A 57,671-nucleotide genomic window follows, 5' to 3' on the forward strand; every position below is an offset into this window, starting at 1 on the left:
TAGCGAAGATCGCTGGCCTAGTGTCAAGATAAGTGACAAAGAACTACAGAAGGTATTGGAAAACTGATCATGAACAAAGCTCAGCAAAAGATACTTGAGGCAGTCGGTGTTCTTAGTAAAAACAGAGATAGTTTTTCAGTATTTTCAAAATCGCATATTCTCGACATAAAGGAGGGTGTCAGAGAAGTCAAAGTGCCTGACTTTGTTTGTGCTCGGAAAAGTAACTGTTTGGTGTTGTCAGAATCTTGGTTCCGTGAAAGAGGGCTGTATGTTTCTTGGGGCACACTAGGCGGAATCGTATTGCTAGTTTTTTTTCTATCTTTCCCGCTGGCAATGCCATGGATTTACGAAGTTGAAGTTGATGCTGGTGGAGTCGTTGCACTGTCTTTTATGGCGTTTCTTGGTTTTTTGTTTTCTTATCCCCTTTTATTTGCTGCGAAAAGCGAGCTAAAGACCCAAGGCCTTCAGTACACAATATTTAACCATGACTCTAAAAGAATTTATTTTGTTAGTGATGTCGATTTTCAACCAAAAACCTGTCGCTGGGATGAATGCACATTCTGTCTAGCCTATTCGGCTGGCAGCATTGAGGGCTATTATTACGAGCTAAAAGGCTACCTGTTTAACAAAGATGGGAGTGTCAGGGATAGCTTCTCGTTCGATGACTATCACTATATGACTTCGAATAGCGATAACGCCCGACAAGCGATGATCGACGATCTGTCGGCCAGGTTCGAATATGTACGCCGCTTTATGGAAGAGGGTGCCGACTCGGTAGAGCCTGTCATGGGAGGTCTTGATTTGCGGCCGAGCCTCTCCGAGGCGGCCCATCGGTTTCAGCCCAGATCCAAGGCCTCAGAGGGTAAGAAGTTCCATATCATCTACTCGATAGTTCGCACGGTGTTCTTGATTCCTTTCAGCGTACAGGTCGTGGGGCATTACTTCTTCTGCCGCTATTGTCGCTTACCGCAGTGGCCGCAAAGTGTGATTGATGAGTGTGGTGAGGAGGTTTTTCCAAAGCGGTAATCTTCACCATTTTTACGCGCAGTTCCATTGGTCTCGTCGCCGGGCCAACGCCCTGTAAGACGTCCAGCATCCAGCGTCTGGCTACGCGTCGCCCAGCCCAACGCCGGCTGGGGCGAAGCCGCGCGCTTGAAAGCGCCCTGGCTGCACCTTGCCATCACGGCGAGCACCCCGGCATCGACTCACCTGGCGCAAGGCAAATCGCTGAGTGTGGCCAGCGGCGAGGACGTCAACATCGCCACCGGCAAGAGCCTCCTGGTCGCCTCGACCTCGGAGAAGCTCTCGCTGTTCGTCCAGAAAGCCGGGATCAAATTATTTGCCGCCGCCGGGGAAACCCCTGCTGGTCAGCGGCGGCGCCTACGTGCGCATCAAGGATTGGCCCCGCTAGCTGCCACCACCCACGAAAAGCGGTCTCAAATACTGATCAGCGATTCCCACCAGCGCGTGAGGCTGCGTTGCCAGTCCGAGGCTTCCCGGTGTTCGTCACGCGTGTCGTTGAGATAGACCGTGGCGGTGAGGCCGGCCGAGAGTCGGACGTCCTCGGGGACGTCGTCGAGGGCAATGCGCACGGGGATGCGCTGCGAGAGTCGTACCCAGTCGAAAGAGGTACTGACGTTCGCCAGGCCGTTGCCTTGGCTGTCGAGGCTCTTGTCGGAGATCCCCCGCGCAATGCTGTCGACGTGGCCCCACAGCGGGGTGTCGCTGGCCAAGAGCTGGATGCGCACCGGGGCGCCGATGTCGATGGCGTCGAGCTTGGTTTCCTCGAAGTAGCCGAGGACGTGAAAGCTGCCGGCATCGACCAGGGTGACGGCATCCTCGCCGGCCGAGACGTACTCGCCGGGGCGTAGCAGCAGGTTGGTGACATAACCGTCAACTGGGGCGCGTACGGTGGCGCGTTCGAGGTCGAGCTTGGCTTGTTCGACCGCGACCTGGGCCTGCTCGACCTGAGCCTGAGCGCTGGAGTAGGCGAAGCGCGCGTCGTCGCGGTCCTCCTGCGAGGCGTAGTCGCCGAGTCTTTGACGGCGGGCGTTGGCGGCCTTGGCTTCCGCGCGTTGCTGTTCGAGGCTGTCGAGGTTGGCCTTTGCCTCGGCCAACGCCAGCGCGTAGCGCTGCTTGTCGATGGTGAACAGCACGTCGCCGGCGTGCACGGCGTCGTTGTCCTCGACCTGGAGGTTCTCGACCAGGCCAGCGACGTCAGTGCCGAGATTGATGACATCGGCCCGCACACGGCCGTCGCGCGTCCAGGGATCGTGCATGTAGTGGTTCCAGATCTGCGCGATGGCAACCACGGCGATGGCGAGTATCGCCAGAGTCAGCAGCGGGCGCACGAACTTGCGTGCGCGCGGGGAGAGCGTCATGGCGTCATCCTTCTTGTGGGTGGGCGATCGGCAAGGCGCCGGTCAGGGCGAGTACCGACCACAGCAGTAGGGCGTAGAGGGCGATGTCCACGAGCACCGGTTGCCAGAACCAGTGATAGACGCCGAGGCGCATGAACACTCGCCGCAGGAGCAGATAAAGGCCAAGCGCAACGAGCACGGGGACGGCCAGCGGCGGCACCAGAAAACCGAGAAATGCCCATTCAGCGAACATGCGGCGTCTCCTGTCGAGGCGATGTTGCTTGCCGATCAAGCGGCGCGGCTTGGGCATCGTCGTCGGCGCTGGCCTCCAGCGTGACGCCGGGCGCCTCGCGCATGAGATGCCCCAGCATGGCGATTTCCCCCGCCGTGGCGACGGAGAGCTGAGCATCGTGGTAAAAGCGGTCGACCCATTCGCGGGCCTGGTCAGAAAGCTGGCGCCAGACCTCGGGCGAGTGGTGGCGACGTGCGGTCAGGCGTTGGCCGATGTCGTCTAGCCAAGCCTCGAGTTCCTGGCGGTGCGGCGCCAGTTCCTCGCGTAGCCGCCGAATGCGCCAGACGCACAACGCCAAAGCGTGGAGATCGAGCGCCTCGCGCAGCGTGTCATCCGTGCCGCCCAAGGCGACGATGCGCCCTAAACGATCGTAAAGGCGACTCTCCAGACGCGCCCGGTTGGGCAAGGCAGGCTCGCGCATTAGGCGCGCCACGCCTTGCCAATAAGCGCCGAGCAGCGTGCGGATACGCTCGGCGGGCGAGCGCTGACGCATCAGCGCGTAGGTGAACATCGCCGTAGTAGTGCCGAGTACCGAGGCGAGGCCGCCATTGATGTAGGTCGTCGGCGAGAGGGTGTAAGTGCTGTGCAAGTTCAGCAACGTCATAAGCGTGATGGCGCCGGAGAGCCCCATCGCCGCCCAGCGGGGGTGCGGTGTCAGCAGCGTGCCGATCATGACCGGGATGCCGATGGCGATCGCCAGCAGCGGGAACCCGTTGATCACCGGCAGGACCAGAAACAGCAATACCGCGCCCAGTGTCACGGCGGCGAGCGTGCCCCACAGAAACTGATAGACCACGGCAGCGGGGTTGGGCGCCTTGGCGAACAACATGGTGAACACGCCCAGCAGCATCATCGCCAGATAGCCGGAATGCCAGCCACTATGTACCCAGAACAGACCCAACAACTCGAAGGCGATGAATACGCGCAGGGCGTTGAAGCGGGCCACGAAGTGCTCGTTGTGCGTGGTGCGGGTGCGTTTTTCGCGTGGCAGGGTATGCACTCTGTCCGAGGACGGGTCGTTCAGTGCATGACGCAGGCGCCGGCCGTGCTGGAGCAGGCCGAGCACTTCTCCGAGGCGCTGACGTACCAGCTCGGCGCGCACGCGGCTGCGGGGGCGTACCTGCTCGATGTCCCACTCGAAGTCCGGCAGTGTCAGCTTTTCCAGCGGCTCGCCGGCCGGCTGCTCGGCGATCGTGGTGAGCAGCGGCGCGGCATGTGCGGTCAATTGTGCCAGCCAGCGCTCGCCATCTTCGCACGCGCGCAGATAATCGATGGCGGTTTCCAGCTCGCGGATGGCGGTGATCAACGCCAGGCTGTCACTGGCGAAGCGGTCCAGCGCGGGGATGAAACGGCTCAGACGCCGCGTTTCCAACCGGGTGAGGCCGCGCAGCTTCTCGAACTGCTGATAATAGCCAAGCAACGTCTTGAGGCGCGCGTCCTGGGTGTCGCGTGGGCGCGGTGTGTCCAGAGCCGCGTGGGTTTCCTCGGCGGCGCTTTGCAGAAATTGGGAAAGCGCCTCGGGCAACGCCCGGCTCCCGAAGCGTGGGGCGATGAGCAGGTGCATCAAGACACCGCAGCCAATGCCCAGCGCGGTCTCCGTGAAGCGCCCCAGCGCGATGCTCCAGATACCATCGACCCCTGTGCCGATGGCGGTCAGCGAGACCAGCGTGGCGGTATAGCCGCTGAGCATCATCACGTAGCCCAGGTATTCGTCCTGCTCGAGCATCACCCAGTACATGCAGAACGCCAGCCAGGCGCCGGCGAACAGCAGGTATAGCATGGGCTGCTGGCCGAATAGCGCGATCAGCACCAGCCCGGCGATGGCGCCGAACAGGGTGCCGAAGAAGCGTGCCACGCCGCGTCCGATGATGATGCCGATGGGCGGCGTGCCGCCGGTGAACATCACCGGCTGAAGGGTAACGATCATCACCGCGAGAATGGCCCAGGCGGGCTGGTACAAATCGAGGCGCAAGGCGAGGAACAATGCCAGCCAGACGGCCAGCACGGTGCGTAACGCCAATAACCAATGATCGGTTGAAATACGCAACATAACGTCATCCAGCCCCGACCGCATGGTCGGAGCATCAGGGAAAAAGCGAGATAAATATTAGTCTGCGAATTATCTCAGCTCGTGCGACGTATGTCTAACCTCACCGCCACTCTCGCCAAGCCTGGCGGCGTGAACCCTGGAATTTTGCAGCGTCGCCCTCACGTTGGAGGAATACTTGGCAGTGAAATGTGCCGTGACAGAAAAGGAGAGCGCACGATGAGTTTTCAGGGCGAGCAACATCCCGGCGTCGAAACGCCACCGACCGAGACGCAGGGCTTTCGTTTCAATCACACCATGTTGCGAGTGAAGGACCCCGAGCGCTCGCTGGCCTTCTATTCGCGGGTCTTTGGCATGCGCGTGCTGCGCAAGCTCGACTTTCCGGAAATGCAATTCACCCTCTACTTCCTCGCCAATCTCGGCGATGACGAGGCCGTGCCGGAAGATCCAGCCGAGCGCAACGCCTACACCTTCGCGCAGAAAGGTATTCTCGAGCTGACCCACAATTGGGGCACCGAAAACCAGGAAGGTTTTGCCTATCATGACGGCAATGCCGAGCCGCAGGGTTTCGGACATATCTGCTTCTCGGTGCCGGACCTTCCCGCCGCGGAGGCTTGGTTCGACGCCAATCACGTTGAATTCAAGAAGCGCCCGCAAGACGGCAAAATGAAAGACGTCGCCTTCGTTAAAGACCCCGATGGCTACTGGATCGAAGTCGTCCAGCCCGAGCTTTCCAAAGGCCTGGGGCAGTAAGTCACGCGGTCGCATGAACCGGAAAACCCGATATCGGCGCATCGGGTTTTTTGACGCGCGAAGAAATGCGCATGGCGGAGATATTACGTTGAAAGTACGCAAGAGACGCTTGATGCGGGAACCGTTTGCCTCGGGTAACGTCTGATGAAGGTGTTTGGCAAGGAACTCCCACCTTCTTGGTAGAGAAGCCCTATGATGGATCGACGGACCTTACTCAAGCGCTCGCTAGCCTTGGCGGCCTTTTACGGCTTGCCCGCCGCACCGCTGCTGGCGGCGACGCGCGACATGCCCGAGATCGCCGATGGCGAGCCCAGCGACTTCAGCTTCGAATGGTTGCAGCGCCTGGCCAGGGAAATGGCCAATTCCAGCTATCAAAACAACGTACGCGAGTTGCCCCCTACGCTCGCGAATATGCCCCCGCAGGATTACAACGCCATCGGCTACGATGCCGGGCACTCGCTGTGGCATGACCTGGATGGCAAGCTCGACGTGCAGTTCTTCCACGTCGGCATGGGGTTCAACCAGCCGGTACGCATGTTCGCCCTCGATCCGGATTCCCGACGCGCCCGCGAGATTCACTTCGACCCGTCGCTGTTCCGCTATGACCAAGCGGACGTCGACGTCTCTCAGTTCGAGAACGAAGAGACACTGGGTTTTGCCGGTTTCCGCGTCTTTAAAGCGCCTTCGCTCACCGAGCGCGATATCGTCTCTTTTCTCGGCGCCAGCTATTTCCGTGCCGTGGATGACACCTACCAATACGGTATTTCGGCACGCGGTCTGGCGGTCAACACATTCGCCGAGTCGACGAAGGAAGAATTCCCCACCTACACACGCTTCTGGCTGGAGACGCCGACCCCGGACAGCACCACCTTTACCGCCTATGCTCTGCTCGACTCGCCCAAGGTCGCCGGTGCCTATCGCTTCGTCATCCACTGCGAGGCGGAGCGCGTGGTCATGGAGATCGACAAGCACCTTTATCCGCGCGAGGCCATCGAACAGCTGGGGATCGCGCCGATGACCAGCATGTTCAGCTGCGGCACCCACCAGCGGCGCATGTGCGACACCATTCATCCGCAAATTCACGATTCCGACCGTTTGACCATGTGGCGCGGCAACGGTGAATGGGTCTGCCGGCCGCTCAACAACCCGCCGAAACTGCAGTACAACTCGTTCGCCGACGATGCACCCAAGGGCTTCGGATTGTTGCAGACCGAGCGGGACTTCGACGCCTATGAAGACGTGATCGGCAATTACCATGAGCGTCCCAGCCTCTGGGTCGAGCCCCGCAATGACTGGGGCAAGGGCGATCTCCAACTGATGGAAATCCCCACTACCGGCGAAACCATGGACAACATCGTGGCGTTCTGGAAGCCCAGCCAAGCCATCGAGCCGGGGGATTCACTGAACTTTGCGTATCGTCTTTACTGGAGTGCGCAAGCCCCGGTGACCACGGACCTGGCGCGTGTTCGTGCGACCCGCAGCGGCATGGGCGGCTTCACAGAAGGTTGGGCGCCCGGCGAGCACTATCCTGAGGAATGGGCACGGCGCTTCGCGGTAGATTACGTCGGCGGCGATATCCTGCAGATTGCCAAGAACGGCCCCCCGATCATGGCGCAGTTGGAGGTGTCACGGGGTAAGACGAGCGATATTCAGATTTTCCAGGTCGAGGAGTTCGACGGCATCCGTGTGATTTTCGACTGGTATCCCACGCAGGATTCAGTCGATCCCATCGATATGCGGATGGTCCTTGAGGGTGACGGCGACACCCTGAGCGAAACCTGGCTTTACCAGTACTTTCCGCCGCCCCCGGATCAGCGCGAGCACCCGCCACATCCGCTCGATGACTGATCGTTCGACACCGCTGAGAGGGTGGTCGTCTAGAAATCGCGCTCACATAAAATAGTGTTATCATGCTGGCCGCTCCCAATAAAAACCAATTAGGCAAGGAGAACTGGCATGAACGCATCACCCTCTCTGGTTACCCGCGGTACGCGTGCCGTACTGCTCGGCGCTTGTCTGGCTGCTGCCCCGCTGGGGATGGCGCAGGCTCAGGACGATACCACCGAGGTGCGCTTTTCGGTGCCGCCGTGGCCGGGTGTCACGGTAAAGACCGAACTCGCCGCGCAACTGCTTGAAACGCTGGGGTACTCCCCGCAGCAAGAACAACTCGGTACCACCATTACCTATCAAGCGCTCAACGAGAATGAGCTCGACGCCTTCCTGGCGGGTTGGTTGCCGGCGCAACAAGGCATGTACGACACCGCCATGGAGAAAGGCATCCTGGTCGATCTGGGCAATAACGTCGACGGCGCGCGCATCGGTTTCGCGGTGCCAAGTTACGTTTTCGATGCCGGTGTGACCTCTGCTGAGAATCTCGATGAGCCAGAAAACGCCGAGCGCTTCGGTCGCACGGTATATTCCATCGAGACCGGCACAGGCATGAGCGAGCAGCTCAATGCCGGCGTCGACAGCGATACCTACGGCCTGGGCGACTGGGAGCTTTCCGAGACCTCCACGCCGGGCATGCTGGGCGCCGCCGATAGCGCCATCAACAATCAGGAATGGATCGTCTTCGCCGGCTGGACGCCGCATTGGATGAACATCAAGTACGATCTCGCCTACCTCGATGACCCTAAAGATCTATGGGGCGAAGACGGTGGCCGCAGCGATGTGCGCACCCTGGTCACAAAGGAATTCTCCGAGGCGCACCCCAACGCCACCAAATTGCTCGACCAGTTGGACTTCACCGCCGAGGATCAGAGCGACATGATCCGTCGCTACGATCAGGACGAAATGCCCAAGGACGAAGCCGCCATCGCCTGGATGCGCGAAAACGCCGACAAGGTCGAAGGCTTCCTCGACGGAGTCACCACCCGCGACGGCGAGCCCGCCTGGCCGGTGGTGCAAAAAGCGTTCGATCTTTAAGGTTCTGCAATATGGACTGAAGAAAATCAGCCAGTAACGTAGCAACAAAATGAGTGCATAATTGGTACTCGTGCGCCGTTCGATTGTTTTGCGAGCGGCGCGTCTGCTTCGTCATTTTGAGGTCAATCCTTACCCATATTTCTTAATATTTCGCAAAAATGACGAACGGGTTCACTAAGTGTCTCATCCTTCCTAGTCAATATCCCAAACGGCGATAGCGTTCTGCCGACGGAGATCGGTAGTGCCTCGATTTCCCCAAATTTCAAATAGTCTCGTAGTACTGATTCTGGCAGTACCAATATGCCGTTACCACGCTTGACCAATTGCAGACCTGCAAAAATGGAACCGCACTCAATGATGTCACGTGGTGACATTAAGCCAGCCATCTCGAATTCCTTCTCCAGCACCTGACGTGCCGGACTCTCCAATGGCTGGAGGATCCATGGCCATTCCTCAAGCAGCGGGGCCAACGTAAGCTCTACGGAGCCGGTTAGGGGATGGTCATGACGTACCACTGCCAGCATGGTCTCGTTATCCAGCGATTCGAAGTCAAATAGGTTGTGCTGAAGTGCGGTCACGTAGCGAGCGATGGCGATATCAATCCGGTTATGGGCTAATAGCTCTACTAGTTGATCGCTCGTTTCGCCGAGCATACGCATCTGCAATAGTGGGCGCTGACGCTTCATTTCGATCACTGCCTCGGCTACCAGGTCAGGAGCTGCACCCATGATTGCACCCAGCACGAGTTGTCCTTGATCGCCCAACTGGTGGCGTTGTAGCGACTCGGCACAGCGCCCTAGTCGAGTCAGCGCGCTTTGGGAAAATTCAATCAGCACTTCACCGAGCTGGGTTGGAAGGACGCCGCGTGGAGTGCGCTCGAACAGCTGGCACTCGAAGGTGGATTCGATCTCGCGGAGCATGCGTGTTGCCGCAGGTTGCGACATGTTAAGCGTGCGCGCTACCTGATGAAGGTTGCGATGCTCATTGAGTAGTGAGATCAGCAACAGATGTTTGTAGCGAAGGCGGTTGAGCAGCATCGCCTGGTGCGTCGCATCGGGCATGGACCACATCCTTTAGTGAAAGCAGTTTTAGGTTATCGATAACGGCAGCCTATCTCAGCGATTTGGCATGCGACATTGGTATAACACTGCGGATCTCGCATAGATTAAGCTTTATCTCGTGTTTCCCATCATATACGGCCTCTCGGCTACCTGATAACAAAAAGGTATCAATTGTGCCGCTCTGCGTATTAGTCAAGTGGCGCTGTCACGGGTATCTATTGTTTCTACAACCTGTTTTGGACTCTTTTAAATAAGGATGACGCCATGGCGATGCCTACTGTGAAGCATGTTCGTGCGTATACCGTTCGCGGTGGTGGTGCTGATTATCACGATCAAGGAGAAGGGCACTGGATCGATAGTCAGATTTCGACTCCGATGAGCAAGTATCCGGAATATCGCATGACGCGCAGCAGCTTTGGGCTCAATGTGCTCGGCACTTTGGTCGTTGAGGTCGAGGCCAGTGATGGCACGGTGGGTTTCGCGGTGACAACTGCCGGCGAGATCGGCGCTTTCATTGTCGAAAAACATTTGGCGCGTTTCATCGAAGGCCAGCAGGTTACCGATCTCGAGAAAATCTGGGACCAGATGTTTAACGCCACACTCTTTTACGGTCGTAAGGGGGTAGTGCTTAATACTATCTCTGGCGTCGATTTGGCGCTTTGGGACCTGTTGGGCAAGCTGCGCCAAGAGCCTGTGCACGCCATGCTCGGCGGCCCGGTACGCGACGAGTTGACCTTTTACGCCACTGGTGCCCGCCCTGACCTCGCCAAGCAAATGGGGTTCATCGGCGGCAAGATGCCGCTCCGACATGGCCCGGCTGAGGGTGATGAGGGGTTGAAAAAGAACCTCGCTCAGCTCGCTGACATGCGTGAACGGGTCGGCGACGACTTCTGGCTAATGTTCGACTGCTGGATGAGCCTCGATCTCAATTACGCCACCAAATTGGCTCATGGCGCCCGAGAGTATGGTCTCAAGTGGATCGAAGAAGCCCTGCCACCCGATGATTATTGGGGATATGCAGACCTCAAGCGCAACGTGCCACCCGGCATGCTGGTCAATACCGGCGAGCATGAAGCGACGCGTTGGGGTTTCCGCATGCTGCTGGAGATGGACTGTTGCGACGTTCTCCAACCCGACGTTAATTGGTGTGGCGGCGTCACCGAGCTGGTCAAGATTTCGGCGATGGCCGATGCCCACAACAAGCTGGTGGTGCCGCATGGCTCCTCGGTCTACAGCTACCATTTCGTGATCACCCGCCATAACAGCCCGTTTTCTGAGTTCTTGATGATGGCGCCTGACGCTGACGAAGTAGTGCCGATGTTCAATCCGCTACTGCTGGACGAGCCAGTGCCGCAGAACGGGCGTATGCGCGCTTCAGCACTCGACGCGCCTGGCTTCGGTGTACGCTTGAACCCCGAAAGCGATTTAGTCCGTCCCTACGAGCACTGAGCCGCGGAGAAGACGAGATGCCGATTCACGCCGTTCGAATGACCCTATATCCCGGCCAGGAAGCCGAGTATCGGCGGCGTCATGATGCTATCTGGCCTGAGTTGGTCGAAGCCCTGCGCGAGGCGGGCGTCGAGGAGTACCGCATCTTCTTCGATCCGCAATCGCGTCACCTGTTCGCGATCATGTGGCTTGCCGAGGATCATCATATTGACGACCTGCCGGCGCTGCCGGTGATGCAGCGTTGGTGGAATGCCATGGCCGATATTATGGATACCGAATCGGATGCTTCACCTCAAAGCGTGGCGCTGGAAGAAGTATTCACGTTACGGCCCGAGGAATGACAACCATGCAAGTGATCGATGCGCATGCGCACTTTTGGAATCTCGGTCTGGGCAACCAACCTTGGCTTGAGCACCCCGAGCCCAATCTCCTTGGCGACTACCGGCCGATGGCCCGTGACTATGGTCCCGCCGACCTGCGCCGAAAGAGTGATGCTATTGAGCTACTCGGCGCTGTGCATATCGAAGCCGATGCCATCGATCCGGTCAAGGAGACCCGCTGGCTTGCGGGGCTCGACGACGACGGTGACCCAGCGCTGCCTTCGGCGCTGGTAGTAGGTGCTGACTTCTCGCAACCGGATACCGCCCAAGTGCTCGAGAAGCAGCTCGCGATGAGCGACCGGGTGCGAGGCGTGCGCCAGATCCTCAATGTCCATACTGATCCGCTCTATGACTACGTCGGGCGCCATTTTATGGACGAGTCTGCCTGGTGTGAAAATTTCCGCCTGCTGGAGCGACATGGATTGTCGTTCGACCTGCAGATCTATCCGTCGCAGATGTACCGAGCCGCCGAGCTTGCCGACGCACACTCCAATACGCTGTTCTTGCTCAACCATGCCGGGATGTACGTCGACCGTCATGGCCTCCCAGGCTGGCGAGCTTGGCGTGACGGCCTACGGCGACTGGCCGCGCGCGACAACGTCGCTATTAAGCTCAGCGGTTTCGGCATGCTCGACCATCATTGGACGGTAGGCAGCATCCGCCCGTTGATTCTCGAAGCGATCGACGCCTTCGGCGTGGAGCGTTGTCTGTTCGCCTCCAACTTTCCGGTCGATAGCCTCTATGCCCGTTACGCCGATGTCTGGCACGCCTACGCGGATATCGTCGCCGATGCTTCAGCGGCGGAGAAGCAAGCATTGTTCATCGATAATGCACGACGCCTCTACCGCCTTCCCTCCGCTACCCCGGCGCAGAATTCATGACTCAGGAGCCTTTCATGCTGCTCAACGATAAGACCGTCATCATCACTGGCGCCTCACGAGGCATTGGTCGCGCGGCGGCCGTCGAGTGCGCTCGTCAAGGCGCTAATGTCGTCATTGGCTACAGCGGCAGTGCCTCGAGCCAGCCGCTCGTCGACGATCTGATCGCGGAAATCCAAGCGCTGGGCCGCGATGCCAGTGCGGTGGGCACCCCAGCTGGCGACCCGGAAACTGGCGAAAAGCTGGTCGAGTCGGCAGTGACGCACTTCGGCGGTGTCGACGTCTTCGTCAACAACGCCGGCATTTGTCCGTTCCATAGCTTCCTGGATATGCCACGCGAGACGTATCTGGAAACCGTCAACACCAACCTCAATGGCGCCTACTTTGCGGTCCAGGCTGCCGCTAACCGCATGAAAGAGCAGGGAACGGGAGGCGCAATTATTGCCGTAAGTTCGATCAGCGCCCTCGTCGGTGGCGGTATGCAGACTCACTACACGCCGACCAAGGCGGGGCTGGTGTCGCTGATGCAATCCTGTGCCGTCGCACTGGGGCCTTATGGCATCCGTTGCAACGCCGTACTGCCCGGCACCATCGAGACCGATATCAACAAGGACGACCTCGCCGACAGCGAGAAGCGCGATTATATGATCGACCGCACGCCGCTGGGTCGGTTGGGTCGGCCGGATGACTTGGCAGGACCGATCACCTTCCTCGCTTCCGATATGGCCGCCTACATCACCGGTGCTTCGTTGCTGGTCGACGGTGGCATGTTCGTCAACCTGCAATAGGAGCCGGCCGTGGAACTTCCCAAGAATCCATTCAAGGCAGCACTGACCGGCGAAACTCGCTATGGCTGCTGGGCCGGCTTCGGTACTGCTTACGCCGCCGAGATCCTCGCCACTACCGGTTTCGACTGGTTACTGATCGACGGTGAGCACGCCCCCAATCCAGTCCCGGCAGTGCTCGGCCAGCTACAGGCCGTGGCGCCTTATCGCAGCGCCCCAGTGGTACGTGCTGTCAATCACGATCCGGCGCTGATCAAGCAACTGCTCGATGTCGGTACCCAGACATTGATGGTACCGATGGTTGATACCGCTGAGCAGGCCGAGGCACTGGTACGCGCAATGCGCTTTCCGCCCCACGGTATTCGCGGTGTGGGCGGCGGCCTGACCCGCGCCACCCGCTGGGACGCTGTCCCCGATTACATAGAGACGGCCCACCAAGAGTTGTGCCTGATCGCCCAGGTGGAATCGCCGACGGGCATCGACAACGTCGAGGTGATTGCCGCCGTGGACGGGGTCGATGCGGTCTTCGTCGGTCCCGCCGATCTCTCCACCGGCACGGGACATGTCGGCAACCCGGGCCACTCCGACGTCCAAGCGATGATTCGCCGTGCCTTCGACGCAGCGCGGGATGCTGGCAAGGCTGCCGGCATTCTCGCGCCAGCCGAAGAGGATGCCCGTCGCTACGCCGAGTGGGGGTTCGATTTTATTGCCGTGGGCATCGACATCAGCCTGATGCGCCAGGCCGCACAGCAGACGGTGGCCCGCTACAAACAGCAAGGTACATCACCCTCGGCCACGTCGAGCACCTATTGAACCATGGTGTCTTGTAATGCAGACGCTAATAACTAACGGAGTCACAAATGAGCAGTGATAACAAGACCTACCAAAACTACATCAATGGCGCCTTCGTAGATGCGAGCGAGCACCTTGAGGTTCGCAATCCGGCCAATGGAGAGCTCGTCTCGCGCGTGCCGGCATCCGGCCAGGCCGAGGTTGAAAAGGCGCTGAGTGCGGCTCACGAGGCTCAGCCATCCTGGGCGCGCCTTCCCGCCGTGGAGCGCGCCAGCTACTTGCGCCTGCTAGCCGACAAGATCCGTAGCGAGGCCAAGGCCTTAGCGCGGGTGATCACCGAAGAGCAGGGCAAGGTTTCGGGGCTAGCCGAGGTCGAGGTCAACTTCACGGCTGATTATCTCGACTACATGGCCGAGTGGGCGCGGCGCATCGAAGGCGAAATCATCGAGAGCGACCGCCCTGGCGAGAACATCTTCCTGTTTCGCAAACCGCTCGGTGTGGTGGCCGGTATTCTGCCGTGGAATTTCCCGTTTTTTCTGATCGCCCGCAAGATGGCGCCGGCGCTGGTGACCGGCAATACCGTGGTGATCAAACCCAGCGAGGAGACGCCCAACAACTGCTTCGAGTTCACGCGTCTACTTGATCAGGTCGGTCTACCTGCGGGGGTGTTCAACGTCGTCAGTGGCGACGGTGCCAGCACCGGCCAGGCACTGACGGCGAGTCCGCTGGTCGACATGGTCAGCTTCACTGGCAGCGTTGAGACCGGCTCGCGGATCATGCGCAGCGCCGCTGACAACATCACCAAGGTCAACCTCGAGTTGGGTGGAAAGGCTCCCGCTATCGTGCTTGACGATGCCGACATTGATCTAGCCGTGAAGGCCATCCGCGACTCGCGGATCATCAATACCGGTCAGGTTTGCAATTGCGCCGAGCGTGTCTACGTGCAACGTGGGGTTGCCGGTGAGTTCACCGACAAGATCGCCCGTGCTATGGCCGACACCTCCTACGGCGATCCCCTGACCCAGTCCGATATCGAGATGGGCCCGTTGATTAATCAACAAGGGCTGGACAAGGTCGCCGCGATGGTCGAGCGCGCCACTCAGGATGGCGCCGAATTGGTCACTGGTGGCCGGATCGCCGATCTTGGAGCCGGTTTTCACTACCAGCCCACGGTTCTCAGCGGCTGCCACAACGACATGGAGATCATGCGCAAGGAGATCTTCGGTCCAGTGCTGCCGATCCAGATTGTCGATGATCTTGACGAGGCGATCGCCTTGGCCAACGACTCCGACTATGGCCTGACCTCGTCGGTCTATACCCGCAGTCTGGCCCGCGCCATGCACGCCTGTCGCGAGATCGACTATGGCGAGACCTACATCAATCGCGAGAACTTCGAGGCGATGCAAGGCTTCCACGCTGGTACCCGTAAATCGGGGATCGGCGGCGCCGATGGCAAGCACGGCCTCTACGAGTACACCCGTAGCCATGTGGTCTACCTCGAGACCTGAGAACGACAACAATCACAACAACGGAGGTGTGCGCCATGAGCGACATGACCCCTGACACCGCTGCGGGTGTCGATCCGACCGCCGTCGGTGGTGAGTATGAGCGCCAGCCTGTTCCCGAGAAAGCATTACTTGGTTTCAAGAGCTTTATCGGCATGTATGCCGGCGAGCACACCGCCGGCACCGAGTTGATGATCGGCCCGCTTTTCGTGCTCGCGGGCGTATCCGCCTTCGATGTCGTTGTGGGACTTATTATTGGCAATGTTCTGGCGGTGTTGAGCTGGCTGTTGCTCGCCGCCCCTATCGGTACCCGGGCACGCCTGACTCTTTATTATCAGCTCGAAAAGATCGCCGGCCGTCATACCGTTATCCTTTACAACCTGGCCAACGGCCTGGCGTTTTGTTTCCTTGCCGGCGCCATGATCACCGTTTCAGCAACGGCAGTAGGTGTGTGGTTTGGCTTCCCGTTACCCACCCTGGCGGATTTGATGCCCAATAGCCTGGGTTGGGTGCTCGCTGTGTTGGCCGTTGGTATCGTGATTACTATCGTGGCGGCCTACGGCTATCGCTTCGTTTCCTGGTTCGCCAACATTGCCGCGCCTTGGATGGTATTGATGTTCCTAGGCTTTGGTATCGTCTCGCTGAAGTGGTTTATCGATGCCAGCGGCACGGAGGTCGGCTCCGCCGGCGATCTGTGGACGCTGGCGGAGACAGCGATCTGGACTGGAGTGCACGTGCCGGGGCAGCCGGACTTCACCATCTGGCATGTGATCTTCTTCGCTTGGTTTGCCAATATGGCGATGCATGTCGGCATGGCCGACCTTTCGGTGCTGCGCTTTGCCCGCAAGAGCTGGTATAGCATCGCCTCGGCGGCGGGTATGTATGTGGGGCACTTCATGGCCTGGTTGGCGGCCTCCATGCTGTTTGCCTTCCAGATGTATCAGGCCGGGCTGACCTCGGAGAGCGCTGTGGTCTCCGCTGCCCAGGCCGGCAACATTCCGAATCCGCTTCCCGGGCCCTTGGCTGATCAGGCGCTGGGCGTGGCGGGCCTGATCTGCGTGATCATCGCCGGCTGGACAACGGCCAACCCCACCATCTATCGCGCCGGGTTGGCCTTTCAAGCCATCGTGCCACACGTCTCGCGTTTCCGTGTGACGATCGGAACCGGCATGTTGACTACCTTCGTAGCGATGTTCCCGGGGGTAGCGATGCAACTGCTGGGTTTTGTGGCGCTCTACGGGCTACTACTGATGCCCATCGGTGCGGTAATTGTCATCGACTACTGGGTGCTACCGAAATTGGGCCTGACCAGCTTCTATGCTGAACGGGCAGGCCGCAAGTTGACCATGCCGGTATTAGGCGCCTGGCTGATCACTCTGGCGATCTGCTTGGTCTTGGTGCAGTTTGCCAACATTGAGATTTTCTTTGTGGCCCTGCCCGGCTGGTTCATTGCGGCGACGCTTTTCATCACGTTGAGCTTTCTGGCCCAGAAACGGCAGGCGCCCGATGACGCCAGCGCGTTGGGGGCAACCGCCAGTGCAACGACTTCCACCGCCTCATCGAAAGTGGAGTAATCCGTATGCGTCTGATACTACAAATCGTCTCGCTCGCGATGCTGGTCCTGACGGTGCTATTCCCGATGCTCTACCTCTTCGGCGTGATGGGGGAGGTCGCCATGAAGTGGTCGTTGCTAGTCGTGACGGTGGCCTGGTTTCTCGCCACGCCATTTTGGATGGGGCGTGAGAAATCCGCTAATCGTCAGGCGGGTTAGGCAAAAAAGGTGGCAGCCTCGAAAGGTCGCCACTCTTTTTTCACTATGGTTGAGACCTACTTGGCCACCCTAGACGCCAAAGGCGGAGCTGATGCGCCTATAACTTGAACAATGATCTGCTCGATGGTATTTTTAAAACGTCGTTTTGTTTTTTTTAAATCATCGTTTTGAGGGGTATGCATGGAGATTCGCCAAGCAATCCATAGCGAACATGTTAAGACCTTAGATACGCAAGGCTTGCGTGAGCAGTTCCTTATTGAAGAGATCTTCGTCAAGAACGAATTAAAGATGGTTTACAGTCACTTGGACCGCAACATTATTGGCGGTGCTTTGCCTATCGAAGAGCCGGTTACTGTGCCTGCATCGCTTAGCGAACAGACTGGTACTAACTACTTTCTCGAGCGTCGCGAGTTGGGCACGATCAACATCGGTGGCTCGGGCGTTATCACAGTAGATGGAACTCACCACGAGATAGGCCCCCACGAAGCGCTATACATCGGCAAGGAAAGTCGTGAAATTTGCTTCAAAAGTGACGATCCAGCCAATCCGGCAGCTTTCTATTTCAGCTGTGTGCCCGCCCACCAATCCTATCCCACACGCAAGGTCACACTGGAGGAGGCATCGCCACAGACGTTGGGTGATACTTCAAACAGCAACAGGCGCACTATTTACAAATATCTAGTGCCGGATGTTTTACCGACTTGCCAGCTGTTGATGGGCATGACACGACTCGAAGAGGGAAGCCTGTGGAACACCATGCCATGCCACGTCCATGACCGCCGCATGGAAGCTTATTTTTACTTCGATATGGCCGACGATAGCGTGGTGTTTCATATGATGGGAGAACCCCAAGAAACGCGGCACCTGATCGTTCGCAACCGCCAAGCAGTCCTTTCGCCCAGTTGGTCACTACACTCTGGGGTCGGCACCGGCAGTTACACTTTCATCTGGGCTATGGCCGGTGAAAACCAGACATTTTCAGATATGGATCATATCGCAATGTCAGATCTGCTCTGAGCCTCAAGGAGAACTCATGATTTCACAGCTTTTTGACCTGACCGGCAAAACGGCCATCGTTACGGGTTGCAATACCGGGCTTGGACAAGGCATGGCACTAAGTCTTGCAGGTGCCGGTTGCAACATTGTGGCAGTGAATCGTCGTTCTGCCGAGGAGACACAGCAGCATGTTGAGGCGCACGGTGTGGAATTCTTAGCCGTGGATGCCGATTTGACCAGCACGGTACCGATCGATGACATTCTCGCCCAGACGGAGGCACGTTTCGGTGGCGCAGACATTCTCGTTAATAACGCTGGCACCATTCGTCGCGCTGATTCACTGGAATTCACAGAGCAGGATTGGGATGACGTCTTGGACGTCAATCTCAAGAGCCTGTTCTTCCTGGCGCAGGGCTTTGCCCGCGCCTGCATCGACAAGCAACGCAATGGAAAAATTATCAACATTGCATCAATGCTGTCGTTTCAGGGCGGTGTCCGGGTGCCTTCCTATACTGCATCCAAAAGCGGCGTACTAGGGCTAACGCGGTTAATGGCCAATGAATGGGCCGCACATGGTATCAATATCAATGCCATTGCTCCTGGCTACATGGCTACTAACAATACTGAGGCCCTGCGCAATGACCCTCATCGCAGCCAAGAAATACTGGGGCGCATTCCTGCCGGCCGCTGGGGCAGCCCCGAGGACTTATCCGGCGCTGCAGTTTTCTTGGCCTCGGCTGCCTCGGACTACGTCAATGGCCATGCCCTTGCTGTTGACGGCGGCTGGTTGGCCCGATAAGTAGCTATGTTTGAACGAAGCGTTAAACAACAGCAAGGCGCAGCCTTCAAGCAGTGTCTTGCTTTGTATCAAGGAGGCCACCTATGCCGGACTGGGGCTCGTTGCAAAGCCGTAGTTATGGCATCCAAGGCCTTCGGAAACACGCTGGCCAGCTTGGTGCAACAACTGAACGTATTCTGCACGTTTCTGCGTATCGTAACGCACTACTGGAAACGACAAGCTGAGTGCTGCGACCGCCTTGCCGAAGCGATCGAATATAGGTGCCGACAGGCAATGCACACCCAATTCGGCCTCTTCTCGATCCTCGGCGATCCCTTGTTCACGAATCTCCGGCAGCTCGCTCATGACCGCCTCGACACTGGTCAGGGTGTGTTTGGTATGAGGAATGAAGTTGACGGATTCCAGCACTTGGCATGCTTGTTCCACATCCATCCAGGCAAGCAAGGTCTTGCCCATGGCCGTGGAGTAGACGGGGTTGCGGCGCCCGATACGTGACTGCATGCAAAGGCTGTACTGAGAATCGTACTTATGGATGTACATGATGTGTCGCCGATCCTCATCCAGCGTCCCTAGGTGGATGGCCTCATGGGTGATTTCCGAAAGCCGACGCATCTCGACGTCAGCCAAGCGGGTTAGATCGACATTCTGTAGAGCAGAGGCCCCCAGTTCGAACAACTTCAGGGTCAAGCCATATTTCTCGGAGTCCTTTTCCTGACTCACATAGCCTAGTTCCTTCATGGTCTGAAGGAAGCGGTAGGCGGTGCTCTTCGTCATGAAGGTGCGTTGCGACAGCTCGGAGAGCCCGATATCCCGCTGCTCGGCCAGCCCCTCGAGAATCGAGAACACCTTCATGACGGCGGCCACATTGTCGGGCTTTTGCGACGCTGCCATAAACTTTAGCTCCGTTTCATAAAATTTGGAAAGGTGGTCTGAATTTACCCCAAAAAGAAGTTCCTGCCAATCCCCGCGTGCGGCTGAGATATATTCAAAAGTAGACAAAAGTATAATTAAAACGACATTTCATTTTTGTAGAAACGCTGTTACTTTTAAATTGAAGGAGGGCGGAGCGGTATATTTTGACCGACATCTCCTCAGCATTGATGTGATAAAACCGTCTTTACTCAATTGGCACACAAGAAATAACAACGGAGAAAGCATGCAGTTCATTAATGATAAAAAACTGTTAGCAGGTATGACTTTTGGATGTGTGGTTTTCTGGGTATCAAGCACTGCTTTCGCTTATGATGTCTCAGGGGATATATTGACGACAAAGTTGGAAAGAACCACGAATGATCATGCCCTGACCTTGCCAAAAGTATCGTATACACGCTTATTCGATGATGGATCATCGCTTATGCTCGAAAAAGATTGGTATTGGCGTGAAGGTTCTCATGATAGCGGTTGGCCCAAGCATGATGAGTTTTTTGCCAATTATTCTTTCCCTGCATTCCGCTTCGGGCATAGTGAAAAATGGTCTCTCGCACCACAGTTAGGCGCTAAGTTTAGGTCGAATGTGACCAGAGCGCTTGCGGCTATAAAGCTAGGGTATGAGGGAGATGGTTGGAGCCTTAGGGGGCGTTATCGTTATGAGAACGAAACTACTACTAGTGGCACTGCTAAGAAGGGAGAGGCGGGGCGCGTTGATATCTATGCAAGTTATGAGTTAAGTAAAAGATGGACGGTACTTTATAATCCGCATTACCACTTCAAAATGGAGGATGAGTCGCCAGATTTTGGTTCAGGAGGAGGTAGGAATTATCTTGAGCAAGAGTTTATTGCGTTTTATAAAATAGATCCTAAAAACACAATGTTTGGTGGTTACATAAGGCGTGACACAAATAGCGAGAATGCATCTACCGATCCAGGGCAGAGAAATAGCTCATGGCTTCTTGGGTATGCGCATAAGTTTTAGTGGTAAGTGGAGCAGGAGGGGTAGTGCCTCTCCTGGCTATCGTCGCTATGGTTAAGAACATTATGACGCCTTAAGAAAGGCTAGCTTAAAAGGGGTGTGATATGGAAAAAATACGAACCCTGCTTGACCGTTTTGTACAGGCCTTTAGCTGTCTCCTTTTCGTCATAATGGTGGTAGTTGCCACGTGGCAAGTAGTGAGTCGATATGTTTTTAATAGCCCTAGTACAATCTCAGAAGCCTTTTTGCGTCTTTCCCTGGTGTGGCTTTCGATGATGGCCATAGCTTATGTAGCAGGACGTCGTGAACATGTAAGTCTGACATTGTTGACTGGTAATTTGAGTGGGGCTTGGAAGCGTTTTTTCGATATATTCATCGAGTTGTTATTCATTGCCTTTGCCGGTTTTGTGATGATTTATGGTGGTGCGCAGGCGACTTCCAACACTATGGCTCAAGTTTACCCTATGCTGAATGTTCCCAAGGGCATTATCTATCTTTCGCTGCCCGTCTCCGGGGCTATCATCGTAGTTTACTGCCTGATGAACTGCTTTAAGTTATATAGCGATTGCCAGTACTACACCAGGAGGCAAGTCTCATGATTCTAGATGCCGGATTAATATTGATTCTGTCCTTTGTCGGACTTCTGGTTATCGGCGTTCCTATCGGAATTTGTATCGCTGCCTCTTCTGCAGTGACGATTCTTCTGGTGCTGCCAGCTGATATCGCGATTTTTACGACGGCCCAGAAAATGGTCTCAAGCCTCGACAGCTTTACCCTCTTAGCTGTCCCCTTCTTCATTCTCTCTGGTGTACTGATGAATAATGGGGGTATCGCCTTAAGATTGGTCAACTTTGCCAAGCTATTCAGCGGGCGTATCCCCGGTTCCTTAGCCCACACCAATATTGTGGGCAACATGATGTTTGGAGCTATTTCGGGATCTGCGATTGCCGCCTCTACTTCAATCGGTGGTGTCATGGTCCCCATGAGCGAGAAGGAAGGCTACAGTCGACCATTTTCAGCCTCTGTCAATATCGCCTCGGCACCTACGGGTATGCTGATTCCTCCGACAACCGCTTTTATTCTCTATGCCTTGGCAAGTGGTGGCACTTCCATTTCTGCACTCTTTGCTGGAGGGCTCATTGCAGGAAGCCTATGGGGCGGAGGTTGTATTCTGGTTGCCTACCTCATCGCCAAGTCACGCCGTTACACGACTCGGTTGGATTTGAGAGACAGTTCAGTACAAGCGGTAATCGCACAAGCTCTACCCAGTCTGATGCTGATTTTCATCATCATTGGCGGCATTATCTTTGGTATCTTTACGGCGGTCGAGGCCTCAGCCATCTCGGTTATCTATACGATATTTCTGACGATGTTCATCTACCAGACTATCGATATCAAAGCCTTTCTAGGCTCGTTGGTCAAGGCAACCGAGACGACAGGTGTGATTATGTTCCTGCTCGCTGCTTCTTCGGCTATGTCTTTTGCCATGTCCATTACTGGACTTCCGGCTGCCCTCAGTAGCATGATTTTGTCAGTTTCTGACGATCCTATCATTGTTCTTCTAATCATAACCGCCATATTGTTAGTGATTGGGTGTTTTATGGATATTGGGCCCGCGATACTTATTTTTACGCCGATTCTTCTTCCTATCGCTTCGGAGATCGGAGTTAACCCGGTTCATTTTGGCATCATAATGGTATTCAATCTTTGCATAGGAACTATAACTCCACCTGTGGGGACGGGGTTATTTATCGGAGCTGGAATAGCCAAAGAAAAAGTCGAAAATCTGTTGCTACCGCTAATGCCGTTTTATATTGTAATCTTGGCGATTTTGCTTCTGATTACCTATGTTCCGGCGGTCACGCTATTTCTTCCCCGTGCCATGGGGTTGTAAGTTTTAAATATCCATGCATCGTAAGTGAGGGAAATATGAAGACTTTTAGTGTTAAGCACAGCGCGCTGCTCAGGCAGGAGGAGCGCTTCATTTCCCATGATGAAGTGGTTGCGCTGATCAAGAAAGTAATCGAAAATTTGGTTAATATAAAAGATGAGGCCGGTGAGTTCCTGCTGCATTTAGATGATGGTCGCACGATAGATACAAAAGGTTGGGCTGGCTGGGAGTGGACCCATGGCATCGGTCTTTTCGGCATGTACAAATACTACGAACAGACTAATGATGCTGATACCCTGGCGATTATTGATGCTTGGTTTCATGATCGCTTTTCTGATCGTCTAGCTACCAAAAATGTTAATACAGTATGCCCTTTCCTGACCCTTGCCTACCGCTACGAAGAATCGGGCCATAAAGAATGGTTGCCGTATTTGCAGGCCTGGGCGGATTGGGTTATGCACGACATGCCCCGTACCGATAAGGGCGGCATTCAACATGTGGTTTATAACAGCGAAAACCATCAGCAGTTGTGGGACGACACCCTGATGATGAGTGTGCTGCCACTGGCTAAGATCGGTCGCCTTCTGGGTCGCACGGACTATGTGGAAGAAGCGAAATATCAGTTCTTGATCCACGTTCAGTATTTGATGGATCGAGAGACCGGGGCTTGGTTTCATGGGTGGACCTTCGATGGTCATCATAATTTTGCCCAGGCTCGCTGGGCGCGTGGTAATAGCTGGCTAACCATTGTTATTCCTGAGTTCCTGGAGTTACTCGACCTTCCGGCTCCAGATCCCATCCGCCGCTACCTGCTCCAAGTTCTGGAGTCTCAGGTCGCGTCGCTAGCCGAGTGGCAGGCGGATTCTGGCCTTTGGCATACGCTGCTCGACGATCCATCCTCGTATCTGGAGGCCTCGGCCACGGCCGGTTTCGCTTACGGTATTCTCAAGGGCGTCCGGATGCGCTATCTCGATGCTGTCTATTACGAAATGGCTGAAAAGGCTGTTCGAGGGGTGATTGACAATATCAGCTCGGATGGCGAACTAGCGCAGGTCTCTTTTGGAACCGCCATGGGCGATAATCTCGACTACTACCGGGACATTCCGTTGACCTCCATGCCCTATGGCCAGGCCATGGCGATCCTGTGCCTGTCCGAATATATGAGAACCTACCTATAAGCTTTTCCCAGTCCTCACGGACTTACTACTCAACCAATAAGATCAAGACTAGGAGTCGACTATGAAAACGCCATCTCACACTAAACCACTACTGGCCACCGCTATTGCCATTTTCTCATTGAATGTCGCCTCGGTACAGGCTGAAGACAGCGTCAACCTCAAGCTGGCCTATGCGCAGAACTCCCAGCCAGTCAAAGATGCTCTGGCCCGGTTCGGCAAACTGGTGGAAGAGAAATCAGATGGCTCAATTACTGTCACCTACTTCCCGGACAGCCAGTTGGGTGGTGAAAGCGAATTGGTCGAAATGTTGCAGACGGGCGCTATTGATATAACGAAAGTCTCTGGAGGCTTGATGGGCAGTTTTTCACCTGTCTACGAAGTCTTCTCTCTGCCCTATCTGTTCGATGATCGGGAACACTTCTATAGCGTCATGAAAAGTGACGCCATCATGACGGACGTCTACCAATCCACTCAGGACCAAGGTTTTGTTGGCGTTGGCTGGTATGACTCCGGCCAGCGCAACTTCTATACCAAAGATACTCCGATCAACGAGGTCTCGGATCTTGAGGGCAAAAAGATCCGCGTGATGCAGAGCCAGACCGCTGTCGACACCATGAGGTTACTGGGAGCAGCACCGGTCGTGATGGCTCAGGGAGAGGTCTATACGGCTCTCCAACAGGGTATTCTGGACGGGGCCGAAAACAACGAGTTCGCCCTCACCACCGCGCGTCATGGTGAAGTAGTGGACTACTACTCTTTGGACGGTCATACGCGCATCCCAGATATCATTTTGTTCAACAGCAAAACGCTCTCCGGGCTGTCTGATACCCAGCGCACTGTCGTCATGGAGGCTATCGAGGAATCGACAGAATTCGAGACTAAGCGCTGGACGGAGGCTGTCGAGGCAGCGCGTGATCAGATCCGTAACGAATTTGGGGTAAAAATCAATGAGGTTGATATCAAGCCCTTCCAAAAGGCTGTGCAACCAATATATGACGACCTTAAAAAATCTCCTGTGAAGTATGCTCTTTACCAGCAAATAAAAGAGTTAAGTGATCAATAAATGTCCGCACAGCAGGGTTGTCAATACTTGCTTGTCAGCCCTGCATAAGTGCCAAGTATGAATGCTAGTATTTTAGAAAGAGATAGGGGTAGTGCTTGTAGCGCGAACATGATGGCTGCGGAGGTGATGTTTCCGAAAAGATTGTTCGAATAGTCGATCATGACGTGTCGCTATATAAGCATAATAATTTATCCATGTGGATAAGTTTTACTTTGTTATTCTTCCACATAGTTGTTCGCTATATCCTATAGGGTTTTATTTGGCGCTTGTTTGTAAGCTTTTAACCTGTAAAGAATTTTTGCGACTGTAGATTTGACAGCATGATAGTCGACTTCATGGTCATAAAATACTACCTATCCGAAATGAAGCATACTATGCCAATTATGGCTTCGCATATTGGAGAAGAAAACATGAAAACCCTTGCGAAGAGGGCGCTGATTGCGTCTATATTTCTCTGTATGACCAGCGGCTCGGTCGCCGCAGAAGAAGAGGCGAGCGACAGTTTGCGCCCCAACTACTTGCTTACCGCAAGCATCAATCGCGAGAGGCAAAGCCTCTCTGGGGCCTGGACTTATTCGAAGGATCTCTATCGGACCGGTCTGACGGATATCGACGGGCGTCCGGCGAAACCGCGGCTGCAACGGTACCGCGACATTGATGTTCAGTCGATCGAAGCTGCCAGTGGCATCGATTTTCTCGAGTTCGATATGGACCGAGGGCCGACGATGATGGTTCCGGGGGCATGGAACGCCGCTGTGCCAGAACTGCGGTACTATAATGGCCTAGTCTGGTTCCAGAAGAAGTTCACGCCGACACGCACTACTGACGGACGTGCTTTTTTGGAGTTCGGAGCAGTGAACTACCGTGCTCACGTCTACCTGAACGGCGAAGAAGTCGGCACTCACGAAGGCGGCTTCACACCTTTCGTTTTCGAAGTAACCGACCTGCTGCGCGAGGGCGAAAATCGCTTGGTAGTTGGAGTGGACTCGGCTCACGATGACCAGACTATCCCGACGCCGATCACTGACTGGGATAATTACGGTGGTATCACTCGGCCAGTTCATATCGTCTACACGCCACGTACCTTCGTCGATGACGCCACACTGCGACTGACGCCGGATGGCTTACTTACAGGCTCCGTGACCTTGGATGGCCCAGAGGCAAATGGCACGGGCGTTCACGTCGCGATAGAAGGGCTGGATGCCGAGGCTGACGTTACCACCGGTTCCGATGGCCAGGCTATGGTAAGCATTCCTGCACCCGACGAGTTACAGCGGTGGTCCCCAGATGCACCTAAGCTCTACGACGTGCGTTTTTCCACCGTGGATGATCAGCTGGAAGATCAAATCGGTTTCCGCAACATTGAGGTGTCTGGATCGGACATTCTGCTCAATAGTAAGCCGATTTTTCTACGCGGCATCGCGCTACACGAAGAAGAGTTCGGTACTAATCCTGCTCGTCGGATCACACCGCAGGCCGCGCGGTCGCTTCTGGGCGAGGTCAAAAACGAGCTGCATGGGAATTATGTCCGACTGTCGCATTATCCGCATGCGAGGGTTATGACGCGCATGGCGGATGAATTGGGGCTGCTGGTTTGGAGCGAAATTCCGGTCTATTGGACCGCCGACTGGGATAATCCGGAGGTTCTGGAAAAGGCCAAACGGATGCAGTCCGAAACTTACTTTAGAGATCGGAATCGAGCCTCAGTCATCTTGTGGAGTATCGGCAATGAAACTCCGGTATCGGAAGATCGTACCGCCTTCCACACCGCCCTTGCAGAGCACATCAAGGCCCTTGACGCCGATCGCTTGGTGTCGGCGGCTCTGCTAGTCGAGGGTGACGAGAAGAATGGTCATCCCCTCATCCGAATCAACGATCCGTTAGTCGATGAGCTCGACGTAATGGCTGTCAACAGCTATGCAGGCTGGTACGGAAGCAACACGCTAGATGAGCTGCCAAGCATCGAGTGGGATGTGCCCGAAGACAAGCCGTTGCTCTTTTCAGAGTTTGGCGCGGGCGCGCTCGCTGGGTTTCATGATCCTGAGGGTAAGCAGAAATGGTCTGAGGAATTCCAGGCCGAGTTCTATCGTCAGACGCTCTCGATGATCGAGAAGATTCCCAACCTGCGTGGCATGTCACCGTGGATCCTGAAGGACTTCCGGTCGCCGCGACGTGAGCACCCGGTATTTCAGAATGGCTGGAACCGCAAGGGGCTGATGTCGGAAACGGGCGTTCCCAAGATCGCGTTCGGGGTTCTCGCGGACTACTACTGGAAAAAGATGCAATCAGAGCCTGTATCCATCGAGTCTGTGGAATGATGGCGTAAATTGCTTAGCGTTCATCGCTATATTTTATAGTCCCAAGCCTTTGAAGTTACCCGCTTATGGGTATCAGTAGCAGTCTGCGCAATAGCTCATAAGGAGAAAGCATGAATATAGGTATTAGGGCACACGATTTAGAAACACAACCCTTAGATGACCTAGTCGCGGATATCGTGAGGCGTGGGTTGGGTTCTGTGCAGTTAGCACCTAACAAGTCATTCGATATTCCTGCGCAGTTGGGCAGCCTGACCCCCGGCTTGGCCTATCGTATCGGTAACGCTTTTCGTCGCCATAATGTGCAGGTCGTTGTATTGGGGTGTTACGTTAATATCATTCACCCCGACCCGGATGAGAAGCGCCAAGCCTTAGCTCGCTTCAAGGAGTATCTGCGTCATGCGCGTGATTTTGGATGCGGAATCGTGGGTACGGAGACCGGCAACGTCAATGCTGAAATTGTCTACACCACGGATAATTTCCACGAGGAACCCCTACAAGCAGTCATCGAAAGCATTCGGGAGCTGGTCGAAGAAGCGGAACGCTTCGGTGTGGTTGTCGGTATAGAGCCTGGCGTTAACCATCCACTATACTCTCCCCAGACAGTGAAGCGGCTACTGGACAGCGTAGATTCTTCCAACCTGCAAATCATCTTTGATCCGGTCAACTTTCTCACCATCGATAATTATTCCCGACAGTGGGATATTTTCCGTGAGGCTTTCGAATTATGGGGGGACAGGATTGCAGTGATGCATGCTAAGGATTTCTGCGTGGAGGATGGGACTTTGCGCCCTGCTCCAGTGGGGAAAGGTCTACTTGATTATACGTTTCTGTTTGACTGGTTGGCCCCTCGCAAGCCGCACCTCAACGTTCTTCTGGATGAAGTCGAACTAGCCGATATCGAGGAGGTCATGACCTTTATGAATCGATTTAAGCCCGATTTTCCGATGATTTGATCGAGAGCAATGATAGTTGTACCGGTGCTTTTATCGGCCATTACGTTCCCATCGGCAACTGTTATGTTCGCTCTTTCAATGCGACACGCAAAAGGGCGGTGCCATGGCACCGCCCTTTGTCGTTTCCGGGGTGGGCTTAGTCGTCGAGGGCTTGCGTCAGTTCGTCGACGTTGTGCTTGAACATACCGAGGTAAGTGCTGGCTTCACCGTCGCTGGCCAGGGCGCCGGCATAGAGCGTGCCGCCGATGGCGACGCCGGTTTCGTCCGAGAGTTGTTCGAGAAGCGCCGGATTGGTCATGTTTTCCAGGAATAGTGCTTTGACGTCGCGTTGCTGGATCTGCTGAATCAGCTTGGCCATGTCGGCGGCGCTGGGCTCTGCAGCGGTGGAGAGCCCTACTGGCGAGAGCACATCCAAGCCATAGGCATTGGCGAAATAACCGAAGGCATCGTGGTTGGTTATCAGCACACGGTTAGCGTCGGGAATCTCGCCGATGCGCTGGTGAACCTCGGCATCCAGGGTGTCGATGGCCTGGATATAGTGCTTGGCATTGTCGCGATAGTCAGCGGCGTGCGCGGGGTCCGCTTCGACGAGCGCGTCGCGGATGTTTTCCACGTACTGCTTGCCGTTTTGCAGGTCCTGCCAGGCGTGCGGGTCTTCCGGACCGTGGTCGTGGCCCGCATGACCGTCGCCGTGGCCATGATCGTGATCATGATCATGGTTGTGGTCATGGTTGTGGCCGTGGTCGGTATCATGGTCGTGGCCATGTTCCTGATGAGCGTGCGACGAACGCTCCTCGTCGAAGCTCAGGGCGTCGATGTCTTGGCTGGCGACAACGATCGGCCCCGCATAGCCGCTGGCTTCCACCAGGCGATCCAGCCAGCCTTCGAAATGCAGGCCGTTGACGACGAACAGGTCCGCCTCACCGACGGCGCGGGCATCGGTGGGGCTGGGCGAGAAGACGTGGGCGTCGCCATCCGGGCCGACCAGCGTGGTGACGTCGACATGCTCACCACCGACTTCCTCGACCATGTCACCGAGAATGCTGAAGCTGGCGACCACATTCAGCGGCGCCTCGGCACGCGCCGCGCTGGAAAGCGTCAGGGCGGCGGCGCCGAGCAGTAACATCAAAGACTTGGACATGCAGGTTCCCTCTTATCGGTAAATACGGCGCAGGCGTAAGGCGCTCATGATGGCGTGCAAGTGTTCTCGTCTGTTTCCAATGGCGTGGCGCGACGGCGTACACGTTCCAGCAGGCTACCGTGGCGACCGCACAGCGCCGAGGCGAGATAGGCAATGCCGGCGACCAGGATAATGCACGGGCCGGAGGGCAGGCCCAGGTGGTACGAGACCAGCAAGCCGCCGGTGCTCGAGACCATGGCGATGAGGATCGCCAAGCCGATCAAGCCCTCGAGGCGTTGCGACCAGAAGCGCGCGGTGGTGGCGGGCAGCATCATCAAGCCCACCGCCATTAGCGTGCCCAGCGTCTGAAATCCGGCCGTCAGGTTGAGCACCATCAGCCCCAGGAAGACGCCATGTACCAGGCCGCCTCGAATGCCTTGGCCGCGTAGGAACAGTGGGTCGAGGCATTCGACCACCAGTACGCGAAAGATCAGTGCCATGACCAGTAGCGTGGCGCTGGCCACCGAGGCGATCAGCCATAGTGCAGTGTCGTCGATGGCAAGAATCGAGCCGAACAGCACGTGGGTCAGATCGACGCTGCTGCCGCGCAGCGAGACCAGCATCACCCCCAATGCCAGCGAAATTAGATAGAAGCTGGCCATGGCCGAGTCTTCGCGGTGGCCGGTCATGCGCGATACGCTGCCCGCCAGGCCGGCCACCAACAGGCCTGCGATCAGGCCGCCGAGGCTCATCGCCGGCAGTGAAAACCCCGCCAGCACGAAGCCCAGCGCCACACCTGGCAATACCGCGTGAGCCATGGCGTCACCTACCAGGCTCATGCCACGCAGCATCAGGAACACACCCAGCGGCGGCGCGGCCAACGACAGCGCCAAACCGCCGACCAGGGCGCGGCGCATGAAGGCGTAGTCGGTCAGCGGGGCGATGAGCCACGCATCCAGCGTGGTCAATAGGTCGAGCATGGCGGGACGTCCGGCAGGTTCAGGGAAATAAAGGGGGCTTGGGTATGCGCGTGGCGGCGTGCCGGTGCATGATGCCGCTCGAGCAGTGTTTCCGGCTCGACCCATTGGCCGTGCCCGCCGGCCAGCAGCAAGACGCAATCGGCCAACTGCGCCAGTTGCTCCATATCATGCAGGACCACGATCACCGTGGCGCCGGCACTGGCCATCTCGCGCAGGGTGTCGCAGAGGATTTCCACGGTATGCGTATCGACGTTGGCGAACGGCTCGTCGAGCAGCAGCAGTTCCGCTTCTTGCATCAGCGTGCGGCCAAGTAGTGCGCGCTGGCGTTGTCCACCGGAAAGCTCGCCCAAGGGGCGATGCGCCAGGCCGCTCAACCCCAGGCGCTGCATGATGGTGTGCATGCGTCGGTAATCTTGCGGCCCGTAGCGCTTGAAGGTGCCATGAGTGGGCCAGCAACCGCTGAGCATCAGTTCCTCGACACTCATCGGAAAGGTCAGGTCCAGCGCCAGTTGCTGCGGTAACCACGCGCGACGCTCCTTGGGCACGCCACAATTGACCTTCCCGCTGAGTGGCGGCAGCAAGCCCATGATGGCTTGAATCAAGGTACTCTTGCCGGCGCCATTGGCACCCACCAGCGCCGTGATCGCGCCGTCCTCGAAAGTACCGCTGATGTTCTCCAGCACCGTCCGTCCGCCCTGGGCAAGGGTCAGCGTTTCGAGGCTCAAGCGACTCATGCAAAGGCTCCCATGGCCCACGCCACGGCCAACCACAACAACCCTAGTGGCAAAAGCGCCAATAGAACGCGGCGTCCCGCGCCCATCGACATCAGTGAAAAATGACAAGGCCCATCCGGGCGGTGGCGATGTGACATGACGACTCCTTTGAATGTCGGAGAGGTTATAATATAACAAAAATTTTGCCAAGTACTGTGCTTATGCTCGTTCCCCGAGTTGCTGAGTCAGCACGCACAAGGCTTGACTGAGACATAAAGAATTGTTTTCTTAATACGCCTGTTCAATAAACGCCACTTTTCCGTATTGCTTCTAAGCTAGTAGAAGCGGCGTGCCGAGTCGTGCGTCTGCTGCCGTGAACGCAAACCTTGCCTGAACCAGATCAGGAATTCCTATGACGACACAATCCAATAACGAGGCGCCGTCACGCGATCGCCTCAATGGGCCGGTGTTCTACAGCTCGGTGGTTGGCATCGTCGCCTTCTCGCTGTGGGCGATGATAGCCACCGACCAGGCCAACACCATCATCAATGCCATTCTCGGCTGGATCTCCAATACCTTCGGTTGGTACTACTTCCTGACCGTCGTGATCTACTTGGTCTTCGTGATCTACCTGGGGTTCTCGCGCTACGGCAGCATACGGCTGGGGCCCGAGCATTCGCGACCCGACTTCAATATCTTCTCGTGGTCGGCGATGCTGTTTTCTGCGGGGATCGGCATCGGGGTGATCTTCTTCGCGCTGGCCGAGCCGCTGACGCAGTTCTACAACGCGCCCAACGCGCCCGAGGATCAGGTCGCCGCGGCACGCCACGCCATGGAGCTGACCTTCCTGCACTGGGGGGTTTCCGGGTGGGGTATCTACACCCTGGTAGGCATGGCGCTGGCCTTCTTCAGCTACCGGCATAACCTACCGCTGACCATCCGTAGCGCCCTCTACCCGATCTTCGGCGATAGGATCTACGGCATGATCGGCCACGTGGTCGATACTGCCGCCGTGTTGGGCACGGTCTTCGGTATTGCCGCAAGTTTGGGGATCGGGGTCATCCAGCTCAACTTCGGCCTGGATTACATGTTCGGCATTCCCAAGGGCACCTGGACCCAGGTAGTGCTGGTACTGGGAATCGTACTCTTCGCGACCATTTCTGCCGTGACGGGGGTGGAGCGCGGCATCCGTCGTCTCTCCGAGTTCAATATCCTACTCGCGGTATTGTTGCTGCTGTTCGTGCTGTTTGCGGGCAAGACGATCTTCTTGCTCAACGCGTTGGTGATGAACGTCGGCGATTATCTGTCCAACTTCATCAGCCTGTCTTTCAACACCTATGCCTTCGACCGGCCGACCGGTTGGCTCAACGGCTGGACGCTGTTCTTCTGGGCTTGGTGGATTGCCTGGGGGCCGTTCGTCGGGCTGTTCCTGGCACGCATCTCGCGGGGCCGGACGATCCGCACCTTCGTGCTCGGTACCATGACACTGCCGATCATCTTCATGTTCCTGTGGATGTCGTTGCTGGGTAACAGTGCCATCGACATGGCGATGAACGGTGCCAGCGAGTTCGGCGAGCAGGTGATGAACAATCCGCCGGCGGGGATCTATCTGTTCCTCGAATCGTATCCGATGCCGATTCTGACCACCGCTGCGGTGAGTATCCTGGCGATCGTATTCTTTATCACCTCCGGGGATTCCGGGGCGCTGGTACTTTCGAACTTCACCTCGAAGCTCAAGAACGTCAACAGCGATGCGCCGATCTGGATGCGTATCCTATGGTCGGCGGTGATCGGCGTCCTGACGTTGTCACTCATTCTGGCCGGTGGCTTGTCCACATTACAGAGTGCGGTGGTGATTACCGGTCTGCCATTCTCGATCGTGCTGTTCTTCATGATGGCCGGCCTGCTCAAGGCATTGAAACTCGAGGCCTTCAAGGAAGACAGCCGGCGCCTGAGCCTGGCCGGCCAGCTTTCCGGACGCACCGGTGGCGGCGGTGAGCGCGATTCGCGTAATTGGCAACAACGTCTCAAGCGTTCCATGAGCTTTCCCGGCAAGAAGCAGGCGCGGCGCTTCATGGACGAGACCTGCAAGCCGGCCATGGAAGCCGTGCGTGACTCGTTGCAGGAGCAGGGTGCGTCTGCCGAGATTCACGAAGGCGTGCAGAACGGCGACGATTACATGTCGCTCAACGTCGACTTCGAGGACGAGCAGAACTTCACCTATCAGATCTGGAGTCAGGGCTTCTCGACGCCTGGGTTCGCGATGCATGCGCCGCATGCCGACTCGCGTTACTACCGGCTGGAAGTCTATCTGCTCGAGGGCAGCCAGGGTTACGACCTGATGGGCTACACACGCGATCAGGTGATCGGCGACATCCTCGACCAGTACGAGCTGCACATGCAGTTCCTGCACCTCAACCGGATAGAACCGGGCAACATCAACATGCCCGACAGCCCGGAACAGCCGCCTTCATAAGGCGTGCTCGGCCGGTCGCCACCGTTAGGTGGCCGGTCTTCTTAAAAAGCTTGAGCCCCCGGTCGCGATGCGGCCGGGGGTTTTTGCGTGGGAGGGGCGAGTAATACCAAAGGCTGCGAATCGGCTGGACGCAACCTTCCTCAGAGGATGGTAACGTAACCGTTACAGGCACCAGACGCTATCCGCTAGCACATGAACGAGTCGACGTGCGCATCAAACGGCGTTGGTGCGCTATTTGCGGCTCTTCGCCAACTGATTGATTTATATGGATCTTTAACAAATTGAGTTGATCAAAAATTAGGCAATATCGCTGGTGGAAATATCCCCGGCGATTTTGTCTTTTATAAACAAGTGTCTATGATTAGACCGTTCCCCGCACACGCGGGGATGAACCGCCCGAGCTTGGCCGAGCAATCGCAGAGGCGCTCCGTTCCCCGCACACGCGGGGATGAACCGGCAGATAGAAACATATACTGAAATAATGGCTACCGTTCCCCGCACACGCGGGGATGAACCGGTTATTGACTACACCATTGACACCCCTGGCCGCCGTTCCCCGCACACGCGGGGATGAACCGCCATGGCGCCCATCCACCGACTGGGCTCAGGGCCGTTCCCCGCACACGCGGGGATGAACCGCTCATGCCCCCGCTTCATCTGCCACGTCTCGACCGTTCCCCGCACACGCGGGGATGAACCGCTAACCGCTTATGAACTGGGCCGCAAACGCCCCCGTTCCCCGCACACGCGGGGATGAACCCGCGGCGCTACGAGGGTGCCATGCGTGGGCTGGCCGTTCCCCGCACACGCGGGGATGAACCGGCAACGGCATGCGCTACGACTCTGCAAGATCCCCGTTCCCCGCACACGCGGGGATGAACCGTGCGTAAGCTCGTCCATCAGCAGGACATGTATCCGTTCCCCGCACACGCGGGGATGAACCGTGAAAGGAGTGCGCATGCCTCAAAACGTCACGCCGTTCCCCGCACACGCGGGGATGAACCGCCAGCTTGAATGAGCCATCCCACAAGCCACTGCCGTTCCCCGCACACGCGGGGATGAACCGGCGTAATGGATCGCAGCCCGCAAGAATTCCTCCCGTTCCCCGCACACGCGGGGATGAACCGCCCGAGCTCAAACAGTATGTCGGCGCTACCGCCCGTTCCCCGCACACGCGGGGATGAACCGAATGCTGAAAAGCGTGTTGAGAATTAGTGCCGCCGTTCCCCGCACACGCGGGGATGAACCGTCGCAGCGTTCGTCACAGCGCGATGTGCCTTGCCGTTCCCCGCACACGCGGGGATGAACCGTGCAATCAGGTGAAGCCGGGGCTCCTATCGCGCCGTTCCCCGCACACGCGGGGATGAACCGTTAATCTAAGGAATATCCAGGGAATCCCCCTACCGTTCCCCGCACACGCGGGGATGAACCGCCGGCACCCCATCCAAGGCACTGACACGCGATCCGTTCCCCGCACACGCGGGGATGAACCGGCCTCGACACCGCCATTGGCCAATTCCTGCTTCCGTTCCCCGCACACGCGGGGATGAACCGAAAGGGCGCCGCGCGCCCTGGTCTGTGGTGTGCCGTTCCCCGCACACGCGGGGATGAACCTCCTTATATATTATGCGAACTCTGGGGCTTATCCCGTTCCCCGCACACGCGGGGATGAACCGGCGTAATGGATCGCAGCCCGCAAGAATTCCTCCCGTTCCCCGCACACGCGGGGATGAACCGCCCGAGCTCAAACAGTATGTCGGCGCTACCGCCCGTTCCCCGCACACGCGGGGATGAACCGAATGCTGAAAAGCGTGTTGAGAATTAGTGCCGCCGTTCCCCGCACACGCGGGGATGAACCGTCGCAGCGTTCGTCACAGCGCGATGTGCCTTGCCGTTCCCCGCACACGCGGGGATGAACCGTGCAATCAGGTGAAGCCGGGGCTCCTATCGCGCCGTTCCCCGCACACGCGGGGATGAACCGTTAATCTAAGGAATATCCAGGGAATCCCCCTACCGTTCCCCGCACACGCGGGGATGAACCGCCGGCACCCCATCCAAGGCACTGACACGCGATCCGTTCCCCGCACACGCGGGGATGAACCGGCCTCGACACCGCCATTGGCCAATTCCTGCTTCCGTTCCCCGCACACGCGGGGATGAACCGAAAGGGCGCCGCGCGCCCTGGTCTGTGGTGTGCCGTTCCCCGCACACGCGGGGATGAACCTCCTTATATATTATGCGAACTCTGGGGCTTATCCCGTTCCCCGCACACGCGGGGATGAACCGTGTATGGTTGCTGGAAATTCGGCGGCGTATCCCCGTTCCCCGCACACGCGGGGATGAACCGTCGCCGAAATGATCCTTCCAGCGCTTGCAGGCCCGTTCCCCGCACACGCGGGGATGAACCGATTGACCAGGCCCTCGGCACACCGGCTGAACCCCGTTCCCCGCACACGCGGGGATGAACCGCCCTGTCTAGCGTTTCGGTATCTAAAAGCTAGCCGTTCCCCGCACACGCGGGGATGAACCGCAGATCGAGTTCGCCGATGGCGACGACGGCGTCCGTTCCCCGCACACGCGGGGATGAACCGCAGAAGCTGCTGCAGGCACTGCAAGCCGTGCACCGTTCCCCGCACACGCGGGGATGAACCGGCCTGGCCATCGTGGCGCGGACTGTCGAGCCCCCGTTCCTCGCAGACGCGGGGATGAACCGGGAACGATCAGCGCCCTACGCCGCGTCGTCGACCATTCCCCGCAGGCGCGGGGATGAATCGTCCTTAGCGCGAAGAATTAAAGTCGACTGATTGCTGTTCCTTTCAGGCAAAGGAATTAGGCATGCTTTATGGTTTCCAGGTAAAGAACTGGCGTGATCAGTGCGAACTCAATCAACGTGCTTCTTGCCAATAGTCATGGAGAGGAGATGGATATGCCGCCAGAAAATGACTCGACTCCGTCTTATCACCGCTACGCGGGCAAGGCGATGCCCGGCCAGCCGGGCGATGCGTGTCATCTTCTGGCGTGGCACAGCCTGGATGTCGCGGCCGTCGGCTGGCATTTGCTGTCGCCAGAGCGCCCACTGACGCAACAGCTGGCGTTACGGCTCGGCATTGAGCCGGAACCGCTGCGGCGACTGCTGGTATTTCTGCTCGGTTTGCATGATCTCGGCAAGTTCTCGCGTGCCTTTCAGGAAGTGCTGAAGTTGACACTCGAGGGTATGGCCAAGCCATTGGGTAAGCCTTATCTGGAGCGGCATGATTGGCTGGGTGTCTTGCTGTGGGATGCGTGGTGGCGCCAATGGCGTCGCGAGGGCGTGCTGCACTGGCCGCCCGATGATCAAACGCCTGCCAGAAAGCTGCTCGAGCCAATGGCTAGCCTGATGGCACCTTTTTTCGGTCACCACGGCCGGCCGGTCGCGACCGGTCGTTTAAACGTCGAAGCCTTTTACGGCAGCGATGCACAGGTCGATGACGTCACGGCGGCTCGCGATTTCATCGCGGACTGGGCCAAGGTGGTCGAACCGCATTGGCCGGTCGAACTGCTGCTTGACGAAGAGTGGCTAGACGTTTTCAGGACATTGAGCTGGACCATCGCCGGTTGGGCGACATTGAGCGATTGGCTGGGCTCCCATCGCGAGTACTTTCCATATTGCGAGCGGGCGATGTCACTGTCCGAATACTGGTCTCGGGCGCTCGGCCAGGCCGAATCGGTGCTGCAAGCCACCGGCTTTGCCGCGTCCCCCGATCCCGTCCCCTACGAGAGTTTGTCGCAGTGGTTCAGCGCCGACATTACCCCGACGCCATTGCAGCAGAAGGCGGAGGCGATATCACTCGAGGCGGGGCCGCAGCTGTTCATCCTCGAAGACGTCACTGGCGCGGGGAAGACCGAAGCGGCCTGCATCCTGGCGCAACGCCTCCTGGCCGCCGGACATGGCGAAGGGCTCTACTTCGCGTTACCGACCATGGCGACATCGAACGCCATGTATGCCCGCCTGGGGGATCTCCATTACCGCTTTTACAGTGCAGAATCGCGTCCGTCTTTCGTGCTGGCGCACGGCGCTCGCCAGTTGAACGAGGATTTCGAGCGTGCCGTCATGGCTGCTCAGCCCGGTGACAACGATTACGCCGCCATCGACGCCAGCGCCTCGACGCAGTGCAATCGCTGGCTCGCCGACTCCAACAAGAAGGCCCTGTTGGCCGATGTCGGTGTCGGCACGATTGATCAGGCACTGATGGGGCTTTTGCCGTTTCGGCACCAGTCGCTGCGGCTCCTGGGGCTGGCGCGCAAGGTATTAATCGTCGATGAGGTGCACGCCTTCGACCATTACATGCAGACACTGCTGCACCAACTGCTTGCACATCACACCCGTCAGGGGGGAAGCGCGATCCTGCTGACCGCGACGCTACCTTTTGCGATGCGTCAGGCCCTCGTCAACGCCTGGCAGCAAGGACTCGGGTATGAGTCGGCAGCACTGAGCAGTACCGACTATCCGCTGCTGACACATAGCGGTCAGGGCGCTCATCGCGAGACGCCGCTGGCAACCCGCCCCGAGGTGGTGCGGCGAGTCGAGATTGGCTGGCTGACCCAGGAGGAAGACGCGATCGCCGAGGTGGCGCGGGGGATCGAAGCGGGTGACTGTATCGTATGGGTGCGCAATACGGTCGATGATGCCATCCGTGCCTGGCAGGCCATTCGTGATATCCACCCCGATCCCGAGCGCTGTCTGCTATTCCATGCCCGCTTTGCGATGGTGGACCGACGCCGCATCGAGTCCGATGTGATCGAACGTTTCGGCAAGACGTCGACGCCTTCGATACGCCGAGGACAGGTGCTGATCACCACCCAGGTTTTTCAGGAGAGCCTCGACTGCGACGCCGACCGAATGATCAGCGACATCGCCCCGGTCGATCTGCTAATCCAGCGCGCCGGCCGGTTGCAGCGGCACCAGCGCGGTGAGCGTCAGCCACCGAGGCTTCTGGTGCTGGCACCCGAGTGGGAAGAGTCTCCCAAGGCGGATTGGCTCAGTCAGGCTCATCGCGGTACGCAGGCGGTGTATCAAGACACCTCGTTGATCTGGCTGACGCAACGCGTGCTGCGGGAACTGGGCGCCATCGAGATGCCGGGCGCTGCGCGCGAGCTGATCGAACGGGTCTATGCCTGTTCCATCGACGAGATTCCTGAGGCACTGGAGCAGGCTCGTCTGGAACGCAGTGGCATGAACAAGATGGCGGGATCGATGGCGACGCATAATACGCTCGATCTACAAGAGGGCTATCGACTCAACGAGGATTTCGATCAATGGCAGGAAGAGCACGATGTGGGCACGCGGCTGAGCGACGAGTCGAGTGTCAACGTGGTGCTGCTCAAGCGTCAGGATGATTCGCTGGTGCTGTGGGCTGAGGGAGAGCGTCACGCCGATATGCTGAGCCAGTGCCGGCTGCGAGAAAGCCAGGTGAGGAAATTGGCCGAGTTGCCCGAGCGCGATGCCGAAAGTTGGGAGGCCTTGCAGGAGCGCTACAAGGCGTTGCGTTTTACCCGGCCCTGGCTGCCTGATGAAGATGACGATTGCCGGTACGATAGCCAGTGGGGCGTGAAATTGGCTCGACCCGAGCAAAAGCGTTGATTGTTGCGGGTTATGAAACTGGCGGTGATGTGATCTTCGTGCTACATAATAGCTTGGTACGTAGTATGAAGGTGTCATATGGCAACTCCACACAACCCGCCGGCAGCCGTGCGTCGCGCGCTGCGCAAGCTTGGGGCCGACATTCATGATGCGCGACGCCGGCGCCGGCTTACCATGGCCGTCGTTGCGGAACGCGCTTTTACTTCACGTTCGACCCTGCAGAGAATCGAGGCGGGTGACGCCAGTGTCGGCATCGGTATCTATGCTAGCGTTCTTCAGGCGCTCGGCCTTCTCGATGGGCTTGCTCACATCGCTGATATCGGCAACGACAGCGTTGGTCAGGCGCTTTCCAGCGCCGAGCTGCCCAAGCGAGTCGGATCGAAACGCTTACCGAGGTCTTCGCACAATGACTGAGTTCGAAGTATATATCGACCTCAGTGGGAGCACCTTTCCAGTCGGTCTGGCCAGGTGCAATCGCGTGCGCGGCACGGAGAGGATTCTCTTCGAATACGACGCCGCATGGCTCGAGTCGCCGGATCGCTTCTCACTGGAGCCTGCCCTCGCACTCACGCTGGGGGCCTTCGCTCCACCTGCAGGGATGACCAGCTTCGGCTCGATTGGCGACTCGGCGCCCGATACTTGGGGGCGCCGTCTCATGCAACGTGCCGAGCGGCGGCGTGCCGCGCGGGAAGGTCGCAGTGTTCGAACGCTTGCCGAGAGCGATTACCTGCTGGGAGTGGCGGATGAGACCCGGCTTGGTGCTCTGCGTTTTCGCCGAGTGGGCGAGGCGTCATTTCAGGCGCCGATTCAGGCTGGCGTTCCTGCCCTCGTCGAGCTGGGTCGACTGCTTCAGGTCACGGAGCGTGTCTTGCGTGACGAGGATACGGATGACGACCTCCAGCTCATCTTTGCCCCGGGCTCGTCCCTGGGTGGGGCCCGCCCGAAAGCCTCGGTCATCGATCAGCACGGCCACCTCTCGATCGCCAAGTTCCCGAAGGATACCGACGAGTACAGTGTGGAGACCTGGGAAGAAATCGCGCTCCGCTTGGCCAACCAGGCCGGCATCGTAACGCCGCAGCACGAACTGGTCGACGTGGGCGGTCGGGCCGTCATGCTGTCGAGACGGTTCGATCGAGATGGCACCACCCGCATTCCGTTTCTTTCCGCGATGGCAATGATGGGCGCCAGGGATGGCGAACCTGGCAGCTACCCCGAGATGGTCGATGCTCTGACCGCGCATGGCGCTCAAGGAAAGACAGACGCGCACGCACTGTATCGGCGCGTCGTCTTCAGCGTGATGATCTCCAATGTTGACGATCATCTGCGCAATCACGGCTTTCTGTGGTTGGGGAACGCTGGATGGTCACTCGCTCCGGCCTATGACCTCAACCCGGTTCCCAGTGACCTCAAGGCGCGGGTGTTAACGACGAACATCGATCTCGACGAGAGCACCTGCTCGGTCGATCTTCTGGAGGCAGCGTCCGGCTATTTTGGGCTCACGCTGGCGAACGCTCGGCGGATCATCAAGGAAGTTGCGCTGGTAACCGCAACTTGGCGGGACACCGCCAAAGCGGTGGGAGCACGCCCGGCCGAGATCGAGCGTATGGCCAGCGCCTTCGAGCATGATGACTTACAGCGTGGGCTGGCGTTGTGAGACTTCAGATGTTCACTGGCCCCAATAACGGCCTGGGTAGTTAGGGCACTTCAGACTTTAAGGATGTGAGCCGATAGCAGAGAGAAGAGTATTGAAACGAGGCGCTGCGAATAACAGCGCCTCTTTATATACCCCGCTTTTGCGGGGAACGGTCAGCTATCGGAGCCTATAGCGGTTCATCCCTTTTCCTAAAGGGAACGACGCAACTATGCCACTGGAGAGGGAAAATGCACAGCTCTATAAAATAGGATCTTATAGCTTGCCGTATTCGATTCGATTGGTTACTCTGATACTCGTCATGAGATCGGAGGTGGACGTCATGCGTAACTGGATTCGGGATATTTTTTGGGAAGAGGAGCAGTGGGACTGGACGGGAATCATTTTGAAGCTTGCCGGCGGGGCACTCGTTCAGCTTTTCAAGACGCTCCGTTATAGACAGAAGGGGGATCAATGAACCTGTTAACAATGTCGTTCCTGCCGTTTCGTCATTTGGGGGGCCATGTTGGCTATCATCCACCCTCGGCGCTCGCTGACCCTGACGTTCTTGATCTCGCCCTTCCCCGTGCCGATTTCCAGGGTGCCGCATGGCAGTTTCTGATCGCACTGCTGCAAACGGCGATGACGCCAAAGAACACCGATGCCTGGCTGGACCGCTATCAGACGCCACCCAGTGTCGAGGAATTGGAAGCAGCATTGGCGCCATTTTCGAGAGCCTTCGAACTCGACGGCGAGGGCCCGCGCTTCATGCAGGATCTCGATCCGCTCGAGGACGTCAAGGACGCCCCGGTTGCCGGACTGTTGATCGATTCCCCCGGCGCCAACGGCATCAAGAACAATACAGATTTTTTCGTCAAACGCGGTCGGGTCGAAGCCGTATGCCCGGACTGCGCGGCGCTGGCGCTCTATACCATGCAGATCAACGCGCCCGCCGGCGGCGCCGGCATCCGCGTTGGCCTGCGTGGCGGCGGGCCGCTGACCACGCTGATCCTGCCCGAAGACGAGACCAAAACGCTGTGGGAGCGCCTCTGGCCCAACGTCATGCCGGCCGATGCCGTGGGTCAGCCGGGACAGACATGGCGCCCGCCCAGGGTCGACGACGCTGACCTGTTTTTCTGGATGACCGACACTCGCGTCAGCGACAAGAAGGGCACCGAGGTTTTTCCCGATCAGGTCCATCCCCTGCACGCCCTGTGGTCGATGCCGCGCCGCTACCGTTTGCTGTTCGAGGATGAGTCGGGTTGTTGCGATCTCTGTGGTCGCGAGTGTTCGCGACTAGTGCGTCGGCTGCGTTCGAAAAAGCAGGGAGCCAACTACGATGGCCCCTGGCGTCATCCACTGACCCCGTATCGCCGTCTCAATCCCAAGAAAACCGACGAGTTACCACTTTCCAGCAAGGGACAGCCCGGCGGACTGGGTTACCGCCACTGGCCGGGGCTGGTGCTGGAAGACGAGGCGGGCAGTGGCGCGATGCCAGCGAGAGTCGTGACGCATCATCTGCACAAGTATCACATGGTCGAAGCCGCGCGCGATGACGGCGAGGCGTTCGACGCGATGTTTCGGCACGCCCGGCTATGGGTGTTCGGCTACGATATGGACAACATGAAACCTCGTGGCTGGTACAGCGTTGAAATGCCGCTGATCGGTGTACCCGAAGCGCATCAGGAGATATTGCGCGAATGGGTCAAGCGCTTCGCCGACCTGGCCAGCGATGTCGCCTGGCAGGTGCGTAATCAGCTCAAACGGGCCTGGTTCAAACGTCCTGAGGATGCCAAGGGCGATATGAGCCAGATCGATGCCCAGTTTTTCGAGGCGACCCAGCTCGCGTTCTTCGATGTACTACGCCAGATGAGCGAGACGCTACGCGACGATGGGGATACACCGGCGCTATCCCCAGAGATCCACCGGCAGTGGTACCTGACGCTCAAACGTGAGGCGCTGAGACTCTTCGATGCCCAGGCCATCAGCGGACCATTGGAAGGCATGAAGATGCAGCAGCTCGAGCGGATCACAAACGCGCGGCGCTATTTGCTGGACTATCTGAATGGTAGCGGCAAAAAGATCGGCAAGACGGTTCAGGCATTTGCCCAGGTCGGCGGGTTCGAATTGAAGGCGCCGCAGTCCGAAGGCAATCGGAAGGGGAACGCAGCATGAGTGAGATCGAGCAGGATGCGGTATCCGAAGACGCGAGCGAGGCCGGGAAGAGCGCAGTGGAAAGTCATCTGTATGCGCTGGATAACAATGAGGCCTTCGAGCTGCGCTTGTGGTGGCAGCGGCTGGTCATGGACGAACAGGAACTCAAGCGCTACACCAAGCGCCGGCCTTATCCGCGCGGGGTATGTGCTGCGCTGCGCCGTTGCGATGCCATCGAGTCCGTCATGCTGACGGAGGCTTTTCGCCACCTCTGGCAGGCACTCGAGACGCGAGTCTGGAAAGAGACGCCTGGCGATGGCCCGAGTAAACAGCGCGATCGGCGTCTCGAAGTCTGGGCGGTGATCGCCGCCATCGTGAGTGAACTGCGCTCTGAGACCTTCGATGCCTCCCTGGGTAAGCGGTTGGGCGAAAACCGGCCCAATACCGTCGATACCCCGCGCATGAGCGATCTGCGCTTCCAGCAACTGCTCGACTGCCACACGCCTGAAGAGCTGATCCGCCGTTTCAGAAGGGCATTGAAGCTCGCCGACAGCACCGGCGTCAGCGTCGTCCGCCTGGCGGACATTGCCGCGCTCTGGCATCGCGAGCAGCGCAGTCAGTATCGCCCTGAGGCGACCGAGCGTTTCGCCTTTGTCATGAGCGACGGCTACTTCAAGGCGCGCTCGCTGAAAGCGGCAGCGAGCGACTGAACCCTTGACCACGAACGCCATCGGCCACTATCCATCATTACCATTGCAGGGGACCTTTCATGAGCCACTTCATTCAGTTGCATCTACTAACTTCTTATCCGCCCTCCAACCTCAACCGCGACGATCTGGGTCGTCCCAAGACGGCGTTCATGGGTGGCGCGCGCCGTCTGCGCGTCTCCTCCCAGAGTCTCAAGCGGAATTGGCGCACCTCTACGCTCTTCGAGGAGGCGGTCGATGGTCACAAGGGCACGCGTACCAAGCGTCTGGGCAAGCAGGTATTCGATCGTATGAGAGAGGCCGGCGCTGACGAAAAAACCGCTGGTAGCAGTGCGGAGAAGATCGCCGAGGTGTTCGGCAAGCTGCGCAAGGTCGAGAAAGGGCAAAAGCACGAGTACGAGATCGAGCAGCTGGTCCACGTCGGGCCGGAAGAACTCACTGCGCTGGAGGCGCTGGCGGACACGCTCAGTACCGAAAAGCGCGAACCAACCGATGATGAGCTCAAGGACCTGCTCGCACGCCGGCCCACCGCCGTCGATGTGGCGCTGTTCGGACGCATGCTCGCCGCGGCACCGAGCTATAACGTCGAGGCCGCCTGCCAGGTCGCGCACGCCATTACCGTCCATGCCGCCGAGGTCGAGGATGACTACTTCACTGCGGTCGACGATCTCAATACCGGCGATGAGGATCGTGGCGCGGCGCATATCGGTGAGGCCGGTTTTGCCGCTGGGCTTTTTTACCTCTACCTCTGCATTGACCGCGATCTGCTGGTCGAGAATCTGCAAGACAATGCGGACTTGGCCGATCGCGCCATTGCTGCGCTGGTCGAGTCCGCCGTCAAGGTTTCGCCCAAAGGCAAGCAGAACAGTTTCGGCTCTCGCGCCCACGCCAGCTATCTGCTGGTAGAAAAAGGCGATCAGCAGCCGCGCTCGTTGTCGGCCTCCTTCCTGCAGCCGGTCAATGGTGAAGGACAAGCGATCAAGGCCATCAGCAAACTGGAACGCCAGGCTCAGGCCTTCGATGATGCTTATGGTGCCGGCGCCGACAGTCGCTTTGTTCTCTCTGCCGAGCCCGATTATGAAAAGCCTGCGCTGAAGGGTGACGTCCAAACGGGAAATCTGCAGGATCTGCTGACCTTCCTCAAAGGCGATGACTAAGCGGAGGCGATATGACGGAACATCTGGTCTTTCGCCTCTATGCGTCGATGGCGAGCTGGGGCGAAGCTGCGGTAGGGGAGGCGCGGCCGACCGCGACGTATCCCGGGCGCGGCGCCATCCTCGGCTTGATCGGCGCGGCACTAGGCATCCGGCGCGACGATGACGAGGGGCAACTAAGGCTTCGGCAAAGCCTGGGCGTCGCAGTCAAACAGCGCTCTCCAGGCTGGCTGCTACGCGACTACCACACCGTTCAGGTGCCGCCTTCACAATCGAAGGTGAACTACCGTTCGCGGCGTGAAGAACTTTCGGTGCCCAAGGATGCCCTCAATACCATTCTCTCGTCCCGGGACTATCGCTGTGATGGCCTGTGGGTCGTGGCGCTGCGTCTGATGCCCGACGCGGTCTGGACACTGGACGAACTCAAGAGCGCGCTGGAGAGGCCTCGCTTCACGCTCTATCTCGGCCGTAAGGCATGCCCCCTGGCGGCACCGCTCACGCCCGCCATCGTGGAGGCGGATCACTGGCGCGGGGCGCTGGATCACGGCTTTGACAGCGCAACCGATCCCGAAAAGACATGGTTGCCGCTCATCGGTAACGAAGCACGGGACCTACGCTTGCTGAGGCTGCCCGATCAGGTGCTCTATGCCTGGGAAGGCGGCGCCGAGTGCCTCGACGGTGAGGATCACGGCGTGGAGTCCAACGATGTCTGGGATCAACCGCTGAACCGGCGCCGCTGGCAGTTCGGGGCGCGTCTCGAGCACCGCCGAATCGAGTCGGTGGAGGGGCAGAGCTAATGTATCTTTCAAGTGTCAGAGTCGACCTCAACGCCCTTACCCGAGAACAGCTTTTCGATGTGCTGGAAGGCGGGGCCTATACGGCCCACCAACTGCTCTGGACGCTGTTTGCCGATACGTCAGAGGGCGAACGACCCTTTCTCTTCCGCCAGGAAATGGAGGAAGCGGCCAATGGAAAAAGTCAGGGACTGCCGCGGTTTTATGTCTATTCGACTCGTCGACCGGAAGCCGTGGCCGGTCTCGATGTGCAATGTAAGCCTTTCGCACCGCAACTCGCCAAAGGCGAGCGCCTCGCTTTTCGCCTGCGTGCTAACCCCTCCATTGCCAAACCGATGGGCCAGGGCCGCCGTTCTAAGCGCGCCGACGTGCTGATGGATGCGCGTTATCCCTTCCCAAAAGGAGAGCGGACGAGCCAGGCATGTACCGAGGCGATGGATGCTGCCGCACGCCAGTGGCTTACTGATCGGGCGGACGCCTTTGGCTTTACGCTGCCCGTCGCGCCGGAGGTAGGCGCTTACCGTCAGTATGCGCTGAGCAAAAAAGGGGGCGGGGATCCCATCCGCTACTCCAGCGTGGATTACGAAGGTCTGCTGGAAGTGACGGACCCGGGGCGCCTGATCGAAACGCTAGCGCATGGTGTCGGGCGGGCTAAAGCTTTCGGCTGCGGCCTGATGATGTTGCGTCGGCCATAGGAGAGCGTCATGGGCTTCATTCCCCTGAAGCCCATCCCGGAGAAAGATCGCATGTCGATGATCTTCGTCGGGATGGGCCAGATCGACGTGCGTGATGGTGCCTTCGTCGTCATCGATGATGTGAATGGCGAGCGGATGCACATCCCCGTGGGGTCGGTTGCTTGCCTCCTGTTAGAGCCTGGTACCCGTGTTTCTCATGCTGCCGTCAAGTTGGCGGCGACGGTTGGAACCTTACTTATCTGGGTCGGTGATGCCGGCGTGCGCCTATATAGTGCCGGGCAGCCTGGCGGCGCGCGTTCGGACAAGCTGCTCTATCAAGCACAGTTGGCGCTGGATGAAAAATTGCGGCTGAAGGTCGTGCGTAAGATGTTCGAGCTTCGTTTCGGCGAAGAGCCGCCCTCGCGGCGCAGCGTCGATCAATTGCGTGGTATGGAAGGGGCTCGGGTACGCAAGACATACCAGCTTCTTGCCAAGCAATATGGCGTCAAGTGGCACGGGCGTCGCTATGATCCGACCCAATGGGATGCCTCCGATGTGGCCAACCAGTGCCTTTCGGCGGCTACCGCCTGTCTTTACGGCATCACGGAAGCCGCGATCCTGGCAGCCGGTTATGCGCCGGCGATTGGCTTTCTGCATACCGGCAAGCCCTTGAGCTTCGTTTACGACATCGCCGATATCGTCAAATTCGAGACGGTGGTGCCGGCCGCGTTTCGCGTAGCGGCCCGCAACCCGCCCATGCCAGAACGGGAGGTACGCATTGCGTGTCGCGATGCCTTCAAGCAAACCCGCTTATTGCAGCGGTTGATTCCTATGGTCGAAGACGTATTGGCCGCGGGAGAGATCGAGCCGCCACTTCCGCCGCCGGATGCGGTCCCGCCGGCGATTCCGGAGCCGGAATCCGTCGGCGATGCCGGGCATCGGAGTCAATGATATGGCAATGCTGGTAGTCGTGACAGAAGCCGTTCCTCCTAGGCTTAGAGGCCGATTGGCTGTGTGGTTGCTGGAAATCAGGGCGGGGGTTTACGTCGGCGATGTCAGTAAACGCATTCGCGAAATGATATGGGAACAGATAGAAGCCCTGGCCGAGGAAGGCGGCAACGTAGCCATGGCCTGGGCCAGCAATCACGAGTCTGGCTTCGAGTTCCAAACCTATGGCGACAACCGTCGTGTCCCCATCGATCATGATGGATTGAGGCTGGTGCGGTTTTTACCGCCTCAAGATAATTGACTGATTTTAAAGGCTCTTTAATAATTTGGAGTGATTAAATTTTAAGCAAAATCGCTGGTGGAAATTCCCCGGCGATTTTGTTCTTTATAAACAAGCGTCTATGATTAGAGAGTTCCCCACGCCCGTGGGGATGAACCGATCCTGCCGCATGACGCAGACTTCCTGCTCAGGAGTTCCCCACGCCCGTGGGGATGAACCGTTTAGCGAATTAATCCCGTTCTGGCTGAATGCGAGTTCCCCACGCCCGTGGGGATGAACCGTTCGTCAACGGTACATTGATATTCTTGCCGAAGAGTTCCCCACGCCCGTGGGGATGAACCGGCCCCTAACGGTGCTGTCCGTACCGGCAACGCGAGTTCCCCACGCCCGTGGGGATGAACCGATTACGACGACCGTGAAGGCGGCTTTATGAGCGAGTTCCCCACGCCCGTGGGGATGAACCGCCCGAAGGGGCGAGACACGGCCCGCCTGCCGCGAGTTCCCCACGCCCGTGGGGATGAACCGTCGTCTAGCGTCACTTCTACCGTGGTCGTCGTGAGTTCCCCACGCCCGTGGGGATGAACCGTCCTCGCGGAAGGTAGCGGATAACTGATAGAGCGAGTTCCCCACGCCCGTGGGGATGAACCGAAATTGCATTCCTGCGCGAGCGAGCGGCAAACGAGTTCCCCACGCCCGTGGGGATGAACCGCTCCGGGAGCATTTCATTATCTAGCCAGTCAAGAGTTCCCCACGCCCGTGGGGATGAACCGCGAACATGATTCGGATGATAAGGAAGGTCCATGAGTTCCCCACGCCCGTGGGGATGAACCGCATGCCGCGCGGCGCCATCTCATTGGCGATCAGAGTTCCCCACGCCCGTGGGGATGAACCGCACGTCGATTATGTGATCTTGTCGCCCAGCAGGAGTTCCCCACGCCCGTGGGGATGAACCGGCTGGGCCGGCACGGCCGACCCCGCCCGCGCCGAGTTCCCCACGCCCGTGGGGATGAACCGCTGACGCCTAGCGACTCGCGCGTCATCATCTTGAGTTCCCCACGCCCGTGGGGATGAACCGTGCCTGAAATTGAATGACGATCTGAGGCGTTAGAGTTCCCCACGCCCGTGGGGATGAACCGTCGTTGGTTAAATAGATAAAACGCGCCTGTTAGAGTTCCCCACGCCCGTGGGGATGAACCGATCAGGTGATCATCGAGGCATCACGCCGCTGGGAGTTCCCCACGCCCGTGGGGATGAACCGCGCCTGCTCGATCATCGCGGCAACGCCGGATGGAGTTCCCCACGCCCGTGGGGATGAACCGGCGGCGACCTGCACACGCACGGACGACGTCCAGAGTTCCCCACGCCCGTGGGGATGAACCATACAAACCGACCGTCGATATGAAGCTGCCCGCGAGTTCCCCACGCCCGTGGGGATGAACCGCTGCAGGCCAGCTCGGCGGCCAATGCGTGGGGCGAGTTCCCCACGCCCGTGGGGATGAACCGCAGTCGGACGTGCCCGGCGTGACGCGCGGCGAGAGTTCCCCACGCCCGTGGGGATGAACCGCTCACCCATATGCTGCTGGGCGATGCCAATGGCGAGTTCCCCACGCCCGTGGGGATGAACCGACATAGACCCCGCTCTCAACCACGAAGCGCCGGAGTTCCCCACGCCCGTGGGGATGAACCGAAAATTTATCAAACGCAAAGGTTTACATGCTGGAGTTCCCCACGCCCGTGGGGATGAACCGAATACGAAGCCCAAGAAGAAGAGCGGCGAGCCGAGTTCCCCACGCCCGTGGGGATGAACCGCACGTTATGCGGCTGCGTCACCAAAGTTATGCGAGTTCCCCACGCCCGTGGGGATGAACCGACAATAAAAGACAATAGAAAAATATTCGATGTGAGTTCCCCACGCCCGTGGGGATGAACCGCACTAGCGTAGGCGCGGCAGCGGCGTACTACGGAGTTCCCCACGCCCGTGGGGATGAACCGTGGTTAGCCCTGGGACAGCCAAAGATGTGATAGAGTTCCCCACGCCCGTGGGGATGAACCGCCGCTGCTGTGGGCGGCCACTATCAGCGTATAGAGTTCCCCACGCCCGTGGGGATGAACCGTTGAATTGCTCGGGGGCCTCGTAGGCCAGCCCGAGTTCCCCACGCCCGTGGGGATGAACCGTTTAATGCCGATAGGTCGGACGATCATCATGGGAGTTCCCCACGCCCGTGGGGATGAACCGCATTTGTTTTTCTTAACCCTCTATATAGAAGCAAGTTCCCCACGCCCGTGGGGATGAACCGGCTATGGCATATGCAAAAGGCTATGGTAGTCGGAGTTCCCCACGCCCGTGGGGATGAACCGCCGAGCGCCGCGCGCTGATCGAGCAGGCACGCGAGTTCCCCACGCCCGTGGGGATGAACCGCCAGCGACGATGAGTTTCACACCGCGCACCCGGAGTTCCCCACGCCCGTGGGGATGAACCGCATTAAAGGTGGCGCACCATTTAGTAGCAAAGGAGTTCCCCACGCCCGTGGGGATGAACCGCCAGCGATTGATCGACCGCGCCGAGCAGCTTGGAGTTCCCCACGCCCGTGGGGATGAACCGCCGACACGATCGCACGGCAGGAAAATGAGTGGGAGTTCCCCACGCCCGTGGGGATGAACCGTTCCTGCATACGCTGGGTTGTCATATCCAACGGAGTTCCCCACGCCCGTGGGGATGAACCGTCGGTAATCAGCACGAACTGGTAATCACTCGACGAGTTCCCCACGCCCGTGGGGATGAACCGTCGTCAACCAGATCGCCGATGCTGTCAGCCGTGAGTTCCCCACGCCCGTGGGGATGAACCGCGGTCAGGAATCGGGCGCCATGCGGCACCGTGGAGTTCCCCACGCCCGTGGGGATGAACCGACGTAACGCTGGGCGGCCTCGGTTTCGTAAATGAGTTCCCCACGCCCGTGGGGATGAACCGCCGTAGATCGGCCTCGTGCGGACTGCAATGCAGAGTTCCCCACGCCCGTGGGGATGAACCGGCGTTCCAGGTCCGTGTGACCTACGCCGTCACGAGTTCCCCACGCCCGTGGGGATGAACCGGTGGCGTGGCAGCAGGGGCAGCGAATATCCATGAGTTCCCCACGCCCGTGGGGATGAACCGGTGTCGAGCATGTAAAGCTCATCAGCCCCGCCGAGTTCCCCACGCCCGTGGGGATGAACCGGGCCAAGTGACGCATGATTTCGTGATCGATTTGAGTTCCCCACGCCCGTGGGGATGAACCGCCGACACACTGAAAACTCATAGAGGCAACCTGGAGTTCCCCACGCCCGTGGGGATGAACCGCAAACCGAGGAGGACAACCCCGAAATGGCAAAGAGTTCCCCACGCCCGTGGGGATGAACCGACATAGAACCCCTTCTTGGCAAGCTGTACGCGGAGTTCCCCACGCCCGTGGGGATGAACCGAGACTGCCGCCGCCATTGGCACGCTCTCTGATGAGTTCCCCACGCCCGTGGGGATGAACCGAGCACCGGCTTTCTCAAGGTTGCGGCGGGTCGGAGTTCCCCACGCCCGTGGGGATGAACCGCTGGCCACCAGGCTGTTCGGCCCCCAGGGCATGAGTTCCCCACGCCCGTGGGGATGAACCGTCACTATCCCGGCGGCGACACGATCATGGATAGAGTTCCCCACGCCCGTGGGGATGAACCGTCAGTCAGAACTGGCACTGCTTGTCGCTGTGCGAGTTCCCCACGCCCGTGGGGATGAACCGCACCCTTCAAGGATGATGGGTTGGCCTGTTTCGAGTTCCCCACGCCCGTGGGGATGAACCGGGATGATGGCAGGGAGCCAGATTAGCTAACGTCCGTTCCCCGCAGGCGCGGGGCTAAACCGCTTTCAACCTGGGGCGATAGCTGGGAATACAACCGTTCCCCGCAGGCGCGGGGCTAAACCGTCGAGGAATGGTGGCAAATGGAATCGCTCGGCCCGTTCCCCGCAGGCGCGGGGCTAAACCGCTTGCATCCCACGGTATCTCGGTGGGGAACGACCGTTCCCCGCAGGCGCGGGGCTAAACCGCCGACGACAGCGCTGGCGCGGGTGCTGTGGGCCCGTTCCCCGCAGGCGCGGGGCTAAACCGCATGCAGCCTGCCGTCGGGCTCGGACGTGAGACCGTTCCCCACGCCCGTGGGGATGAACCGTCTACGGTGAAGCGGCGGTCAGCACAGCGGGCGAGTTCCCCACGCCCGTGGGGATGAACCGCGAGCTTGAGGGGGCCAAGGCATTTCGTGAAGGAGTTCCCCACGCCCGTGGGGATGAACCGAATGCGGAGGTCGTTCGCTGTTATCGATCATCAGAGTTCCCCACGCCCGTGGGGATGAACCGCGAAGCATGCAATACATAATCGACAGGCATATGAGTTCCCCACGCCCGTGGGGATGAACCGGCGATGGGGGTGGCCAACGGGACGCCGGTATTGAGTTCCCCACGCCCGTGGGGATGAACCGTCGATCCCCAAAAACGCGACGACCGCCATGCCTCGTTCCCCGCAGGCGCGGGGCTCAACCGCGGCTATTCGATCCCAATGGGCGAGGTGGTCCGTTCCCCGCACACGCGGGGATATAGTGCTGTGTTAGCTGCCGCTCAGGCCGCTTCGAAAATCACCGCGCCAAGAAAATCGTGGCCTAAGGGGCAGCGCCACCCCGCGATCTTGCGTCTTATATCGGCCTGAGCGGTCGCGTGTCCGAAGTATTGAACCGCAGGCGCAAACTCAGTCTGCGCATGATTCGGCGGCTTCACGATGGGCTCAATATTCCTTACGAGAGCCTGATGAACGAGACGACCGCCTGAATCATTACTTTGCTTCTGCCCGCACGTCCTTCAGCCGATCGGGAAAGTTGGTGAAGAGGCCTTCGACGCCCCAGTCGAGCAGTTGGTGCATGTGGTCTTGGTCGTTGATGGTGTAGACGTGCACCAGAAGGTCGTTGGCGTGGGCCTGCTCGATGAAGCTGGCGTCGATGACCGGTTCACCTTCGTAGAGGTAGTTGGGGCCGACGCCATCGGCGTACTCGGCAATGGTTTGGAAGTCGGCATCGGTGATGTCGGCTGGGCTGGGGGTGACGCCGGTCCATTCTTCGAGGGTGTTGCCGTCTTCGCTGGGGGAGTACCACAGCAGTTGGATAAGCGGGATATTAGGATTGAGCTTGTGCACTTCCTGCAGGCTGGCTTGGCTGAAGGACTGGATGACCACGGCGCCTGATTGCACCAAGCCTTCGGCTTCGAGCTTGCTGACCAGGGCGTCTTGCAGCTCGGGGTAATCCTTGGGTGATTTGGTCTCGATGTAGTAGCGCACGTCCTGGCCGTAGCGGTCGATGACGTCGTCCAGGGTCAGCAGCTTGGCGCCGGCGTAGGCGTCATCGGCGTATTCCGGGTGAGCTGCGTTGAACCAGCTGCCGGCGTCGAGAGCCTTGAGTTCGTCAAGGCTGTGTTCCTTTACCGGCCCTTGGCCATCGGTGGTGCGCTCCAGGGTGGTGTCGTGAATGGCCACCAGGCGCCCATCGGCACTCATGTGGATATCCAGCTCGAGGTAGTCGGCGCCCATGGCGAGCGCTGTGTCGTAGGCGTACCAGGTATGTTCCGGGGCGTAGCCGCTGGCACCGCGGTGGGCGATGACCTGGAAGTGTTGGAGATCCTGGCGTTGCTGTTCGAGCGCATCGGCTTGGGCGGTCATGGAGGCCATGAGCGTGGCGCTGCCGAGCAGGGCCAGCATGGACGAAAGCGCGGGTCGAAGCGTCGACATGGCTTCAGTCCTCTTCATCTTCGATCGTGGGTTCCAGGGCGCGTTTGTCGTCGGGGAGGCGGACGAAATCGCCGACACTGAGATCGCCGTGGCTTTGGTGACGCTTGCCTTGGGTGTCGATGAGGGCGGCGACCTTGCCGATGCTGAGGGCGTCGTCTTCGCGGTAGGCTTCGACTTCGACGCGCACCACCATGTCTTGATAGCGGGCGGAGAGCATCATGCCGGGGTGGGGTTGGACTTCGTGCTGTTTGTCGCTGGCGTAGTGGCGGGTCACGCTGGCGTTGCCGGGGGCGTCCCAGTCGATGTGTTTATGCATGGCGGGCTCCTGTCGCGTCCGTGTGTTTCCACAGGGTAGCCCGCCGTGCGGGGGAGCGCCTAGGGCTCCGTATGCAAACGGCCTGTCGAACAGAGCCGTTGTGGCGGCCTTTAAAAGCGGTAGCTGAGGCCGCCCATGACCACGATGGGGTCGATTTCCACGTCGGCGTGATAGTCGTTGCCGCCGAGCGTGGCGGTGGCGTCGCTGTCGATATCCAGGTACCAGGCGGCGGCGTTGAGCGCCCAGTGGTCGTCGATCAGTAGATCGACCCCGACTTGCGCGGCGCCGCCCCAGCTATCGTCGAGTTCGAGCTCGCCGCCGTCGAGTTTTTCGTCGGAGAAGTGGGTGTAGTTGATCCCGGCGCCGAGATACGGCTGCACGCGGGCGTCGGTACCGCCCAGCGGATAATACTGAAGCGTGAGAGTCGGCGGCAGGTGATGGATGCTGGCCATGTCGCTGCCGTTGAGGCGGACCTGATGCTCGAAGCGTTGCGCGGCGAGCAGTTCCACGCCGAGCTTGTCCTGGAAGCGATAGCCCAGGGTGAAGGCGAAACCGCTGTCGTCGTCGGCGTCGATCTTCATGTTCAGCGGCGCGCCGAAGTCGCCGTTATCGCTTTGCGGGGCGACCTTGGCGACACCGAAGCGGGTGTAGAAATCCCCTTGGCCGTAGGCGAATGCCGAGGTGGCGGGCACGAGTGCGGCGGTGAGGGCGAGTGAGGAAACGAGCAGGGCACGGCGCATGGGGCGACTCCTTGGTTTGTGACGAGTTGGCTTGAGGCGAGTTGGTTTGAGGTGGGTTCGGAAGCGACCTCGCTTCGTATGCATCAAGCCTAAACCAAATGACCACATAAAAAATGTGGTTATATGTCGCAGCCCCTTGGTTGTCGTCTTTGGCCCCGAAAACGACGAAGCCCACCAAAAGGTGGGCTTCGTGTTGCTGCCGAGTGCGGGGCGCCGTTACTTCTTCTTGGCGCGCTTACGCTCGTTCTCGGTGAGGTGCTTCTTGCGCAGACGAATGTGACTGGGGGTGATCTCCACCAGTTCGTCGTCATCGAGGAACTCGATGGCTTGCTCGAGGCTGAAGCGGATCGGCGGCGTCAGCACCAGGGCTTCGTCGGTGCCGGCGGAGCGCATGTTGTCGAGCTTCTTGGCCTTGGTGGGATTGACCGCCATGTCGTCGGCACGGTTATTGATGCCGATCAGCATGCCTTCGTAGACTTCGGTGCCGTGCTCGACCATCAATTTGCCGCGATCCTGCAGGGCGAAGAGTGCGTAAGCCAGCGCCTTGCCGGGGACCATGGAGACCAATACGCCGTTGCGACGCTCGACGGAGGCGTCGGGCTTGAGCGGGCCGTAATGGTCGAAGCGGCTGGTGAGGATGCCGGTGCCGGAGGTCAGTGTCAGGAACTGGCCACGGAAGCCGATCAGCCCGCGCGCGGGGATGATGAAGTCCAGGCGCACACGACCCTTGCCGTCCGGGTTCATGTTGGTCATCTCGCCCTTGCGGTAGCCGAGCTCTTCCATCACCGCGCCTTGGTGCTGCTCTTCGCAGTCGATGATGACTTCTTCGTACGGCTCCTGCTTGACGCCATCGTTCTCGCGGATGATGACCTCGGGGCGGCCCACGGCTAGCTCGTAACCTTCACGACGCATGCTTTCGATGAGCACCGAAAGGTGCAGCTCGCCGCGTCCGGAGACCTTGAACTTCTCGGGCGTTTCGCCTTCTTCGACACGCAGCGCAACGTTGTGGATCAGTTCCTGCTCGAGGCGATCACGAATGTTACGGCTGGTGACGAATTTGCCTTCCTTGCCGGCGAACGGCGAGTCGTTGACCTGGAAGGTCATCGAGACGGTGGGTTCGTCGACGGTCAGCACGGGCAGCGCTTCGACCGCGGCCGGATCGCACAGCGTATCGGAGATCGCCAAATCGCTGATGCCGGTGATGCAGATGATGTCGCCGGCTTCAGCCTGCTCGGTCTGAACGCGCTCGAGGCCGAGGTGCGTCATGACCTGGCCGACCTTGCCCTTGCGGACATTGCCTTCCTTGGAGATCACGCTGATCTGCTGCCCCGGGCTCACGTTGCCGCGCTTGATGCGGCCCAGACCGATGACGCCGACGTAGCTGTTGTAGTCGAGCGCGGAGATCTGCATTTGGAACGGGCCGTCGCGTTCGACGGTGGGCGGCTCGACGATATCGACGATGGACTGGAACATCGGCGTCATATCGTCTTCGAGCGTTTCCGGATCCATGCCGGCAACGCCGTTGAGCGCCGAGCAATAGATGATCGGGAAGTCGAGCTGTTCGTCGCTGGCGCCGAGGTTGTCGAACAGATCGAAGATCTGGTCGATGACCCAGTCAGGGCGTGCCCCGGGGCGGTCGATCTTGTTGACCACGACGATGGGCTTCAAACCACGGTCGAAGGCTTTCTGGGTGACGAAGCGCGTCTGCGGCATGGGGCCGTCGACGGCGTCGACCATCAGCAGTACGGAATCGACCATCGACATGACGCGCTCGACCTCACCACCGAAGTCGGCGTGTCCGGGCGTGTCGACGATGTTGATGTGGTAATCGTGCCACTGGATCGCGGTATTCTTGGAAAGAATGGTGATACCGCGTTCTTTCTCCTGGTCGTTGGAGTCCATGATGCGCTCTTGCCCTTCGGCCTTGCGGTCGAGGGTGCCGGACTGACTCAGGAGCTGATCGACCAAGGTGGTCTTGCCATGGTCGACGTGGGCGATAATGGCGATGTTGCGAAGGTTCTCGATCACGTAGGGATCCTGCTTGAAAATTGGGCCGTATTATAGGGTCAGGGTGCCGACGACTGCCAGTTTGATGACCGTTGCCAACAGGCGCGGCACGACAAAAGTCGCGTTGGCGCGGCGATAACCGTGGCGCTATCAGGGACTTGGGGCGTTTTGGCGGCAGGACGAAAATACGCAAAAAAATGGCGGCGCACTCGTCAACCGCCATTTATCGCGTCGGGGTAGACACGTGGCGTGGGGTGGAGCGCACCGATCTAGAAGGGCTATTCACTCATTAAAGGTGCCCGAGGAGCCAATCATAGAGACGTCCCGCGCTGCTGGCAACGGGTTGCGTGATCGGGAAGCGTGGCAATGCCAGCGGATCGTCGCGGTGCGAGAGCCAACCGGCATGGCTATGAAGGGCTTCCTGAACGCCGCAGCGCTGTGCCAGTTGACGTACGCGGAGCGAGGCTTCCGGCTGTGGATAGGCGAAATAAGACAAGGGGTCGCGGCATAGCACGCCGAGTTGGCGACGCGATTGGCGAATTTGCCATTGGATCTGACGATCGTCGAGGGTCTCTAGCGGTGTGGCGGCGACGCCACGCGCGCCGAAGCGCACCAGGCCGTCGCTTTCCAAGCGGCGCACGCTGAATGGGTCGAGCGTTTGCGGGGCGATGTCGAGCTCGGCGCCCAGCGTCGAACCGAGCCGAGCCAGCGTCAATGGGGCGGCCTGCTGCGCGAGTTCCTCGAGATAGTCGTGCAAGGCGCTGCTATAGGCGGTGTTCGGATGGTCGGGTCGTGGTGGTGGGAGCGGGAGCCCGGCATCGCCGAGACATTCGCGAACGCGCATGGGCTGGATGCCGTCCCAGAGGATGTCGCCGAGGGTCATCCGCCAATCGCCTTGCGGACGCCCTGTATCGCCGGTGGTCAGAAACACGCTGGCCGGCAACGCCAGGCGCTCGAGCTGCCGCAGCGCTACCTCGGCGGTGTCGCGCCAGCCGCCGTCGAAGGTCAGTGCGATGCGTGGCACTGGGTCGCGATGCAAACGGCGGGCGCTGGCCAGGGAGACGATCTGAGCGTGATCGGTGAGGTGGTCGAGCAGCCGTCGGAAGCTGTCCGGACCGAGGCAGTAGGGCGCCCGGTGCGGCAGGCGTGCGGCGGCTTCGTCGGGCAATACGCGCTGTATGACCAGGATCGCGCTGCGTCCGCGAAGCGGCTCGCTCAGGTTGCGTCGCCAGTGTCCGCGTAGGCGCTGCACGACGTCATGGGCAAGGCTGAGATGACTCATGGCGTGTCCCTCCGCACTGCTGTCGTTGCTCGGCGTGCGAGCGTTGTTGCCGTGGTGACATCCTGTCGCGTACGGCAAGGGTCTCCTTTAAGGGATGATGTTGTGATGGCGGTTGCGATATCTATAAGCATATCTCGTTGTCTCAATTTAGCCAGTCAGCCCCGGCTTGCCTCGTCGACAGAAC

General features: G+C 58.7%; 49 protein-coding genes and 3 CRISPR repeat arrays (1 of these 52 running past the window's edge). Of the genes, 34 read left to right on the top strand and 15 right to left on the bottom strand.

The window, feature by feature from the left end:
- Window positions 1-69 precede the first annotated feature (69 nt).
- Both OP494_RS12100 and OP494_RS12105 read left to right on the top strand, forming a co-directional pair.
- Window positions 70-1,026 carry a hypothetical protein gene (locus tag OP494_RS12100; RefSeq protein WP_280541068.1) on the top strand — a complete coding sequence of 319 codons (957 nt, stop codon included), beginning with the start codon at window positions 70-72 and terminating at the stop codon, window positions 1,024-1,026.
- Between the two features lie 126 nt (window positions 1,027-1,152).
- On the top strand, window positions 1,153-1,527 hold the full coding sequence (locus OP494_RS12105; protein WP_280541070.1) for a DUF2345 domain-containing protein: 375 nt from the start codon (window positions 1,153-1,155) through the stop codon (window positions 1,525-1,527).
- On the opposite strand, the gene OP494_RS12110 is transcribed toward OP494_RS12105, so the two are convergent.
- From OP494_RS12110 to OP494_RS12120, 3 genes are read right to left on the bottom strand one after another with little or no spacing between them, the layout of a single operon-like run.
- Entirely contained in the window at window positions 1,437-2,381 is a 945-nt protein-coding gene (locus OP494_RS12110) for an efflux RND transporter periplasmic adaptor subunit (protein WP_280541072.1), read from the bottom strand. The genes OP494_RS12105 and OP494_RS12110 overlap by 91 nt on opposite strands.
- 4 nt (window positions 2,382-2,385) lie before the next feature.
- Window positions 2,386-2,613 (bottom strand): DUF1656 domain-containing protein, encoded by a 228-nt coding sequence (locus OP494_RS12115; protein WP_280541074.1) that lies wholly within the window; start codon window positions 2,611-2,613, stop codon window positions 2,386-2,388.
- Window positions 2,603-4,702 (bottom strand): FUSC family protein, encoded by a 2,100-nt coding sequence (locus OP494_RS12120; protein WP_280541076.1) that lies wholly within the window; start codon window positions 4,700-4,702, stop codon window positions 2,603-2,605. The genes OP494_RS12115 and OP494_RS12120 overlap by 11 nt, the downstream gene beginning before the upstream one ends.
- 216 nt (window positions 4,703-4,918) lie before the next feature.
- Here OP494_RS12120 and gloA point away from each other — a divergent pair, with 216 nt between their 5' ends.
- The 3 genes from gloA to OP494_RS12135 all read left to right on the top strand — a co-directional run bounded on the left by gloA (window position 4,919) and on the right by OP494_RS12135 (window position 8,377).
- Window positions 4,919-5,452 carry a lactoylglutathione lyase gene (gloA, locus tag OP494_RS12125; protein WP_280541077.1) on the top strand — a complete coding sequence of 178 codons (534 nt, stop codon included), beginning with the start codon at window positions 4,919-4,921 and terminating at the stop codon, window positions 5,450-5,452.
- Between the two features lie 192 nt (window positions 5,453-5,644).
- Window positions 5,645-7,300: a glucan biosynthesis protein D gene (locus OP494_RS12130; protein ID WP_280541079.1), complete on the top strand. Its 1,656-nt coding sequence runs from the start codon at window positions 5,645-5,647 to the stop codon at window positions 7,298-7,300.
- A gap of 108 nt (window positions 7,301-7,408) precedes the next feature.
- Window positions 7,409-8,377: an ABC transporter substrate-binding protein gene (locus tag OP494_RS12135; RefSeq protein ID WP_280541081.1), complete on the top strand. Its 969-nt coding sequence runs from the start codon at window positions 7,409-7,411 to the stop codon at window positions 8,375-8,377.
- Between the two features lie 122 nt (window positions 8,378-8,499).
- On the opposite strand, the gene OP494_RS12140 is transcribed toward OP494_RS12135, so the two are convergent.
- On the bottom strand, window positions 8,500-9,438 hold the full coding sequence (locus OP494_RS12140; RefSeq protein ID WP_280541083.1) for a LysR family transcriptional regulator: 939 nt from the start codon (window positions 9,436-9,438) through the stop codon (window positions 8,500-8,502).
- Window positions 9,439-9,702: 264 nt separating this feature from the next.
- Here OP494_RS12140 and rhmD point away from each other — a divergent pair, with 264 nt between their 5' ends.
- The 10 genes from rhmD (at window position 9,703) to kduD (ending at window position 18,793) form a co-directional block, all read left to right on the top strand.
- A complete protein-coding gene (gene rhmD / locus OP494_RS12145) occupies window positions 9,703-10,887 on the top strand; it encodes an L-rhamnonate dehydratase (protein ID WP_280541084.1) in 1,185 nt (394 codons plus the stop codon).
- Between the two features lie 17 nt (window positions 10,888-10,904).
- Entirely contained in the window at window positions 10,905-11,228 is a 324-nt protein-coding gene (locus OP494_RS12150) for an L-rhamnose mutarotase (protein WP_280541085.1), read from the top strand.
- A 5-nt stretch (window positions 11,229-11,233) separates the two neighbouring features.
- Complete coding sequence (locus OP494_RS12155) at window positions 11,234-12,148, top strand: amidohydrolase family protein (protein ID WP_280541086.1); 915 nt, start codon at window positions 11,234-11,236, stop codon at window positions 12,146-12,148.
- 14 nt (window positions 12,149-12,162) lie between these two features.
- Window positions 12,163-12,933: an SDR family NAD(P)-dependent oxidoreductase gene (locus tag OP494_RS12160; protein WP_280541087.1), complete on the top strand. Its 771-nt coding sequence runs from the start codon at window positions 12,163-12,165 to the stop codon at window positions 12,931-12,933.
- A gap of 9 nt (window positions 12,934-12,942) precedes the next feature.
- The gene (locus OP494_RS12165) at window positions 12,943-13,743 is read left to right on the top strand and encodes an HpcH/HpaI aldolase/citrate lyase family protein (RefSeq protein WP_280541088.1); all 801 of its coding nucleotides are present in this window, start codon (window positions 12,943-12,945) and stop codon (window positions 13,741-13,743) included.
- A 47-nt stretch (window positions 13,744-13,790) separates the two neighbouring features.
- Window positions 13,791-15,230, top strand: a complete 1,440-nt coding sequence (aldA, locus tag OP494_RS12170; protein ID WP_280541090.1) for an aldehyde dehydrogenase — start codon at window positions 13,791-13,793, stop codon at window positions 15,228-15,230.
- Between the two features lie 35 nt (window positions 15,231-15,265).
- The gene (locus tag OP494_RS12175) at window positions 15,266-16,801 is read left to right on the top strand and encodes a hypothetical protein (RefSeq protein ID WP_280541091.1); all 1,536 of its coding nucleotides are present in this window, start codon (window positions 15,266-15,268) and stop codon (window positions 16,799-16,801) included.
- A 5-nt stretch (window positions 16,802-16,806) separates the two neighbouring features.
- Window positions 16,807-16,998 carry a hypothetical protein gene (locus tag OP494_RS12180; RefSeq protein WP_280541092.1) on the top strand — a complete coding sequence of 64 codons (192 nt, stop codon included), beginning with the start codon at window positions 16,807-16,809 and terminating at the stop codon, window positions 16,996-16,998.
- A gap of 180 nt (window positions 16,999-17,178) precedes the next feature.
- Window positions 17,179-18,015 carry a 5-dehydro-4-deoxy-D-glucuronate isomerase gene (gene kduI, locus OP494_RS12185; RefSeq protein WP_280541094.1) on the top strand — a complete coding sequence of 279 codons (837 nt, stop codon included), beginning with the start codon at window positions 17,179-17,181 and terminating at the stop codon, window positions 18,013-18,015.
- Window positions 18,016-18,031: 16 nt separating this feature from the next.
- Window positions 18,032-18,793 carry a 2-dehydro-3-deoxy-D-gluconate 5-dehydrogenase KduD gene (gene kduD / locus OP494_RS12190; RefSeq protein ID WP_280541095.1) on the top strand — a complete coding sequence of 254 codons (762 nt, stop codon included), beginning with the start codon at window positions 18,032-18,034 and terminating at the stop codon, window positions 18,791-18,793.
- 81 nt (window positions 18,794-18,874) lie between these two features.
- On the opposite strand, the gene kdgR is transcribed toward kduD, so the two are convergent.
- On the bottom strand, window positions 18,875-19,684 hold the full coding sequence (gene kdgR, locus OP494_RS12195; RefSeq protein ID WP_280541096.1) for a DNA-binding transcriptional regulator KdgR: 810 nt from the start codon (window positions 19,682-19,684) through the stop codon (window positions 18,875-18,877).
- A gap of 265 nt (window positions 19,685-19,949) precedes the next feature.
- On the opposite strand from kdgR, the gene OP494_RS12200 reads away from it, so the two are divergent.
- The 7 genes from OP494_RS12200 (at window position 19,950) to OP494_RS12230 (ending at window position 28,105) form a co-directional block, all read left to right on the top strand.
- Entirely contained in the window at window positions 19,950-20,705 is a 756-nt protein-coding gene (locus OP494_RS12200) for a hypothetical protein (protein WP_280541098.1), read from the top strand.
- Between the two features lie 101 nt (window positions 20,706-20,806).
- A complete protein-coding gene (locus tag OP494_RS12205; RefSeq protein WP_280541100.1) occupies window positions 20,807-21,301 on the top strand; it encodes a TRAP transporter small permease in 495 nt (164 codons plus the stop codon).
- Window positions 21,298-22,596, top strand: a complete 1,299-nt coding sequence (locus OP494_RS12210; RefSeq protein WP_280541102.1) for a TRAP transporter large permease — start codon at window positions 21,298-21,300, stop codon at window positions 22,594-22,596. Before OP494_RS12205 ends, OP494_RS12210 begins: the two co-directional genes overlap by 4 nt.
- A 35-nt stretch (window positions 22,597-22,631) precedes the next feature.
- Window positions 22,632-23,771 (top strand): glycoside hydrolase family 88 protein, encoded by a 1,140-nt coding sequence (locus OP494_RS12215; RefSeq protein WP_280541104.1) that lies wholly within the window; start codon window positions 22,632-22,634, stop codon window positions 23,769-23,771.
- Between the two features lie 61 nt (window positions 23,772-23,832).
- Window positions 23,833-24,834, top strand: a complete 1,002-nt coding sequence (locus OP494_RS12220) for a TRAP transporter substrate-binding protein (RefSeq protein WP_280541106.1) — start codon at window positions 23,833-23,835, stop codon at window positions 24,832-24,834.
- 374 nt (window positions 24,835-25,208) lie between these two features.
- Window positions 25,209-27,152 carry a glycoside hydrolase family 2 TIM barrel-domain containing protein gene (locus OP494_RS12225; RefSeq protein ID WP_280541108.1) on the top strand — a complete coding sequence of 648 codons (1,944 nt, stop codon included), beginning with the start codon at window positions 25,209-25,211 and terminating at the stop codon, window positions 27,150-27,152.
- A gap of 110 nt (window positions 27,153-27,262) precedes the next feature.
- The gene (locus tag OP494_RS12230) at window positions 27,263-28,105 is read left to right on the top strand and encodes a sugar phosphate isomerase/epimerase family protein (protein ID WP_280541110.1); all 843 of its coding nucleotides are present in this window, start codon (window positions 27,263-27,265) and stop codon (window positions 28,103-28,105) included.
- 136 nt (window positions 28,106-28,241) lie between these two features.
- Here the strand turns inward: OP494_RS12230 and OP494_RS12235 are convergent, their stop codons facing one another.
- Genes OP494_RS12235 through OP494_RS12250 form a run of 4 tightly spaced genes read right to left on the bottom strand, consistent with a single transcriptional unit; the run spans window position 28,242 to window position 31,076 of the window.
- Complete coding sequence (locus OP494_RS12235; protein WP_280541111.1) at window positions 28,242-29,246, bottom strand: zinc ABC transporter substrate-binding protein; 1,005 nt, start codon at window positions 29,244-29,246, stop codon at window positions 28,242-28,244.
- A 44-nt stretch (window positions 29,247-29,290) separates the two neighbouring features.
- Window positions 29,291-30,205, bottom strand: coding sequence for a metal ABC transporter permease (locus OP494_RS12240; RefSeq protein WP_280541113.1), 915 nt, complete (start codon window positions 30,203-30,205; stop codon window positions 29,291-29,293).
- Entirely contained in the window at window positions 30,190-30,939 is a 750-nt protein-coding gene (locus OP494_RS12245) for an ABC transporter ATP-binding protein (RefSeq protein WP_280541115.1), read from the bottom strand. The genes OP494_RS12240 and OP494_RS12245 overlap by 16 nt, the downstream gene beginning before the upstream one ends.
- Complete coding sequence (locus OP494_RS12250; RefSeq protein ID WP_164915593.1) at window positions 30,936-31,076, bottom strand: hypothetical protein; 141 nt, start codon at window positions 31,074-31,076, stop codon at window positions 30,936-30,938. Before OP494_RS12250 ends, OP494_RS12245 begins: the two co-directional genes overlap by 4 nt.
- 254 nt (window positions 31,077-31,330) lie before the next feature.
- Here OP494_RS12250 and OP494_RS12255 point away from each other — a divergent pair, with 254 nt between their 5' ends.
- From OP494_RS12255 to cas2e, 12 genes are all read left to right on the top strand, one after another.
- Window positions 31,331-33,394 carry a choline transporter gene (locus tag OP494_RS12255; protein ID WP_280541117.1) on the top strand — a complete coding sequence of 688 codons (2,064 nt, stop codon included), beginning with the start codon at window positions 31,331-31,333 and terminating at the stop codon, window positions 33,392-33,394.
- A gap of 366 nt (window positions 33,395-33,760) precedes the next feature.
- A CRISPR array of direct repeats spans window positions 33,761-36,168; the repeat unit is 29 nt; unit sequence CCGTTCCCCGCACACGCGGGGATGAACCG.
- Window positions 36,169-36,320: 152 nt separating this feature from the next.
- Window positions 36,321-39,014 (top strand): CRISPR-associated helicase Cas3', encoded by a 2,694-nt coding sequence (cas3, locus tag OP494_RS12260; protein ID WP_280541118.1) that lies wholly within the window; start codon window positions 36,321-36,323, stop codon window positions 39,012-39,014.
- Between the two features lie 78 nt (window positions 39,015-39,092).
- Window positions 39,093-39,428 carry a helix-turn-helix transcriptional regulator gene (locus OP494_RS12265; RefSeq protein ID WP_280541120.1) on the top strand — a complete coding sequence of 112 codons (336 nt, stop codon included), beginning with the start codon at window positions 39,093-39,095 and terminating at the stop codon, window positions 39,426-39,428.
- On the top strand, window positions 39,421-40,668 hold the full coding sequence (locus tag OP494_RS12270) for a HipA domain-containing protein (RefSeq protein ID WP_280541122.1): 1,248 nt from the start codon (window positions 39,421-39,423) through the stop codon (window positions 40,666-40,668). Before OP494_RS12265 ends, OP494_RS12270 begins: the two co-directional genes overlap by 8 nt.
- Window positions 40,669-40,987: 319 nt before the next feature.
- Complete coding sequence (locus OP494_RS12275) at window positions 40,988-41,122, top strand: hypothetical protein (RefSeq protein ID WP_280541124.1); 135 nt, start codon at window positions 40,988-40,990, stop codon at window positions 41,120-41,122.
- Window positions 41,119-42,819, top strand: coding sequence for a type I-E CRISPR-associated protein Cse1/CasA (gene casA / locus OP494_RS12280; RefSeq protein WP_280541126.1), 1,701 nt, complete (start codon window positions 41,119-41,121; stop codon window positions 42,817-42,819). The genes OP494_RS12275 and casA overlap by 4 nt, the downstream gene beginning before the upstream one ends.
- Complete coding sequence (casB, locus tag OP494_RS12285; RefSeq protein ID WP_280541128.1) at window positions 42,816-43,508, top strand: type I-E CRISPR-associated protein Cse2/CasB; 693 nt, start codon at window positions 42,816-42,818, stop codon at window positions 43,506-43,508. The genes casA and casB overlap by 4 nt, the downstream gene beginning before the upstream one ends.
- A 59-nt stretch (window positions 43,509-43,567) precedes the next feature.
- Entirely contained in the window at window positions 43,568-44,662 is a 1,095-nt protein-coding gene (gene cas7e / locus OP494_RS12290; RefSeq protein ID WP_280541130.1) for a type I-E CRISPR-associated protein Cas7/Cse4/CasC, read from the top strand.
- An 11-nt stretch (window positions 44,663-44,673) separates the two neighbouring features.
- On the top strand, window positions 44,674-45,456 hold the full coding sequence (gene cas5e, locus OP494_RS12295) for a type I-E CRISPR-associated protein Cas5/CasD (protein ID WP_280541131.1): 783 nt from the start codon (window positions 44,674-44,676) through the stop codon (window positions 45,454-45,456).
- Entirely contained in the window at window positions 45,456-46,148 is a 693-nt protein-coding gene (gene cas6e, locus OP494_RS12300; protein ID WP_280541133.1) for a type I-E CRISPR-associated protein Cas6/Cse3/CasE, read from the top strand. The genes cas5e and cas6e overlap by 1 nt, the downstream gene beginning before the upstream one ends.
- Window positions 46,149-46,157: 9 nt before the next feature.
- Window positions 46,158-47,078 carry a type I-E CRISPR-associated endonuclease Cas1e gene (gene cas1e / locus OP494_RS12305; RefSeq protein ID WP_280541135.1) on the top strand — a complete coding sequence of 307 codons (921 nt, stop codon included), beginning with the start codon at window positions 46,158-46,160 and terminating at the stop codon, window positions 47,076-47,078.
- Between the two features lies 1 nt (window position 47,079).
- Window positions 47,080-47,376 carry a type I-E CRISPR-associated endoribonuclease Cas2e gene (gene cas2e, locus OP494_RS12310; RefSeq protein ID WP_040240756.1) on the top strand — a complete coding sequence of 99 codons (297 nt, stop codon included), beginning with the start codon at window positions 47,080-47,082 and terminating at the stop codon, window positions 47,374-47,376.
- A 109-nt stretch (window positions 47,377-47,485) separates the two neighbouring features.
- Window positions 47,486-51,178: a CRISPR direct-repeat array (repeat unit 29 nt; unit sequence GAGTTCCCCACGCCCGTGGGGATGAACCG).
- Between the two features lie 32 nt (window positions 51,179-51,210).
- Window positions 51,211-51,850: direct repeats of the CRISPR family, unit length 27 nt; unit sequence GTTCCCCACGCCCGTGGGGATGAACCG.
- 347 nt (window positions 51,851-52,197) lie between these two features.
- Here the strand turns inward: cas2e and OP494_RS12315 are convergent.
- From OP494_RS12315 to OP494_RS12340, 6 genes are all read right to left on the bottom strand, one after another.
- Entirely contained in the window at window positions 52,198-53,142 is a 945-nt protein-coding gene (locus tag OP494_RS12315; protein WP_280541138.1) for a glycerophosphodiester phosphodiesterase, read from the bottom strand.
- A 4-nt stretch (window positions 53,143-53,146) separates the two neighbouring features.
- Window positions 53,147-53,458, bottom strand: coding sequence for a hypothetical protein (locus OP494_RS12320; RefSeq protein ID WP_280541140.1), 312 nt, complete (start codon window positions 53,456-53,458; stop codon window positions 53,147-53,149).
- A gap of 110 nt (window positions 53,459-53,568) precedes the next feature.
- Window positions 53,569-54,198 carry an OmpW family outer membrane protein gene (locus tag OP494_RS12325; RefSeq protein WP_280541142.1) on the bottom strand — a complete coding sequence of 210 codons (630 nt, stop codon included), beginning with the start codon at window positions 54,196-54,198 and terminating at the stop codon, window positions 53,569-53,571.
- Window positions 54,199-54,414: 216 nt separating this feature from the next.
- A complete protein-coding gene (gene typA / locus OP494_RS12330; protein ID WP_280541143.1) occupies window positions 54,415-56,226 on the bottom strand; it encodes a translational GTPase TypA in 1,812 nt (603 codons plus the stop codon).
- A 268-nt stretch (window positions 56,227-56,494) separates the two neighbouring features.
- Complete coding sequence (locus OP494_RS12335) at window positions 56,495-57,487, bottom strand: polysaccharide deacetylase family protein (RefSeq protein ID WP_280541144.1); 993 nt, start codon at window positions 57,485-57,487, stop codon at window positions 56,495-56,497.
- 147 nt (window positions 57,488-57,634) lie between these two features.
- A protein-coding gene (locus OP494_RS12340; RefSeq protein WP_280541145.1) for a glycosyltransferase family 2 protein crosses the window boundary here: on the bottom strand, window positions 57,635-57,671 show its final stretch. The gene runs 926 nt beyond the window's last position; the window shows 37 of its 963 coding nt (coding positions 927-963); the start codon falls outside the window, past its right edge; it ends in the stop codon at window positions 57,635-57,637.

Source organism: Chromohalobacter sp. 11-W, assembly GCF_029889905.1.
Lineage (GTDB): Bacteria > Pseudomonadota > Gammaproteobacteria > Pseudomonadales > Halomonadaceae > Chromohalobacter.

Coding starts and splice junctions, on each gene's coding strand:
- OP494_RS12100 (WP_280541068.1), top strand. CDS start 70: ATGAACAAAGCTCAGCAAAAGATACTTGAGGCAGTCGGTGTTCTTAGT.
- OP494_RS12110 (WP_280541072.1), bottom strand. CDS start 2,381: ATGACGCTCTCCCCGCGCGCACGCAAGTTCGTGCGCCCGCTGCTGACT.
- OP494_RS12115 (WP_280541074.1), bottom strand. CDS start 2,613: ATGTTCGCTGAATGGGCATTTCTCGGTTTTCTGGTGCCGCCGCTGGCC.
- OP494_RS12120 (WP_280541076.1), bottom strand. CDS start 4,702: ATGTTGCGTATTTCAACCGATCATTGGTTATTGGCGTTACGCACCGTG.
- gloA (WP_280541077.1), top strand. CDS start 4,919: ATGAGTTTTCAGGGCGAGCAACATCCCGGCGTCGAAACGCCACCGACC.
- OP494_RS12130 (WP_280541079.1), top strand. CDS start 5,645: ATGATGGATCGACGGACCTTACTCAAGCGCTCGCTAGCCTTGGCGGCC.
- OP494_RS12135 (WP_280541081.1), top strand. CDS start 7,409: ATGAACGCATCACCCTCTCTGGTTACCCGCGGTACGCGTGCCGTACTG.
- OP494_RS12140 (WP_280541083.1), bottom strand. CDS start 9,438: ATGCCCGATGCGACGCACCAGGCGATGCTGCTCAACCGCCTTCGCTAC.
- rhmD (WP_280541084.1), top strand. CDS start 9,703: ATGGCGATGCCTACTGTGAAGCATGTTCGTGCGTATACCGTTCGCGGT.
- OP494_RS12150 (WP_280541085.1), top strand. CDS start 10,905: ATGCCGATTCACGCCGTTCGAATGACCCTATATCCCGGCCAGGAAGCC.
- OP494_RS12155 (WP_280541086.1), top strand. CDS start 11,234: ATGCAAGTGATCGATGCGCATGCGCACTTTTGGAATCTCGGTCTGGGC.
- OP494_RS12160 (WP_280541087.1), top strand. CDS start 12,163: ATGCTGCTCAACGATAAGACCGTCATCATCACTGGCGCCTCACGAGGC.
- aldA (WP_280541090.1), top strand. CDS start 13,791: ATGAGCAGTGATAACAAGACCTACCAAAACTACATCAATGGCGCCTTC.
- OP494_RS12175 (WP_280541091.1), top strand. CDS start 15,266: ATGAGCGACATGACCCCTGACACCGCTGCGGGTGTCGATCCGACCGCC.
- OP494_RS12180 (WP_280541092.1), top strand. CDS start 16,807: ATGCGTCTGATACTACAAATCGTCTCGCTCGCGATGCTGGTCCTGACG.
- kduI (WP_280541094.1), top strand. CDS start 17,179: ATGGAGATTCGCCAAGCAATCCATAGCGAACATGTTAAGACCTTAGAT.
- kduD (WP_280541095.1), top strand. CDS start 18,032: ATGATTTCACAGCTTTTTGACCTGACCGGCAAAACGGCCATCGTTACG.
- kdgR (WP_280541096.1), bottom strand. CDS start 19,684: ATGGCAGCGTCGCAAAAGCCCGACAATGTGGCCGCCGTCATGAAGGTG.
- OP494_RS12200 (WP_280541098.1), top strand. CDS start 19,950: ATGCAGTTCATTAATGATAAAAAACTGTTAGCAGGTATGACTTTTGGA.
- OP494_RS12205 (WP_280541100.1), top strand. CDS start 20,807: ATGGAAAAAATACGAACCCTGCTTGACCGTTTTGTACAGGCCTTTAGC.
- OP494_RS12210 (WP_280541102.1), top strand. CDS start 21,298: ATGATTCTAGATGCCGGATTAATATTGATTCTGTCCTTTGTCGGACTT.
- OP494_RS12215 (WP_280541104.1), top strand. CDS start 22,632: ATGAAGACTTTTAGTGTTAAGCACAGCGCGCTGCTCAGGCAGGAGGAG.
- OP494_RS12220 (WP_280541106.1), top strand. CDS start 23,833: ATGAAAACGCCATCTCACACTAAACCACTACTGGCCACCGCTATTGCC.
- OP494_RS12225 (WP_280541108.1), top strand. CDS start 25,209: ATGCCAATTATGGCTTCGCATATTGGAGAAGAAAACATGAAAACCCTT.
- OP494_RS12230 (WP_280541110.1), top strand. CDS start 27,263: ATGAATATAGGTATTAGGGCACACGATTTAGAAACACAACCCTTAGAT.
- OP494_RS12235 (WP_280541111.1), bottom strand. CDS start 29,246: ATGTCCAAGTCTTTGATGTTACTGCTCGGCGCCGCCGCCCTGACGCTT.
- OP494_RS12240 (WP_280541113.1), bottom strand. CDS start 30,205: ATGCTCGACCTATTGACCACGCTGGATGCGTGGCTCATCGCCCCGCTG.
- OP494_RS12245 (WP_280541115.1), bottom strand. CDS start 30,939: ATGAGTCGCTTGAGCCTCGAAACGCTGACCCTTGCCCAGGGCGGACGG.
- OP494_RS12250 (WP_164915593.1), bottom strand. CDS start 31,076: ATGTCACATCGCCACCGCCCGGATGGGCCTTGTCATTTTTCACTGATG.
- OP494_RS12255 (WP_280541117.1), top strand. CDS start 31,331: ATGACGACACAATCCAATAACGAGGCGCCGTCACGCGATCGCCTCAAT.
- cas3 (WP_280541118.1), top strand. CDS start 36,321: ATGCCGCCAGAAAATGACTCGACTCCGTCTTATCACCGCTACGCGGGC.
- OP494_RS12265 (WP_280541120.1), top strand. CDS start 39,093: ATGGCAACTCCACACAACCCGCCGGCAGCCGTGCGTCGCGCGCTGCGC.
- OP494_RS12270 (WP_280541122.1), top strand. CDS start 39,421: ATGACTGAGTTCGAAGTATATATCGACCTCAGTGGGAGCACCTTTCCA.
- OP494_RS12275 (WP_280541124.1), top strand. CDS start 40,988: ATGCGTAACTGGATTCGGGATATTTTTTGGGAAGAGGAGCAGTGGGAC.
- casA (WP_280541126.1), top strand. CDS start 41,119: ATGAACCTGTTAACAATGTCGTTCCTGCCGTTTCGTCATTTGGGGGGC.
- casB (WP_280541128.1), top strand. CDS start 42,816: ATGAGTGAGATCGAGCAGGATGCGGTATCCGAAGACGCGAGCGAGGCC.
- cas7e (WP_280541130.1), top strand. CDS start 43,568: ATGAGCCACTTCATTCAGTTGCATCTACTAACTTCTTATCCGCCCTCC.
- cas5e (WP_280541131.1), top strand. CDS start 44,674: ATGACGGAACATCTGGTCTTTCGCCTCTATGCGTCGATGGCGAGCTGG.
- cas6e (WP_280541133.1), top strand. CDS start 45,456: ATGTATCTTTCAAGTGTCAGAGTCGACCTCAACGCCCTTACCCGAGAA.
- cas1e (WP_280541135.1), top strand. CDS start 46,158: ATGGGCTTCATTCCCCTGAAGCCCATCCCGGAGAAAGATCGCATGTCG.
- cas2e (WP_040240756.1), top strand. CDS start 47,080: ATGGCAATGCTGGTAGTCGTGACAGAAGCCGTTCCTCCTAGGCTTAGA.
- OP494_RS12315 (WP_280541138.1), bottom strand. CDS start 53,142: ATGTCGACGCTTCGACCCGCGCTTTCGTCCATGCTGGCCCTGCTCGGC.
- OP494_RS12320 (WP_280541140.1), bottom strand. CDS start 53,458: ATGCATAAACACATCGACTGGGACGCCCCCGGCAACGCCAGCGTGACC.
- OP494_RS12325 (WP_280541142.1), bottom strand. CDS start 54,198: ATGCGCCGTGCCCTGCTCGTTTCCTCACTCGCCCTCACCGCCGCACTC.
- OP494_RS12335 (WP_280541144.1), bottom strand. CDS start 57,487: ATGAGTCATCTCAGCCTTGCCCATGACGTCGTGCAGCGCCTACGCGGA.